Annotated in this window: 48 protein-coding genes (1 of these 48 running past the window's edge); 28 read left to right on the top strand and 20 right to left on the bottom strand. The window is 39.3% G+C overall.

Annotated elements, in window-relative coordinates; translation table 11 throughout:
- From DI060_RS00240 to DI060_RS00220, 5 genes are all read left to right on the top strand, one after another.
- Positions 1-736, top strand: partial view of an adenylate/guanylate cyclase domain-containing protein gene (locus tag DI060_RS00240; protein ID WP_108972472.1) — the 3' portion only. It extends 707 nt beyond the left edge of the window; 736 of the gene's 1,443 nt are visible here — the last part of the coding sequence; its start codon lies off the left edge, out of view; the stop codon is at positions 734-736.
- A gap of 6 nt (positions 737-742) precedes the next feature.
- Positions 743-1,201 carry a tRNA (N6-threonylcarbamoyladenosine(37)-N6)-methyltransferase TrmO gene (gene tsaA, locus DI060_RS00235; protein ID WP_108972470.1) on the top strand — a complete coding sequence of 153 codons (459 nt, stop codon included), beginning with the start codon at positions 743-745 and terminating at the stop codon, positions 1,199-1,201.
- Between the two features lie 37 nt (positions 1,202-1,238).
- Positions 1,239-1,943 (top strand): alpha/beta fold hydrolase, encoded by a 705-nt coding sequence (locus DI060_RS00230; protein WP_108972468.1) that lies wholly within the window; start codon positions 1,239-1,241, stop codon positions 1,941-1,943.
- 202 nt (positions 1,944-2,145) lie between these two features.
- A complete protein-coding gene (locus DI060_RS00225) occupies positions 2,146-3,828 on the top strand; it encodes an ATP-binding protein (protein WP_167836862.1) in 1,683 nt (560 codons plus the stop codon).
- A 101-nt stretch (positions 3,829-3,929) separates the two neighbouring features.
- Positions 3,930-4,250 carry a hypothetical protein gene (locus DI060_RS00220; RefSeq protein WP_108972464.1) on the top strand — a complete coding sequence of 107 codons (321 nt, stop codon included), beginning with the start codon at positions 3,930-3,932 and terminating at the stop codon, positions 4,248-4,250.
- Positions 4,251-4,327: 77 nt separating this feature from the next.
- Here DI060_RS00220 and DI060_RS00215 read toward each other — a convergent pair whose 3' ends face one another.
- Positions 4,328-4,729: a response regulator gene (locus DI060_RS00215; RefSeq protein ID WP_108972462.1), complete on the bottom strand. Its 402-nt coding sequence runs from the start codon at positions 4,727-4,729 to the stop codon at positions 4,328-4,330.
- The gene (locus tag DI060_RS00210; protein ID WP_108972460.1) at positions 4,726-9,870 is read right to left on the bottom strand and encodes a PAS domain S-box protein; all 5,145 of its coding nucleotides are present in this window, start codon (positions 9,868-9,870) and stop codon (positions 4,726-4,728) included. The genes DI060_RS00215 and DI060_RS00210 overlap by 4 nt, the downstream gene beginning before the upstream one ends.
- 257 nt (positions 9,871-10,127) lie before the next feature.
- On the opposite strand from DI060_RS00210, the gene DI060_RS00205 reads away from it, so the two are divergent.
- From DI060_RS00205 to DI060_RS00180, 6 genes are all read left to right on the top strand, one after another.
- Positions 10,128-10,430, top strand: coding sequence for a hypothetical protein (locus DI060_RS00205; protein ID WP_108972457.1), 303 nt, complete (start codon positions 10,128-10,130; stop codon positions 10,428-10,430).
- A 158-nt stretch (positions 10,431-10,588) separates the two neighbouring features.
- Positions 10,589-11,068, top strand: a complete 480-nt coding sequence (locus DI060_RS00200) for a TIGR04452 family lipoprotein (protein WP_108972455.1) — start codon at positions 10,589-10,591, stop codon at positions 11,066-11,068.
- 10 nt (positions 11,069-11,078) lie between these two features.
- Complete coding sequence (locus DI060_RS00195) at positions 11,079-12,275, top strand: serine hydrolase domain-containing protein (protein WP_108972453.1); 1,197 nt, start codon at positions 11,079-11,081, stop codon at positions 12,273-12,275.
- 94 nt (positions 12,276-12,369) lie between these two features.
- Positions 12,370-12,768, top strand: coding sequence for a hypothetical protein (locus DI060_RS18840; protein WP_135354959.1), 399 nt, complete (start codon positions 12,370-12,372; stop codon positions 12,766-12,768).
- A 366-nt stretch (positions 12,769-13,134) separates the two neighbouring features.
- The gene (locus DI060_RS00185) at positions 13,135-16,029 is read left to right on the top strand and encodes a choice-of-anchor D domain-containing protein (protein WP_135354958.1); all 2,895 of its coding nucleotides are present in this window, start codon (positions 13,135-13,137) and stop codon (positions 16,027-16,029) included.
- Positions 16,030-16,040: 11 nt separating this feature from the next.
- Positions 16,041-16,568 carry a hypothetical protein gene (locus DI060_RS00180; RefSeq protein WP_108972446.1) on the top strand — a complete coding sequence of 176 codons (528 nt, stop codon included), beginning with the start codon at positions 16,041-16,043 and terminating at the stop codon, positions 16,566-16,568.
- A gap of 99 nt (positions 16,569-16,667) precedes the next feature.
- On the opposite strand, the gene DI060_RS00175 is transcribed toward DI060_RS00180, so the two are convergent.
- From DI060_RS00175 to DI060_RS00155, 5 genes are all read right to left on the bottom strand, one after another.
- Positions 16,668-17,618 (bottom strand): NAD-dependent epimerase/dehydratase family protein, encoded by a 951-nt coding sequence (locus tag DI060_RS00175; RefSeq protein ID WP_108972444.1) that lies wholly within the window; start codon positions 17,616-17,618, stop codon positions 16,668-16,670.
- 159 nt (positions 17,619-17,777) lie between these two features.
- Positions 17,778-18,356: a TetR/AcrR family transcriptional regulator gene (locus DI060_RS00170; RefSeq protein ID WP_108972442.1), complete on the bottom strand. Its 579-nt coding sequence runs from the start codon at positions 18,354-18,356 to the stop codon at positions 17,778-17,780.
- 28 nt (positions 18,357-18,384) lie between these two features.
- Positions 18,385-21,528 (bottom strand): efflux RND transporter permease subunit, encoded by a 3,144-nt coding sequence (locus DI060_RS00165; RefSeq protein ID WP_167836861.1) that lies wholly within the window; start codon positions 21,526-21,528, stop codon positions 18,385-18,387.
- Between the two features lie 84 nt (positions 21,529-21,612).
- Positions 21,613-22,476: a hypothetical protein gene (locus DI060_RS00160; protein WP_108972437.1), complete on the bottom strand. Its 864-nt coding sequence runs from the start codon at positions 22,474-22,476 to the stop codon at positions 21,613-21,615.
- A gap of 101 nt (positions 22,477-22,577) precedes the next feature.
- Positions 22,578-22,847: a hypothetical protein gene (locus tag DI060_RS00155; RefSeq protein WP_108972435.1), complete on the bottom strand. Its 270-nt coding sequence runs from the start codon at positions 22,845-22,847 to the stop codon at positions 22,578-22,580.
- Between the two features lie 151 nt (positions 22,848-22,998).
- Here DI060_RS00155 and DI060_RS00150 point away from each other — a divergent pair, with 151 nt between their 5' ends.
- Complete coding sequence (locus DI060_RS00150; RefSeq protein WP_108972433.1) at positions 22,999-23,952, top strand: MBL fold metallo-hydrolase; 954 nt, start codon at positions 22,999-23,001, stop codon at positions 23,950-23,952.
- A gap of 9 nt (positions 23,953-23,961) precedes the next feature.
- On the opposite strand, the gene DI060_RS00145 is transcribed toward DI060_RS00150, so the two are convergent.
- Entirely contained in the window at positions 23,962-24,717 is a 756-nt protein-coding gene (locus tag DI060_RS00145; RefSeq protein ID WP_167836860.1) for an AraC family transcriptional regulator, read from the bottom strand.
- 117 nt (positions 24,718-24,834) lie between these two features.
- Between DI060_RS00145 and DI060_RS00140 the strand changes: the two genes are divergently transcribed.
- A complete protein-coding gene (locus DI060_RS00140) occupies positions 24,835-25,818 on the top strand; it encodes a quinone oxidoreductase family protein (RefSeq protein ID WP_108972428.1) in 984 nt (327 codons plus the stop codon).
- Between the two features lie 39 nt (positions 25,819-25,857).
- Here the strand turns inward: DI060_RS00140 and DI060_RS00135 are convergent, their stop codons facing one another.
- Positions 25,858-28,053 carry a hypothetical protein gene (locus DI060_RS00135; RefSeq protein ID WP_108972426.1) on the bottom strand — a complete coding sequence of 732 codons (2,196 nt, stop codon included), beginning with the start codon at positions 28,051-28,053 and terminating at the stop codon, positions 25,858-25,860.
- Between the two features lie 521 nt (positions 28,054-28,574).
- Here DI060_RS00135 and DI060_RS00130 point away from each other — a divergent pair.
- The 5 genes from DI060_RS00130 to DI060_RS00110 all read left to right on the top strand — a co-directional run bounded on the left by DI060_RS00130 (position 28,575) and on the right by DI060_RS00110 (position 31,490).
- A complete protein-coding gene (locus DI060_RS00130; protein WP_108972424.1) occupies positions 28,575-29,018 on the top strand; it encodes an LIC11213 family lipoprotein in 444 nt (147 codons plus the stop codon).
- A gap of 9 nt (positions 29,019-29,027) precedes the next feature.
- A complete protein-coding gene (locus tag DI060_RS00125) occupies positions 29,028-29,426 on the top strand; it encodes an LIC11213 family lipoprotein (protein WP_108972422.1) in 399 nt (132 codons plus the stop codon).
- Complete coding sequence (locus DI060_RS00120; RefSeq protein WP_167836859.1) at positions 29,423-29,959, top strand: YceI family protein; 537 nt, start codon at positions 29,423-29,425, stop codon at positions 29,957-29,959. The genes DI060_RS00125 and DI060_RS00120 overlap by 4 nt, the downstream gene beginning before the upstream one ends.
- On the top strand, positions 29,956-31,011 hold the full coding sequence (locus DI060_RS00115) for a DUF5777 family beta-barrel protein (RefSeq protein WP_108972418.1): 1,056 nt from the start codon (positions 29,956-29,958) through the stop codon (positions 31,009-31,011). Before DI060_RS00120 ends, DI060_RS00115 begins: the two co-directional genes overlap by 4 nt.
- A 176-nt stretch (positions 31,012-31,187) precedes the next feature.
- Positions 31,188-31,490 (top strand): LIC_10421 family protein, encoded by a 303-nt coding sequence (locus tag DI060_RS00110; RefSeq protein WP_244594229.1) that lies wholly within the window; start codon positions 31,188-31,190, stop codon positions 31,488-31,490.
- Between the two features lie 87 nt (positions 31,491-31,577).
- Here the strand turns inward: DI060_RS00110 and DI060_RS00105 are convergent, their stop codons facing one another.
- A complete protein-coding gene (locus DI060_RS00105; protein WP_108972416.1) occupies positions 31,578-32,633 on the bottom strand; it encodes an Ig-like domain-containing domain in 1,056 nt (351 codons plus the stop codon).
- Between the two features lie 277 nt (positions 32,634-32,910).
- Between DI060_RS00105 and DI060_RS00100 the strand changes: the two genes are divergently transcribed.
- Genes DI060_RS00100 through DI060_RS00090 form a run of 3 tightly spaced genes read left to right on the top strand, consistent with a single transcriptional unit; the run spans position 32,911 to position 36,149 of the window.
- Entirely contained in the window at positions 32,911-34,248 is a 1,338-nt protein-coding gene (locus tag DI060_RS00100) for an ATP-binding protein (RefSeq protein WP_108972414.1), read from the top strand.
- 10 nt (positions 34,249-34,258) lie between these two features.
- Complete coding sequence (locus DI060_RS00095) at positions 34,259-35,518, top strand: tetratricopeptide repeat protein (RefSeq protein ID WP_108972412.1); 1,260 nt, start codon at positions 34,259-34,261, stop codon at positions 35,516-35,518.
- Between the two features lie 52 nt (positions 35,519-35,570).
- Complete coding sequence (locus DI060_RS00090; protein ID WP_108972409.1) at positions 35,571-36,149, top strand: LURP-one-related family protein; 579 nt, start codon at positions 35,571-35,573, stop codon at positions 36,147-36,149.
- A gap of 48 nt (positions 36,150-36,197) precedes the next feature.
- Here DI060_RS00090 and DI060_RS18835 read toward each other — a convergent pair whose 3' ends face one another.
- Entirely contained in the window at positions 36,198-36,416 is a 219-nt protein-coding gene (locus DI060_RS18835; RefSeq protein ID WP_135354957.1) for a hypothetical protein, read from the bottom strand.
- A 345-nt stretch (positions 36,417-36,761) separates the two neighbouring features.
- Between DI060_RS18835 and DI060_RS00080 the strand changes: the two genes are divergently transcribed.
- Positions 36,762-37,205, top strand: coding sequence for a MarR family transcriptional regulator (locus DI060_RS00080; RefSeq protein ID WP_108972405.1), 444 nt, complete (start codon positions 36,762-36,764; stop codon positions 37,203-37,205).
- Between the two features lie 257 nt (positions 37,206-37,462).
- Positions 37,463-38,668 (top strand): thiol-disulfide oxidoreductase DCC family protein, encoded by a 1,206-nt coding sequence (locus DI060_RS00075; protein ID WP_167836858.1) that lies wholly within the window; start codon positions 37,463-37,465, stop codon positions 38,666-38,668.
- A gap of 152 nt (positions 38,669-38,820) precedes the next feature.
- Here DI060_RS00075 and DI060_RS00070 read toward each other — a convergent pair whose 3' ends face one another.
- The 9 genes from DI060_RS00070 to DI060_RS00030 all read right to left on the bottom strand — a co-directional run bounded on the left by DI060_RS00070 (position 38,821) and on the right by DI060_RS00030 (position 52,374).
- Positions 38,821-40,269, bottom strand: a complete 1,449-nt coding sequence (locus tag DI060_RS00070) for a lactonase family protein (RefSeq protein WP_167836857.1) — start codon at positions 40,267-40,269, stop codon at positions 38,821-38,823.
- Positions 40,270-40,821: 552 nt separating this feature from the next.
- Positions 40,822-42,729, bottom strand: a complete 1,908-nt coding sequence (locus DI060_RS00065) for a methyl-accepting chemotaxis protein (protein ID WP_167836856.1) — start codon at positions 42,727-42,729, stop codon at positions 40,822-40,824.
- 35 nt (positions 42,730-42,764) lie between these two features.
- Positions 42,765-44,048 (bottom strand): adenylate/guanylate cyclase domain-containing protein, encoded by a 1,284-nt coding sequence (locus DI060_RS00060; protein WP_108972397.1) that lies wholly within the window; start codon positions 44,046-44,048, stop codon positions 42,765-42,767.
- Positions 44,045-45,094: a chemotaxis-specific protein-glutamate methyltransferase CheB gene (cheB, locus tag DI060_RS00055; RefSeq protein WP_108972395.1), complete on the bottom strand. Its 1,050-nt coding sequence runs from the start codon at positions 45,092-45,094 to the stop codon at positions 44,045-44,047. Before cheB ends, DI060_RS00060 begins: the two co-directional genes overlap by 4 nt.
- 5 nt (positions 45,095-45,099) lie before the next feature.
- The gene (locus DI060_RS00050) at positions 45,100-47,364 is read right to left on the bottom strand and encodes a hybrid sensor histidine kinase/response regulator (RefSeq protein ID WP_108972393.1); all 2,265 of its coding nucleotides are present in this window, start codon (positions 47,362-47,364) and stop codon (positions 45,100-45,102) included.
- 12 nt (positions 47,365-47,376) lie between these two features.
- Entirely contained in the window at positions 47,377-49,323 is a 1,947-nt protein-coding gene (locus DI060_RS00045; protein WP_108972391.1) for a methyl-accepting chemotaxis protein, read from the bottom strand.
- Complete coding sequence (locus DI060_RS00040; RefSeq protein ID WP_167836855.1) at positions 49,323-50,351, bottom strand: chemotaxis protein CheW; 1,029 nt, start codon at positions 50,349-50,351, stop codon at positions 49,323-49,325. The genes DI060_RS00045 and DI060_RS00040 overlap by 1 nt, the downstream gene beginning before the upstream one ends.
- Entirely contained in the window at positions 50,321-51,547 is a 1,227-nt protein-coding gene (locus DI060_RS00035) for a CheR family methyltransferase (protein WP_108972386.1), read from the bottom strand. Before DI060_RS00035 ends, DI060_RS00040 begins: the two co-directional genes overlap by 31 nt.
- Positions 51,548-51,810: 263 nt before the next feature.
- Entirely contained in the window at positions 51,811-52,374 is a 564-nt protein-coding gene (locus tag DI060_RS00030) for a hypothetical protein (RefSeq protein WP_108972384.1), read from the bottom strand.
- Between the two features lie 120 nt (positions 52,375-52,494).
- On the opposite strand from DI060_RS00030, the gene DI060_RS00025 reads away from it, so the two are divergent.
- From DI060_RS00025 to DI060_RS00005, 5 genes are all read left to right on the top strand, one after another.
- Positions 52,495-52,881 carry an ArsR/SmtB family transcription factor gene (locus DI060_RS00025; protein ID WP_108972382.1) on the top strand — a complete coding sequence of 129 codons (387 nt, stop codon included), beginning with the start codon at positions 52,495-52,497 and terminating at the stop codon, positions 52,879-52,881.
- Between the two features lie 213 nt (positions 52,882-53,094).
- A complete protein-coding gene (locus DI060_RS00020) occupies positions 53,095-53,943 on the top strand; it encodes a cyclic nucleotide-binding domain-containing protein (RefSeq protein ID WP_167836854.1) in 849 nt (282 codons plus the stop codon).
- A gap of 496 nt (positions 53,944-54,439) precedes the next feature.
- Complete coding sequence (locus DI060_RS00015; protein WP_167836853.1) at positions 54,440-55,168, top strand: ankyrin repeat domain-containing protein; 729 nt, start codon at positions 54,440-54,442, stop codon at positions 55,166-55,168.
- The gene (locus DI060_RS00010; protein ID WP_167836852.1) at positions 55,168-56,361 is read left to right on the top strand and encodes an ankyrin repeat domain-containing protein; all 1,194 of its coding nucleotides are present in this window, start codon (positions 55,168-55,170) and stop codon (positions 56,359-56,361) included. Before DI060_RS00015 ends, DI060_RS00010 begins: the two co-directional genes overlap by 1 nt.
- A gap of 38 nt (positions 56,362-56,399) precedes the next feature.
- Positions 56,400-57,227 carry a tetratricopeptide repeat protein gene (locus DI060_RS00005; protein WP_108972373.1) on the top strand — a complete coding sequence of 276 codons (828 nt, stop codon included), beginning with the start codon at positions 56,400-56,402 and terminating at the stop codon, positions 57,225-57,227.
- The last annotated feature ends 444 nt before the right edge of the window (positions 57,228-57,671 follow it).

Below are 57,671 nucleotides of genomic sequence, written 5' to 3'. Positions count from 1 at the left end.
TTCAGGAATTCTAAAACTAAATATCAAAAATAATTCATCGGAAAAAGTTCCACTTTCCATTTATCAATTGGATTCGGATTTTTTAACCTCAACTTTTTTATTAGAATTTGATCCCCATCTCTCCGCAAAAGAACTCCTCAACCATAGGACATTTCGTACTTTATTCCAAGGTGAAGACATCGTTGGTCCAAGGGGTTTATCCATAAAAGACCAAACGTTTTTATTTACCGATTTAAAGGGATCTACAAATCTCTACGAGAGAATTGGGGACTTAAAGGCATTTTCTTTGGTCCAACAACATTTTGATGAGATGTCTCGAGTCATCATCAAAAACCAGGGTAGTCTTGTAAAAACCATTGGCGACGCCATAATGGCAACCTTTCTTTCTGCAGAAAATGCAATGAGGGCAGCCATAGAAATGTTAGAAGAAATTGAAACATTTAACAAGCGCCAACTCGAAAGAGAGATCATTTTAAAAATCGGCATTCATACTGGTGCTTCTATTGCCGTTACCTTAAATGATCGATTGGATTATTTTGGCCAAGTAGTGAACATTGCCGCAAGAGTCCAGGGATTGGCCGAAGGAGAGGAGATCTGTTTCACAAATGAGATCTATGCTGCTCCCAGAGTATCGACTATACTACGAGGTTATCCTGTAAAATCAGAAATCACACAACTCAAAGGAATCACAGAAAACATACAGATTTACCGCTTGAGCCCAAAAGAAAAGGAATGAATCGATATGGAGTTTAGCTTAAAATCCCTTGCCATAGTAAAAAATGTTCGCACAGAGCCCATTGATGACCATTGGTCTTCCATTCATTCCACAATAGAGGTATTAGGTGAAAATGCAGAAGAATGCCTACGTGGACTTGAGTCCTTTTCCCACATAGAAATTGTCTTTGTATTCCACAAAGCAAAAGATGAACAGATTGTACTCTCTGGGCATCCACGTGGCAATCCCAACTACCCTTCTGTAGGGATCTTTGCCCAAAGAAAAAAAGACAGACCCAACCGACTTGGTCTCAGTATCTGCGAGATTCTAAAAATTGAGAACCGCTACATTTATGTTAAAGGTTTAGATGCCATCGATGGAACGCCCATACTGGATATCAAACCTGTGTTTCCTCAGTTACTACCCCAGGGGGAAATACGAAATCCCGAATGGGTTGCAAGTCTCATGGAACATTATTGGGAATGAGAAAAGAGTTTTTGTTTTCCAACAGAGTCTAATCCATATGAAGCTTGAAGAACGTTCCCGAATCCAAATCCCCAAGGGATACCAGATTGCACTGGAGCTTGCTGGTTTCTGGGATGTGTGCAAATTACTCTGGTCTGCGCCGAGCTTTGCCAAACATCCGAAGGGCAAAGGCGAACCAACTCTCGTTGTGCCTGGCTATGGCACAAATGACCAGATCATGTTTCCCCTTCGGCAGTACTTACAATTTCTTGGCTACCAGGCAGAAGGCTGGGAGCTTGGCTTGAACCATGGAAATGTTCCTTTACTCTTAGAGGCACTTAAAGGACGCATCACTGAATTTTACGAGAAGTACCAAACCAAAATCAATCTTGTTGGCTGGAGTTTAGGTGGATATTTAGCTAGAGAAGCTGCCAGAGACCTTCCTCACTATGTGAGTAAAATTGCGACAATCGCCTCACCATTATTTGGTGGAGCAAAGTATACTTCTTTGGCAAACTTTTATGCAGACAAACAAGGCATCCAACTAGATGCTCTCGAATTGGAAATCGAAGCACGTTACCAAATCCCTCTCGAAATTCCAAGCCTCTCCATCTATTCAAAGTTTGATAATATTGTAAGTTGGCAAACTTGCATCGACACACGCTCCCCATATATGCAACACAAAGAAGTGGATTCCACCCATGTAGGGATGATCGTGAACCCTGAGGTGTATGAGCTCTTGGCTCATTTTTTTGCAAAATAAAGAAGAATGGGCCAAACAAACGGGCCCAAGGTAAGAAAGGCCCTGTCCAATTTTCTCGAAACATTTGTTCACTGATCCTAGGAATCGGTGAGCATTCTCCTTGACTTAGAATTATTATAAATTTGATTTTTTTGGATTTCTTGGGATTGTTTTGGCAATTCCACAAAATCTGTGCTATCGTGGTAGGCCGATGCAAGTCCCTATGCTGATCTCCACGATTGATTCTTTTTTGCCGAAAGGATCAAGCCAGTCTGGAACAGAACTTTTTCAGTCAAGATTGACGGTGGTGATTTTACTTATGGCTTCGGTCACAGCCTTTGCAACGGGACTGCCAATTATCTTAGTATTTAAAGACCCATCTGGTTTTGTCACACTAGGCTATGGTGTATTTATAGCTCTTCTCACCGTTCAAACAAAATTTTGGCTTAGACCCAAGTATAGTTATTTCATTTTAGAAATCGCAACGGGGCTCCATTTTTTACTCTGCCGCAGTATGCAAGATCGTATCGATTGGCCGCTCGCGATGTGGCTTACCATATTCCCAATTTTACGATTGTTATATGGTGGTTTCCGCCATGGCCTTTGGGGCATTATCTACACAACATTACTTTCTTTTGGAATGTTAGCCTTGGAGTTTATTCAATTGTTCCCCCAGTTTCCCATCAATGAATGGATTTCACTCGAAAGGTCGGTCTCCTTTACTGTTGCTGTTTTTGTGATTACGAGTGCTTTTAATGCCCTTCGTTTGGAGGCTCAGAAATTGGCCGATGATGCAGTGAAAGCTAGGTCACTATTTCTTGCGAATATGTCCCACGAGCTCAGAACACCTATGAATGGAGTCCTCGGTATCACAGAACTCCTATTAGCAGAAGAGTTGCCTAGTCACTTAAAAAATTCTTTAGAACTCGTACATAGAAGTGGCATGCAAATGGTTGCACTCATCAATGATATTCTTGATCTCTCTAGACTAGAAAGTATGAAACTCGAAATCGAGAAAGTTCCCACCAATGTTCGTAACCTACTTGGAGATATCATCTCTCTTCTTGAGCCCATCGCCAAACAAAACCAAATCAATTTGAAATTAGAGATTGACGAGACAGTACCTTTGCAGTGTTTGATAGATCCAGTAAGACTCAAACAAATCATCACAAATCTAACAAATAATGCCATTAAGTTCACGAGATTCGGCTCCGTAACCATTCGCTCCTTCACAAAAGAAGAACAACTTGTGATACAAGTCATAGATACTGGAATCGGAATCCCAGAAGATGCCATGGAAAAGATCTTCAGCCCTTTCCAGCAGGCTGATATTTCCTTCACCAGAAGGTTTGGAGGTAGTGGCTTAGGCCTTACGATCTCCCAACAGCTGGCAATGTTAATGGAAGGAAAGATTACCGTAAAATCTGAGTTATATGTTGGGAGCGAATTTTCACTTAGTCTGCCATGTTCCACTTGCTCCCTAGTAGCAGATTCCCCAAAAATGCAAATCCAACCATACCAAACAAAATCAAAACCCAAAGTACTCCTTGTAGAAGATAATGAAGTGAACCAGATGGTAGCCCAAGGTATGCTGAAAAAATGCGGTTGCGAAGTATTAACAAAATCAAATGGTAAGGAAGCCATCGAAGCAGTGTTAGATTCTGATTTTGATTTCATATTGATGGATTGCCATATGCCTGTAATGGATGGATTTGAGGCCTCTCGGCAAATCAGAAATTTACCTCTTCATAAAAAACAGACACCTATTATCGCTCTTACAGCTTCCGCGCTTTCAGAAGATGTCGCTGCTTGTAAACGTGCAGGTATGGACATTGTGATTGCAAAACCCCTTACCTTCCAGTCTCTCCGATCTATCCTCGAAAAACTAGAACTAGAAAAACTCTAAATATCCCATTCTTGTCAGATTGACAAATATCATTGCGATCTAGACATAGATCAGCAAAAATTGAAATGATTTTTTAACAACCTACTGTAAGATCAAGTCCCATGAATGCTTGTATTATCATTTTAAAACAAAACCAAATTGAAACTGTTATGTGGAAAGACAACCAAGGAGAGAAAAGACTTCAGAATTCAATACACGAGAATCTCGAGCAAACGTTTGCCAGTGTCAGTCGTTTCGTGGAATCAGCGCAGGAAATGATTGTTGTAGGTGAATCCAGCATTAGCCATGACTATCGACTTTGGCTTTTGCGTAACAATCGAAGCCTTGCAAACAAACTCATTGCTGTGATCCAAGCGGATTATTTTGCCCAAGACAAACTCGAGGCCTATAAGAAAAAATATTTCTCTCCGTCTTCTAAATAGAGAGATACTGACTCACCTTTCTGTTGGACAATCGAACAGTTTGTTCGGACTTAAATATCTTTTCTATGATAAAGGCATTAAATCGGAGACTTGCCTTCTTTGATCTTTGAAATTGATTCTTTTGTGAGTGGTTTTGAGATAAAGCTCTGAACAAACGGATACAATTCTGCATTTTTTTTATCACTCGGGTCCACAGATGAGGATAAGATATAAACCTTAGAATCCGGGAATTGTTTGTAATACTTTTGGTTGAAGATTTCTAAAAAACCCCAGCCATCTAAAATCGGCATATTCAAATCCAAAAAAATTAAATCTGGTACAAATGCTCTTGCCCCATTTACAATTTGCTCGTAATAATCTAAGGCTTCTTGTCCATTTCGTTTGGTGATGGTCTGGCTTCCGAATTGCAATTGTTTGAAGAGAATGGTCTGGATCGTTAGAGCGGTGGGATCATCATCTACGCATAAAATATAGTTCATTTTCTTATCTTGATTATAAATTTTGTTCCGACATTTACCTGGCTTTCTACTCGAATAGAACCACCTAATGCCTGTAATTGCGATTTTACCAAATAAAGCCCTAAACCTTTACTATCAGGCAAATTATGAAACCTCTGGTATAAACCAAATATTTTATCTTTGTTACGAGTCAAATCGATTCCCAATCCATTGTCTTCAAATACTAAAAAATAAAACTCACGCGATTCCATGGATTTGACAGAAATGTGAAGGTCTCTTTCTTGGGATCTATATTTAATCGCATTTGTCAAAAGGTTTAGAAAGATACTCTCCAAGTAAGGTTTATTGAACACTATTTGTTTAACATCAGCAAATTGTGTAAGAATAGAAGCTCCACTCGAAGAGACAATGTTCTGAATCTGGGAAAGGACAGACTGAAACACAGTCTCTAAATCAAGGGCAGATTGTTCAATGGCAGGGCTATCTTTTATGATGAGGATGCGGATCAAATCATCTATGGTTTGGTTTAGTGTCTCGGTTGAGAGTTTGATCCCTTTTAGAAGCTCCGAAAGGAGTGGATCAGAGATGGGGATGTCTTCGATCAAACTTAAGGCTGCACTTAAATTGGAGAGTGGTGCCCTTAGGTTATGAGATGTTATGTAGTTAAATTGTTTTAGGTCTTTGTTGTTTTGGGTTAGCTCGGAGATCAATTTTTCTTTTTCATTTTCTTCTCGTTTTTTCCGAGTGATATCCCTTTCAATGGCGATCCAATGTGTGTAAAAACCCTTTTCATTTGCAAGAGGAAAGATTGAAAATTCATTCCAAAACTCACTGCCATCTTTTTTATAGTTGATGATCTCAACCTCGACAGGTTCCCACTTGGCCAAAGCTTCTCTCATCTTACTGATTTCTTTTGGGCTAGAATTCGGGCCTTGGAGGATCCGAGGGGTTTTTCCAATCACCTCTTCCTGTGTATACCCAGTCATCTTAGTGAAGGCCGCATTCACAAAGACAATGTTAGGCCCAATAGACCCTACGGGGTTTGCTTCTGTGATGAGGACACTTTCATTGGAATTTGTAATCACAGACTCCAATAATTTGAGTTGGACTTCGCCTGCCTTTCGTTTTGTGATATCTTCGACAGCTCCCACCATACGGATCGCCTTTCCCGTTTGGTCGCGGATGACCAATGCCTTATCGATAACATCTGCGAAGTTACCATCCGCTTTTTGCAATTGGTACTGGTTTTCGAATGTCAGTATATCAGGATTAGCCATTGCCTCTTGGACTCTTTGGATCACTTTCTCTCTCTGCTCAGGGTGCAATAGATTCTCCCAAGTTTCATAACTCAAATGCATGTTTTCTATATCAAAGCCAAAGTTTGTCCGGTATCCTTCCCCCCAAAAGACAGTTCCTTCCCCAATATCCCAGTCCCAAATGGCTTGCCTAGTTGCCTGGCTTAAGAATTCATATCTTTCTTTGGTGATCCGCATTGCTTCGCTGACCATCTTCCTCTCATGGATATCTTGGAAGGCACCAAAGACTCGTTTGCAGACTCCATTTTCAAAATAAGCTTGGCTTGTGGCGCGGACCCAACGCTCTCTGCCTTTGTAAGTTACGATGATAAACTCTTCATCATAAGCGGTTCCAAATAATAATAATTTTTGGAAGAGGTTCTGGATCCGATTCCTATGTTCGCCTTCTTTATAGAATAGGATCGCGTCCTCTACATTGGGTATATAGTCTTCAGGCACTTCATGTAGATCACGGGTAACAGATGTCCAAGTTAACTTCTTAGTTTCTAGATCATATTCCCAACCACCAACTCTCGCAGTCTCATTGGTTTGCTCCAATAGCTCTTTTGCCTTTCTCATTTCAATTTCAAAATTGATAGAGTCGGTAACATCTTGGAAAGAACCAAATACCTTACGGAAGGTAGTCGCATTGAGTTCTGGAGCTCCTATCGCTCGGTACCATTTCCTTTGGCCCTTGTGGTCAATGTATTCTAATAAAAGTTCATAGGGTTGTTTGTTGGCAAGCATCGACTGGTAATGTACGAGCAGCCTTTCCTTTTCATAGTCATTGAATAGTTCAGCTATGGTTTCCATAGAATAGGCTTTGGTTTGGGAAAGATTGAATAAATGATAACTTTCTTGGGTCATAGAAAATTGCTGTGTATGCAAATCGTATTCCCAACCACCGACATGGGTTGCTTCCTGCGTTTCCAATAGCAATCTCTGGAATTTTTTCTTTTCCGTAATATCCCGGACGGAGGTTACTTTATACCTTGTACCATCTTCTTGGATCAAAAGTTTTGCATTGGCATAGATATCAATGACCTCTCCATTCTTTCTCTGGACAGTCCACTCGCGAGGGATCTCCTCTTCACCTGCAATGAATTGGTCATGCATACTTTGGATTGCCTCGCGGTATTCTGGCAGTACTACGATGGTAAATGATTTTCCTAGTAACTCATCTTTTGAGTAACCATAGATTTCACAATAAGCTTGGTTTACATTGACAAACCTACCAAATTGATCCGTGATACAAACACCGATGTCTACAGCATTGAAGATCGAAACCAAAAGTTTCTCTGTCTCTTTTAGTTGGATTTCCGTTTCTTTGGTTGCGGTGATGTCCAAAAGGGAAAATGAGATCACACTCAATTTCTTTGTAGCGTCCAAAACAGGAGTGAAGTTATAAGCAAATTGCCTTTTTCTATTTTCTTTGTCTAAACATTTGAACTCTCCTTGGACAACCTCTCCCTTGGAAAGGCTTGCAAAGCTCAGATCTAGGTTAGGAATTGCATCCGATAGGAAGATTTCGCGCAAATCTTTCTCTATGCTCAATGTTTGCCGAAATAAGAAAGAAAACGTACTTTCAGCGATCTCATTGAATGTCAGTATCTTAAAATTCTTATCTGTTAGGACAAATGACTGTAAGGTGTTGTTTAGAAGAGCGGTTTGGCTGGATTCTTTTAGCTTCAATTCATTGTCTTTCCGCTCCAACTCCTCGTTACTTGCTTTTAACTCAGTGTAGGCAATCTGGATTTCTTCATTGGTGGATTGAAGTTCCTCAACGCTTGTTTCCAATTCTTCATTTGTCGATTGTAGCTCTTCATTGGTGCTTTGTACCTCTTCATTCAAAGACTGAAGTTCTTCATTGGTAGTCTCTAATTCTTCGATATAGATTTGCAAATGTTCTTTGGTTGCCGTAAGCTCTTTTTCTAAGATTTCAATTCTTTCTTGGAGTTCTACTTTACTACCACTTTTCTCAGCGATCTTTGCCTTATTTTCATTAGGGAATAATTCAAAGATCACCATGAATAAGTCATTATTTTTTTGAGTATAGAGGAGAGGCTTTACTTTAATATTTGTTAGGTAAGATTTGCCATCCACAGTAAAAGGCAAAAGCCCACTCTTTTGAGATTCTTTTTCTTTGATTACCTTTGTGATGGTGGCGCGAAGTTCGATTTGCAAATCAGGGCGAATCATCTTCAAGATATTTGCGTTCATTTGGCCTTCCGGAAGGCTCAAAAATAAATTCACATCACCATTGATCATCTCAACAAGATACTGGTCCGAAATAATGACATAGGGATTGTCATAGGTATTGTACAAAGTTTCCTTGACCATTTCACTCACAGTCATGTCTTTTCGGAGAGATTCTTTTACTGGTGACCTCACAACTATGGATGAGTTTTGGCGAATCCCTGCAAAACGAAGATTTTGTACGGCACCACCCCTCTTTCTTTGGAAAATTTTATTTTCGGAATCTAAGGTAATGAATAAATCCGAAAAATTTCCGACCGTTTCTGATTTGCCTAAAAAAAGAATCCCATTCGGATTGAGTGCATAGTGAAACAAAGGAATGATCTGTTGCTGTAAATTTTGGTTAAAATAGATCAAAAGATTTCTACAAATCACCATATCTAATTTTAAAAATGGTGGGTTCTTGGTAAGGTCATGCTTCGTGAACAAAATCATAGAACGAAGTAATTTTGAGATCTCGAAGGAATCTTCTTTTTCTATCAAAAAGGAGGAATCCTCAATCGACTTAAAAATAAAATTGGATGTGTTGGGGTAAACTGCCTTCCTTGCAAAAGCTATCGCCTTCTCATCAATATCAGTGGCAAAGATTTGGATATGGTAATGTACGATTTTTTCTTTTAGGATGTTGGCGATAATGCTTGCTATGCTATAGGCCTCTTCACCAGTAGAACATCCAGGCGTCCAAATGCGAATCGACTCACCTTTCGTTTTGTTTGCAATGATTGTTTTTAAATGCTCTTCAATACTTAAAAAAGCATTCTCATCTCGATAGAAAGATGTTACACCAATTAATATGGTTTCAAATAATGATTCATATTCTTCATGGTGTTTTTCTAGATAAAGTTTGTAATCTGAGAGAGATTTAATTTTTAAACTTTCCATTCGCTTCAAAAGACGACGTAGGATCGTAGACTTTTTGTAAGCTGAAAAATCAGTTCCTTTCACATTGGAAAGGGACCAGAGAATTTGTTGCAAAGTTTGTCCATCCGCATCTTCCGTATCCACACTTTCTTTTGCCTCATGTGGCTCTTTCGCATAGGACAGGATTTGTTTTCCCATTTCACTGGGCGCAAGAACCAAATCCACGATACCAGTCTCGATGGCAGAGGCTGGCATCCCGTCAAATTTTGATGTCTTGGGATCCTGAACCATACATAAGCCACCTACCTCATGTATGGCGGTAATGCCCATAGATCCATCTGAACCGGTTCCCGAGAGAATGATTCCAATGGATCTATTTTTAAAATTTAGAGCAATGGATTCAAAGAGGATGTCAATCGAAGGTTTGGGTCCAGAGATATTTTTGGGTTTGGTCAAGGAGAAGTGCCCCGCTATGATGCGAATCTCAGTGTCTGGAGGCGTGATGTAGATGCTACCAGGAAACACTGGTTTGTCGTTCTCTGCTTCTACAACGGGTAAGGTAGTTGAGCGACTGAGGAGTTGTCCTAACATACTCTTATAGGTAGGGCTTACATGTTGGGCTATGATAAAAGCATGTTCTCTGCAGTCCTCCTCTAAATGACCAAGGAGGCTTTGGATTGCCTCGAGTCCACCGGCCGATGCACCCACTCCCACAACTAAAAATGATTCTTCGGTAGAGACTTTCGACATTTGATCCAAACTTCTTGTCCATACTTTAGCCACAAAAATTCAAATTGGCAAGGGCTTTTTATTTTGTTTCTAAATACTTATGCTTTTAAGCTTTGCTCATTGCTGGTGGCAATGTTTAATCAATCAGGAACATTTTGAACATAAATTGATTTAGAATGAAATTAAATGTCATTAAGGTTAACAATTTATTTAGGTAGGATTTCTATTGCCTGAGGAATTAACTTATGTAGTCTTTGTTCCTAGGAGAACTACCATCTATGAAAAAAAAGACTCTATTTCTACTCATTTTACTCTCGACGCAAGTGTTCGCGATTTCAGATCTCGAAAAACTACTGTTAAAAGAAGCAGTGACCCCTGAAGCAAAAAAAACCGCGAAGGAATACTTTCTGAAACGAGCCTTGGACTATAAAGATCTAGCTATTAAGTATGAAAATCTCGCAAAAGGCCCGCAAGGTGGCAAAGCTCTGTCCGAAATGCAAAACGCAAACAAATTTAAAAATCTAGCAGAGGAAGCACGAGAGGAGGCGATTCGCTACCAGAAAGAAGCAGACAAGCTCTAGGCACGGATACTGGTACAAGGGGGCTTTCTTTGTACCAGTATTGCAAGTGGTGTCAGTCGCAGGCTGATCACCTCCCTCCAATCGTTCAATAAATATGTTAAAAGTGGCAAAAGAATGGTTTACTGAAATAGAATCATTCTATACTTCAGGGAAACCCTATGAACAGAATCATACTCTTAGTCCTCCTCCTGTCCTTACAGAATTGCGCCCTCACGGAAGGTTTGGGTTTGCAAACCTACGGAGCAATCCCGGGCTCTACAGCAAAGTCTAGGATTTCTGATGCCATCCTAGAAGCAGAAGCAACGGCCACAGCAGCCTGGCTGAATGCAAACGGAATGACAGCCGGTACAGGGCCTATCCTTCCTCTTATCCTGATCAATGGCGTTCTGGCCAAGCTCCTCTACCCCTTCACAACCAAAATTTCGGATAAGGACTACTTCATGGAATCCTCAGTAGAGCAGTGTGAATCAGACATCCGCACAAGAGGTGCCCTGGTATTGGGAGCGAGTTATACCAATCTGGCTCCCTCTGGTGCGGTCGGTTCTGCACGTGATGCCGCCTTACTTCCGCAATTTGCATCCTGCGACCTCGAAAAAACAGGAAAGGTCATCACCATTGACGGTTTGATTAAACTGTAAGGAACACAACATGAAAAAGACCATCTACATTACTGCACTATTGTTTGCCTCTCTACTCCTCTTCCAATGCCAGACAGAAACAAAAACGGATACAGGTTCGCAAGCCGTTCTTTTGGCAAGTATACTGGCACCTTGCACCTCCTTAAATGACTGTTTTGATCGATTTGCACGGAGCACTGACGAAGGGGCCACCTTACAAGTATTTGACCAGGAAGGAAATACAATCTATTCCCGTAGTAGCACCCTAGAATTTGATACGGTTAGACCCATTGCTTCTGGTTCCAAATGGGTAACCGCTGTTACGGCAATGAGAGCGATCCAAGCAGGCACTTGCACAACGGGAGGAACTCTTTCTCTAAATTCAACAACCGCCTCTGTCTTAGGCTGGACGGGTACAAAAGGGACCATTACATTACGCCAATTACTTGCCTTCACATCAGGACTCAATGCCGGCGGTGGCAATGGCTCAGGGCAAGCAGCCTGTATATCCACATTACCAGCGAATGCAACGAACGCCCAAAAGGATGCCTGTATCAATGAAATACGAGACCAATCCACGGGTACACCGGGAGCCCTTTACCAATATAACTCCAATCATATGGCAGTGGCACAGAGAATGTTAGAAGTGAGTTGCTCGCAGACCTGGAATGCCTTGTTCTCAAATTTGGTAGCAACACCTTTGGCTTGGCCAACTACAGTAAAATGGACTGGAAATATACGCAGTACAGAAGAAACCGATGGGAGTTTGGCAGGTGCCTATGGACTTAGTATTTCTGCCAAAGCCTATGCTGGTATGCTAAAAGCCCTTGTAAACAATAGTGGGAATGCTATGACCATAACAGGAACCAATGTGCCTAACTTTTTATCAACGAATAGTGTTACCGAAATTTTAGGGGACCAGTATGGACAAGCTACCATCGGTTATTCGCAATTTTCCAGTTTTGGCTATCGTTGGCGATATGGCTTAGGAAATTGGAGATTTTGTAGCGTGACAGATGTTGCAAGCGAATGCAACAAAGACTTAATCTCGCATAGCATTGGAGCCAACGGATTTTACCCTTGGGTGGATAACAATCGTAAATACATGGCTATAGTTGCAGTCAATAACACGGGTCGAAGAAATGGGATCAGTCTACTACCAGCAACAGCAAACTCTTTGTTTTTTGCTGAGACCATTCGGCCTTATATCCACAGTTTACTCCGGTAAATTGGAGAGGTTTTTTCAATCTAGTAGCCAGTTTTGCTCTTGACATTAGTATTCCTTATCTGGGATTCTACCATACCTATATAAGGAAATACTAATGAAAAAAATAATAACGATGATTATGCTGCTTGTGTTTACAAGTACGATGTTCTTAAGCTGTGGTGAAACGGAAGCAGAAAAGGCAAAAAAAGAAGAAGACCAACTCAATTTGATCTTCTTACTTCTTTTATTGAATTCCAGGTCTACAACTTCGACTACCTCCAACTCCTCTACTTCCTGTTTTTTCGCAGGAACATCGGGCGGTTGCCCAAGTGGTACTCCGTATACTTGCAATGCTTCTAGTTTTTGTAGTAGCTCATCTACCTGTTCCAATTTAACTGCTTGCACACGTTCCACAGTTTCGAGTGATGTTAAGCTTTCTGGAGACGGAGAAGTAAATTTGCTAAGCCTTCCCAAACAAATTTCTAAATCTTCCCCAGAGAATCAGGAGAAATAGAAATCTCCCTCCACCGCTTAAACGAAGCATCCATGATAAGTTTAGGCGGTGCTACTTAAGGTTCTTCCTCAAACAAGAATGATACACACATTTAGGTCGTTTCGGTATAACGTTTGTTATTTCCAAAGTAAATAGCCTAAGCCGAAACGGGATAAGGCAAATAAAGAAGAAACGTAAATGCATCCATGTTGCATTTACGGGGATTAATTTTCCAAAAAAAAAAATAAGAAAAGGTTCGCCTTTTCTCCGTCTTACCATTGTTTTGACTCAGTTGTGCTATCTGTTATGCGTACGTTTTCCCACGTTAGTGGGTTTCGTTGCAAACAGGTCTCATTTTAACAAGTGAAAAAGAACAAGGATGCAAATATGAGACGGATTTCATTTTATTTTACTCTTTTGGTTTTTAACCTCTCCATGGTAAATTGCCCACCTGGCGGAGGCGGCGGAGATGGTGGTAGCTCGGCACTTGTCCTCGCCTTAGGCGGTGGCTCATCTAGTCCCACTACAAGCACTAGCTCGGCAGAGGAAACTGTCCAACAAACACCTACAATTCGGGTTTCTGAAAGTGCAAACAATTTAGCAAATAGCGCTACATTTGATTTAGGGAGCGCGGTCCAAAACACTTCAGGTACATTGTATACCTTTACAATTCTAAACAATGGGCGTGGGACTCTTACCCTTAGTTCTTCGCCTGCCGTCCAAATAACAGGCACAGATGCAGCCCAATTTACAGTAACACAGCCAAGTTCATCCAGCCTATCGTCTCTTGCATCTACGACTTTTAGTTTGCGTTTCAGCCCCCAAGCAGGGCAATCAGGCACAAAAAGTGCGCAAATCCGAATCGCATCGAATGACCCATCCACAAGTACCTACATCTTAAATCTAACCGCAAAGGCTACTTTAACCGCCGAACCTGAAATCGACGTCCGCCAATCAACGAGCTCCCTTACTTCAGGATCTAGTAGCTACGACTTTGGAAGTGTGAGATCTACATTGACAGGATCTGCGGTTACTTTTACCATTCGCAATACAGGAACAGCTAACTTAACCCTTACGATCCCCCCTAGCTTAACAGGAGCAAATGCCAATCAGTTCACTGTCGATGCCTCCTTAATGTCAAGCCCTGTACCTGTGAATGGAACGACGAGTTTTACCGTGACTTTTGCACCAACCTCTGAAGGTACAAAGAATGCCAACATCTCCATTGCAAACAATGACACAGATGAAGGACCTTTTCTGATTGCGATAACGGGCTTTGCGACGGCAGCCCCAGCTCCTGAGATCAATGTACAACTCGTATCCAATTCAAATACGATTTTGGACGATTCGGGTACATTTTCATTTTCTAATGTGCAAGAAGGTCAAAGTGGAACAGCCGTTCAATTTAGGATCCAGAACTTAGGTGATGCAAACTTAACTTTATCTGGTTCGCCGATTGTGACATTAGGTGGTGCGAACGCTAATCAGTTTTCTGTAACAACCCAACCTTCGTCGTCTACGATTGCTCCTTCAGGTTCAGTCATCTTTGCTGTTACGTTTTCACCGACAAGTTCCGGTACAAAATCGGCAACCATTTCTTTCGCAAACAACGATTCGAATGAGAACCCTTATAATTTCTCCATCTCTGGGATTGCCACAGTAGCACCTGCCCCAGAAATCAATGTCCAACAAAGTTCCACTAACATTGCCTCTGGTGGAACCTTTTCTGGAATCGGCTCCGTGAGAGTTGGTACTACAAGTGCTGCTACTTCGTTTACTATCCAAAACTTAGGAAATGCAACTCTTAGCCTAACAGGCTCGCCTCGCGTCTCAGTTTCCGGAACGAATGCTAGTGAGTTCACGGTAGCTACACAGCCAGCTTCTGCAAGCATTAGCACCTCAGGAACAGGCACATTCACGGTTACCTTCTCGCCTACTTCCAGTGGTGCAAAAACAGCCATCCTAACGATTGCAAGTAATGACAGTGACGAAGGTTCCTACACCATCAATTTAAGTGCCACAGGTACAGTTCCCACAAGTACCTGTACACCAAGTATTGTCAATGGAACGCGCACATCCAATGCAGGTTCTCAAGCAAATTTCTTTGGCTCACTACCTCTGTATTGGGGTAGCGCAATCGCACTCAGCACCTCACCTAGCTCTCCGTCTGTCATCTATTATGTGAACCAACCACATTCTGTTACGGCAAGTAATGGAGTTGTTTTCAATTACTTAATCCTCAATTCTAACTATTTTTTTAGCCGAGATGGCGTAGGCACCACAACCTATTCAGGTATGTATCCCTATGGTAGAAATAACACGGAGTATTTGGGTTCATCCGCACCGTCCTTTTCTCCAGACTCATCCAACTTCTTCAGCATTGAAATCAACACCGGTGTAAGTTTATCCTCCACCAATGCAAGCTACAGTATAGTGCAGAACTGCAATCCAAGTTTGGATGAAGAGAGAACATTCACATCAAGCGCAGGTTCGGACAATACCAGTGGACTAGGCAAAGTATGGACCTACCGCAAAAAACTAAAGGTACGTTTGATCTTTATTTCTGGAACCTATGACACTCCCACCGAGGCAGGTATACAAACTGCTGTGAATCGGATGAAATCGATATATGCTCAAGATTCAGTAAAAATTGATCTCGAGTTTACGGCGACTACGGTTACAAACTCTGAATTCCAGACTCTGGCAAATCTCTCAGATGATACAGGCAATGTAACTGGTTCTTTGACAAAGATGTATGTGAGTACTGCAGCCGCACAAAGTGCAGACAGTTTGAATATCTATTTCACAGCTAACAATAGCCAAACGGCAGGTGTTCTCGGTATTTCTGCAGGAATCCCTGGCGTTCCTGGGATCACGGGGACAAAAAAATCTGGTATGGTGGTCTTCATAGAACCTCATAGAAGTTCCGGTGCGGCAGGCTCCAGTCTATCCACGACAGACCAGACCTTTATGGGAGATACAATGGCTCATGAAGCTGGACATTTTCTGGGTTTATTTCATACAAACGAACGAGGTGGATTCAATTCATCGTCATCTAATGCTTTGAACAGAAGAGACACCTTAACGGATACTCCTTACTGTCTCTCCACTCGGGATGTAAATTCCAATGGTACCGTTGATATCAATGAATGCAGTGGTACGGGATTTACAAATTCTGGTGCTAGCAATTTAATGTTTTGGGCAGGTGATGGTGTCACTGCCCAAACGCAGCTAACAGGAGAACAGGGTTGGATCTTACGGCGTTTCCCAATCGTTTATTAAAGGAAAAATACATGAAAGCAATTTGTAAAATAATTTTAATCCTTCTCATTACCGTAAGCTCATATGAAAACTTTGCACAAAGTTTGGATACAAGCACTTACCAAAGGATCAAATCTGTGCTAGTTCAGACTGGTCATCAGCAGGTTGAAGAGCTTAGAACGCAAGTTGATCGAGTGACCTCTGAACCTGTTCCCTATCTCAAAGCCTTGGTAAACGAGGCAGGACTAAGGGTATACGCCAAAGAAAGAGCAATTATGTTGCTGCAATACTATCCGAGCGCTGATACAGAGAAATTCCTCGAACAAAAGATAAATGATGAAACAGATAGAAGTTCCGTGCGAACTTTCGCAGTCAAATCCTACGCAAATGGTTTTTATTGGAGAAACCAAACCAAAGTAGAAGGATTTTTAAAAGAAAAGCGGGATGATAGCCAATTGCGTACTGTCATCGATCAATCGCTCTCTGAAGTAAAAACCCAAGGTATCAAAAAGCCTAATCTGCAATTGGATACAGAAACTCTTCAAAGAAACAAAAAATAAACTCCCTAATCAAACTCTCGCTTCCTAACCGGACCTTAACCCTCGTTCCTATTGCGATAGAAAAGAGTCCGGCTTGGCAAGAATCTCCTTAGGAAGCAATCATACCTTTTGTAAACCTTGGTGTACGCTGACGACAGGCTTGTAACCTAAGTCCTGCCTTGCCTTATCGATACGAATCGTACACTCCTTTCCCATAGCATCCGTCGGGAAACGCATCAATGGAGGCTGACTCTTGAGAGATAGGCTCCGCCAAATCCCTTCTACGATCCACGCAGCTAAACTAGCAACATTGGATGGGATTGATTTGTAAGGTATTTCCACATTTTGTGTTTTTAAATAAGCAGTCAAAAAATCAAAGTAAGTCCATATTTCATCATCAGTGATAAAGTAAACTTCCCCTGATTTACCTTTGCTTAGAGAAAGGTCTATGGCATGGACCAAATTTTCAATATTTGTCATGGAAGTCTGTTTCTTACCACCACCTAACCACATAAACTGTCCAGATGTGACCATATCCAAAAGAACAGGTAGTACGGAAGTATCACCTTTGCCCCAAACAAGACGTGGGCGGATCACTATGGTTTCCAGACCTTCTTTGGATGCAGATAAAACCATCTTTTCAGCTTCTCTTTTGGTCTCCGAATATAGATAAGGAGTGCTTTTGGGGTATGGGTAGGTTTCATCGATGTTCACCAAATCGATGCCTGAGAAGATGGTGGCTTCTGTACTGATATGAATCAATCGTTTCACTTTGCTCGCAATGGCCTTTTGGACCAAACGTTTTGTACCTTCCACATTTCCCTGCCAATACTCCGAACGAGTTCCCCAGGGCCCCACAAAGGCAGCACTATGTAAAATAACATCTATCCCTTGTAATGCGGAGTCCGGCAAAGAAAATAAATCGCCCCTTACAATTTCTACTCCTAACGGTTTTAATTTTTGGTCACTTACCTCAGAACGAGACAAAGCTTTTATTTCATGTTTCCCCTTCCAATACTGGAGGACAGAGCCACCAACAAAACCAGAACCACCTGTAACAAATATTTTCATTCCCTTTCTCCTCTAAAATGACTACCGGTCATTTATATATGACTATCAGTCATTTAAACCAAAGCTCTTTCTTTTGGCAAGAGCTTTCCTGGATTTATTGGGCCTAGGATCGGCGATGGATCTTGTGGAAAGCCTAAAGACTACCTCAGGCCTTAGAGCCTAATCCCTTCTCAGAATGCCTCGAAAGAAAATATCATTGAATGTTTGTTTTAACTCATTGGGAGAGTAACGAGATACGATGTGGTGCTCATACGAACCATCGATAAGAGATCGCATGAGCATCAAATATACGGCGATGGAAACTTCTATATTAATGTCCTTTTTGATAAACTTTTTTTTGATCCCTTCCTCTATGGTTTTTTTGAGGATCTCTGGAATGAAAGTATTTTGGTTCTCTTGGAATCGTTTCCAAGCTTTGGGACAATGTTTTTTTAAATCAGAGAAATACTCGGCACTGAGTAAATTTTCTTTTACTGTCATTAGAGTCGATACTTCATCAATTTTCTGAAGGAAGTCTCTTTGTGATTCAAAAATCTTTAAAATCTGAGTATTGATCCTTTGGATTCTTGCTTCTGTGCAACGAACCTGAAGGCTTTCTTTGGAATCAAAATATTTATAAATGGTCTTCTTACTGATGCCAAGCTCAGAAGCAATCTCATCCAAGGAGGCTTTTGAATAATACTTCCTAATGAAATACGGTTCTGAAAATTCTAAAATTTTGATTTCAGTCTCTTCCATGTGCGTTTATCTCATCTTATCAAATGAATTAGGTTCTAAAGCGTAAGGCCCTGGCCAAAAAACGGAATCCTGACCGAACATAATGAACCGCTTCCAAATTGGCAAGATAAAAGGCCGGGATCAGTACCAAAGTGATTAACGTTGAGGCTATGATGCCATAGGAAAGTGCGATCACCATGGGTTCAATGAAACGGTCTGAACCTCCAATCCCATATGCCGTTGGCATCAATCCCAAAACAGTAGTTCCCGTAGTTATGACAATGGGTCGCAAGCGCCTCACTGCTCCTTCGATGATTTGTGGGATAATTTCTTTCTCATCAAACCCTTCCGTATCTTTTTCATCGTTAACGATTTTATTGATAAACTCTACCATCATGATTGAGTTGTTGACGACGATACCAGATAAACCTATGACTCCTATCAAACCCAAAAATGAGAAAGGCCTGTCATGGAAATAGAATGCCCAGATAACACCAATAAGTCCAAATGGAATGGCTAATAAAACCAAAATTGGTTGTGATAGGGAATTGAAAAGAAGTGCAATCACCAAGTAAATGGCAATGATTCCACCTATGAATGCAATTAAAAGTGATTTAACAGACTCTTTTGTCTTTTCAGCCTCTCCACCATAGGAAAGACGTACGTCTTGGTTGGCCTTTAGTTCTGGTGCATACTTAGCCAAAATCGAATCGATTACTTTTTGCGGTTGGACTGTGACATTTGTTCGTGCTGTAACTGTTGTAGTGACATCCCCATCGGTATGATACACAGAAGATTCTGCTTTTACCTTTGATAGGCTTGCAAAGGCTCGAATAGGGACCAAACGCCCTTCTCGGTTTCGCACCTCTAATTGTAAAACATTGCCGATTTCTCTACGAGCAGATTCGGGAAATCGAACTCGGATATCAATCTCCTCATTGTTTTTTACAATAGAAGTCGCGCGCACTCCATCAAAAGCTATCCTCAAAGTACTCGCAACATCTTGTACATTCAGACCTACTGCCGCTAATTTAACATAGTCGATGTCGAGTTTGTATTCATCTCTTCCCACTTTATAGTTTGTGCTCACATCAAACACACCTTCCAACTGGTTTAAATCTTCAACAATTCGATTCACGTATCGAGATCTTACCTCGTCGACATCCGAGTGCACGTGGATTTCGATGGGTTTACCGGCAGGAGGTCCAGGTTTTTGCAAGTCATACGTAATGTCTTTGTATCCAGTAATGTTTTTATTTATTTTTTCTCGAATCTCATCCATTACCAATTGGGCTTCTCTTTTTCTTTCAGAGGATGGTACAAGTGTAACCTGAGTATAGGCCAAATGTTTATCTCCTCCCACTGGTGCCGCAAGCTCTTGCGTACTCTGTGTACCAATTTTTGACAAGTAAAAAGAAACTTCTTCTTTAGGTAGAGTTTGTACCTCTTTCTCTATATTTCTTATGACTTCCTCGGTTGCATCAAAGGTGGATTCTTGTGGCATCTCCAAATAAACAAAAAAGGTATCTGCCCCGTCAGGAGGAAATAAATTGAATAAAACCTTGTTTTTGCCCCAATAGAGAGTAAATACCAATAAAAAAAGAGTAAAAGAAATGGTAAGGTATTTATGTTTTAATACTGGCAACATCAATTTTGCGTAAGGAACGGAGATTCTATTAAAAAATCGATCCTGCCAATTTTCTTTTTTTTCCATTTCTTGTTCTGGGAATATATGTGTTAGGTGATTTGGCAAGATAAACCAAGAATTGAATAGCGAGCCAACTAAGGAGGCTATCACTACAACAGGGATTACGTAGACAAATCGACCCAAAGTACCAGACATAGTCAACATAGGTCCAAAAGATAATACCGTGGTTAATACTGAAGCGAATACAGGGATTACCACCTCCAAAGTTCCCTCTGTGATAGCATCCCATTTGGAAAAACCCTTTGCTTTATAAAATATGGAGTTTTCTGTTACAACAATCGATTGGTCAACTATCATTCCGAGAGCAATGATCATCGCCGCAAGCGATACAGAATTGATATCTGAATTAGTCCACTTCATGATAATGAAAGTAATCGCAAGGGAAACAGGAATGCTCAAGGCAACAAGAAAGGAACTTTTTAAATCCAAGAATATTACCAAAATGATGATAACGAGTGCAAATCCTAGATAGGCATTTGAAGTAACAACAGATAAACGATTTCGCACAACTCTTGTGTCATCATTGACAGGAGTGAGAATAATACCATTCGGAAGGACTGTTTGTTTTTCTTTTAAGTATTCTTTGATTGTATCTACAACTCGGATGATGTCTGCATTTGATGCTTTTTTAATCACGAGCATGATCCCTGATTTGCCATTAAAAATGGTTCGCATCTTTTCATCTTCGTAAGACTCACGTACGATCCCCAAATCTTTGACTCGGATTAGTCCTCCTCCAAATTCTGACCGCACGATTACGTTTTTTATATCTTCTATAGAATCAAACTGTGATAAGGTGAGGATATTTCTCTGGGTGTTAAAAGATTCAATATTACCACCAGTAGCACGGATATTTCTTCTATTGAGTGCGACAAGCACATCATTCAATGCTACGTAATATGCTTTGAGTTTATTTGGATCCAGATCTACTTCAAATTCTTTATCACGAAAAGCATATTTATCAACGTAGGAGACACCTTTAATGTGTTTGATATCTTTTTCCATAATCTTTGCGATGCGTCTAAGTTCGCCATATTCCACATCACCAGAGATTCCAACCGTAAGAACTGGGGCCTCAGTTGATTTTAAATCACGGATATTAGGTCTCTCCTTTACTTCAGCTGGCAATGTTGTTACTCGGTCCACCGCCCGCCGTATCTCATCCTTTACCTCATCTGAATTTGGATAATTGATATCTATGTCCACCGTGACCAAAGAAACATTCTCAGCAGAAACAGAAGTAAATTTATCAATACCCTTTACACTCTTTAATTCGTCCTCGATCAAACGAGTCACATTTTGTTCGACATCAGAAGGAGAGGCACCAGGATATTTGGTGGTGATGATCATCTTACCTAGATCCACCTCTGGAAATTTATTTCGATTCATAGTGCTAATGCTCGACAAAGCGATGAGAACGATGAATACCAAGAGTACATTGACTAAAAGGCTACGTTTAAGAAAAAACTGAATGAGGTACCGCACAAAAATCCTCCGATCCAGTCCCTTTTTAATAAACCCAGGAAACTCTACAAGTGTTTTAAGTTTCCATCTTCATTTCCGGAAAAATCAATATGAGGATTCTTCTTCAGCTCCTTGGATTATCTCCTTCTCTTTCATTTTTTCCGAATACTCTAAGAATTTCGTTCGGATTAAGTCTAGGGAAATCTGGTTAGGCAATTCGGAGCGAATGCCAAATAAACTCTGCCATCCATTCATAGCATTCTTTGTGGCGATATCGTCTACTTTCCATTGGATTTGCCTCTTAAACAATACTTCTGCCCAATCGGTTTCTCCTGTGGTCTCTGTTGGCAAGCCTGTGAGTGCTTGGACTTTTTTCCCGTCTGCTCCGTGTGATGTAGCATGGAACTCTTTCTCTCCTTTTCGATTCATTAGAAACTCTACAGTGTGCATATACTCATGAAAGATTTGTGGAAAGTTTAGCATACGCATCCATTCGGAAGGTAGTTTGATGAAGGTGCGTGTCGGAGACTGGACAAGACCAGGAACGATAGGAAGTTTTCCATAATTTGCGTTGGCGTTTCCACCTTCTCTAGGAAAGGCGATCACAACCAAATCACTCTCCTTTGTAATTTCATGCATCAATAGAGATAAGTCCTCTGTCCAGGGAGACAAACTCGACATCATAATATAGTTTTTGTCATTCAATCGTGTTGCTGTTTTGTCTAGCCAAATGGGATTCAGTTGAAGGCGCAAAGCTCCATTCGAAAATAACTCTATATGCCTAGAAAGTACTTGTAGAGAGAGATAGCCATGTAAGGCCAAACAAGGGTTAAAAAATCTATCTATTTTTTTCTTTGTCTCTTTGCTGTCTAAGGTGTTGGTTCTAGATATGATGAGATAGGTTACATTTTGTACATATCCATCAGATTTTAAAGTCAATTCACGGGATTGGATCGCATACTTCAACATATCCTCTGGATTCCCCCAGCCGGTTTTATGATCGCTATATTTGATCCACTCCCTTGGTTTACCGAAACTTTTTGTTAATTGGACACCTTCTTGAAATAATTCTATGCCTCTTCAAATCTACGTTCAGCATAGAAGACACTCGCCAACCAAAATCTACTTGAGGCTTTGCAATTTTTTGGGTCTCTCTCCAAGGTATCGCAGTAAGATTTTGCCTTCTGGAATTCCATCTGTTGGATAAATCGAAGGTAAGTATCCTTTGGTAATTCCTCTTCTGATTGAGAGGCACATTGTTTTTGGAGAGAAGTAATTAAATCAGAAGAATAGATGGGAACACTAAATGCAATCGAAACGAAGAAAAGGATCAATTTCATGAGGACTCATTTTGGCTAAGGAAAAAAAGAAGGAAAGCATTTCTTTTGTCAGAATCCAAGAATGAAATGTCCACGCAGACGAAGAACCTTTCCCTAAAGCCTGATAATCTACTGATTACAATCCAATTGACCACAAGGGAGATATAAGATTATGAATACTCTACAAAAAATTTCAATGTTTCTGATGGCAGTGCTAGCCTCAGGAAGTCTATTCGCAAACCCAACTAAAACCATTTACGAATTTGAGTCCGACGATGGGGGCTTTCGCACAAAAACATTCTTCTATGATAATGGTGAGGAAGTTGTCGCGTTTGATACTCAGTTTACCGAAAAGTATGCGGAACAATGCATCCGATTTCTAAAAAGCAAAACAAAAAGTCCAATCAAGTATCTAGTAATCAGCCACCCCAATCCTGATAAATTCAATGCAATTTCTAGCTTTAAAAAATTGGGAGCAAAGGTAATCGCTTCTAAACAAACTGCATCTGCCATCAAAGGTGTACATGAGTACAAAAAGTACTACTGGACAAAAATAGCAAAGGCCTTTACGGAGTCGAATTATCCGAAACTTGGAAAGATTGATCTTGAATTTGAAGGATCGTACGATCTTAAATTACAAAATGGAGATAGCCTTCGTTTGACTGAGCTTGGGTCAAAGGGTGTGAGTTCTAACCAAACAGTAACCTTTATCCCTGAAAAAAATGCCTTCTTGGTTGGAGACTTGATCCATTTTAAGACACATGCTTGGCTGGAAGGTGGAATCCAAAATGGAAAACCAAATCCGGACATAAATGAATGGGTACAAACTTTAGAGAAACTAAAGGCACTCGGCAATTCGGAAAGTATTGTTTACGGAGGAAGGGGAAAGGTCGCCAAATTGTTTGAGGCAGTTAAGGAACAAAAAAGCTATCTGCAGGAAGTTGATGAAATCGTTACAGATTATATAAAAGATTTAGGTGCTAAACAAACGGAACTTAAGTCAGATCAAGCAAACAAACATTACCAAGTCTTGGAAAAACAAATCGCAAAAGAATATCCAGACTATGCACTTCCATATATGATAGGTTATGGGGTCTATGGCCTTGTCAACGCAAAGTTAAAATAGTCAATGATCTTAAGATAATGAAATACCACCTCTTCGGAACCGTTTCGGAGAGGTGCCAATGATTTCTTCAAAGTGTGCATAAAACGAAGATAAACTTTCATAACCACAGCTTAATGATATTTCAGTGATTGCCTCTTCAGTCGTCTCCAAAAGAATAACGGCCATTTGGATACGCTTGAGTTTAAGATATTCTAGAGGCGAGATTTTAAGCTCTGAACGAAACGTACGATCTATCTGGCGAGTCGACAAAGGCAATACATTTTGAAAATCCTCAATGAGAATTTTTTTTCGGAAATTTAATTCTATATAGTTAATGATCTTTTGGTTTCTCTCACTTTTGGCAATGGGCAGTGCTAGGACCCTCTTTTTGTTTTTGGGGAGGAGCTCCTCAAGAATTTTGGCTATCAATTTCAAACTTAAGGATCGGATTTCGGTTTGTTTCACCTTCCCCTCCAAAGAAATGATAAGAGCGCGTAGCAAAGGATGACTAGGAATCAAATGAATGCCTTTTTCTAAAGTATTTGCAACTTTTGCATCAAAATACAGGGAATGGAATGTAACCGCATCACCCAAAGCGATGGTTCTATGTTTGGTTTTGTTAGGGATTAGAGCTATGGTTTGGTCATATAGAATCTGGCGTTTTGTATCATCTTCTAGTAAAAAAACTCCATTTTCCACAAGCAACATTTGGTGAAGTCTATGTTGGTGAAAACCAGAGTCTTGTTTCTTTTGGTAGATTTGTATCCTACTTAGATTTTTTTTCATATCTTTTTCCCACTTTATTTTTTGATGAATGTCCATTTTTCAGAATACTTTGTCTGAATTCAGGAAGAAGGTCTTTATGATCTATGCTACCTTGGATAGACTTACAAAGGGATTCTCATGAAGGCAATACAAATTTTTGAACATGGTAGTGCAGACCAACTAACAGTAACAGAATTGGTCACACCCAAGTTAAAAGAAGGGGAAGTTCTTATCAAAGTAGAAGCAATTTCTATCAATCACTTTGATATACTTTCACGAAAAGGCATCTATCCCAAGATGCAGTTACCGAGAACTTTAGGTATGGACTGTGCTGGTGTTGTCATTTCTTCTACTGATTTGCAAGGAAGGTGGAAAGGAGGCGAGAGAGTACTGGTTCTTGGTGAGACCTTAGGACTTGGTGGACCAGGAGCGTACTCCGAATATGTGAATGTTCCAGCAAACGAAGTATTCTCGATTCCCGATTTTCTAAGTATGGAGGAAGCAGCAAGTATAGGGATTTCCTGTCTTACGGCTTTGTATGTCACAAAATATAAATTAAGTGACATGAAGGGCCGTTCCGTCCTCATTCCTGGAATTAGCGGTGGAGTGGCATCTTCTCTCCTCCAGTTTTGTAAACTCTTTGGAGCAAAGACCATAGTAACTAGCCGAAGCGAAAGCCATTGTGTTTCTGCAATTGGAATGGGAGCAAACTATGCAATCAAAAGCAATGATCCAAACGCATTGAAACAGATACAAGAACAGACAGATGGGAAAGGAGTGGACATTGTCTTGAATGCAGTCGGTGGTCCAAGCATTCCGTTTTCGATCCAAAGCCTTGTGCAAAAAGGAGGCCAGCTGTATTTGATTGGAACTTGTGCTGGAAAGGATGTGGAACTAAATCTTTTCCAAATATTGATCAAAGAAATCAATCTCATTGGTTGCAATTTTGGAAGTTTGCTCCCAGAAGAGAGAGGAAATATCTACCAAGAATTTTTGGAATACCTAAGACAAAACCAATTTCACATCCAGATTGATCGTATCTTCCCACTCACTGAGGCAAAGGAAGCCCATCAGTACATAGAATCTGGAGGACATTCTGGAAAGGTCATTTTAAAGCCTTAGCATAGAGATTTGCAAGGCTCGCAGTCCGAGTAGCTCGTTTCAGGGAACTGGCTTTCCATTTGCATCGAAGTATCTCAACTCTCCATTAGGGCCAAATAGCACAGAACTACCGTCAGGTGCACTCCACTTTCTCTGGTTTGATTCCAACCATTCGATAGCCTTCCATCCTTTGTATTCAAATGAAACTTGTTTTCCATCAAAAATAGTAACCGTATAGTCATCATCGAACCATTTGTAGGTTCCATTTTGCCAAAGATAAAACATTTCCCCATTGGGACCTTGGAAGTCACCTTCACGTTTACCTTTAAAGGCCGAGATGTCCGCTTCAAATGTTTCATAAACTGGCAGAACATCCTCAAGTGAGCGGATATCTCGAATGGATTTGGGTAATTCCATCCGATTTTTTGAGAAGTTCTGAAACTTTTTAAGGTTTTTGGGAATCATTTTGGTTAGCTGGGCATACTTCCAAGATCTTCGACTCTCTTTTGACTGTGCATAGGTTGTTTTGAAGTCACTGATACTATCAGCATAGAATTGATCTGGCGTACGATTTGTAATTTTTTGGATTGCCTCATGCGTACTAGATCCTAGGCAAGTAAGGCGGATGTATTCTGTTACTGCTTGTTTTCCATATCTTTTGTGAAGGTACTGCACCATATAAGCACCTATGGAATATGGCAATAGATTTTGGTAGCCATCACGTATCAATCCATCGAAGCTCGATGGCAATCTCCCCTCATTCACTAACTTCTGTGTCGATTCCAAAATCGAAAGTTTTACCGATGGCTCAAAAAAAGAGGTGGCATGATTTGCAAGACCTTCGACAAACCAGGCATCCGAGACACCTGAGTCTTTGATATTCGTTTTGCCACGTCGGTGATTCAAACAGGCAATTTGATGTAAATTGTGAATGGCCTCATGGTAATACGTCCCAAAGTACATCCTTCGTTTCATGTCTTCATCCAAAATTGGATCTGATGTTGCTTTTGGCTGCTTATTTCCGCAGCAAATAGTAATCCCATCTTGACCACCAAATCCTCCTTCGGCGCCCCCTCCTGGTTGGGTACGACCTGTATAGGCAAACATTGCCTGTGGAGTATCAAATAGGAGAATGGGAACTTTACCTTCGTTTTCCAATTGAAATTCTGATTTTAAAAATTTTCTGAATTCGGCGACATTCCAATTTTCTCTCAATCCCTGCATCACAAAATTCCACTCTGAGGAATGGTAGATATCATAAGGGCCTATGTTTGTTTTAGGTTCTCCAAATTTTCTAGGGTCGGGCATTAACCAATTTAAAGCAGAATTGCTTTCATCAGATTGGTAGATATAGTCAAAATCTTTTCTATGAGCATCCCATCTTCTATATATCCGAGTACCATCTGGCCATTGGACGTACATATTTGGTTTGCAATCCTTACAGTTGTCTAAAGAAGAACCTATTTTGATTTGATTCTTAAATGTTAGGTTCCAATTGTTTGGAGCATATTCAACATAGACAAATTCATTTGGTTTATCCCAACTATAATTTTTATCTGAATGGAAATAGACAAGGCCTCCTCCTGGTCCTGTATAATGCACGGACAATACCTTTGGCTTTTCTAAGGCGAGGTCTTCGTATTCCAAAAACAATGGAAATTTGATGGATGAAAAAGATTCTGGTGCCGTGATCCCAAATTCTTTCAGGCTGGGTAAGGCATTTCTGTTTGATTTTTTTCTATATCCGATTGACTCATATAATCTATGTTCAACGCCTGAAGAATCTTTGACAACGTAATCATATTTGGATCTTTTTTGTTGATAATAACCATTTAAACTAGATCCATCCGGGTATTGTAAGTAAATCGTCTCCTTACAGCCATTGCAGGCGTTTGTAAAAGATTTAAAAATAAATCCATCACCCGTATTGATTTGAAAATTTCCATTTTCCCAAATCTGTGCATTGGTTCCATCTTTCAGTTCCCATTTAAATAGTTTGGAATTCCATATATAAGCCTTTAATCCTTCAGGGCCGGTCAGCTCTCCTGTAAAGCCACTGGGAATCCGAAGTGAAACATCAGCCAAGTTTGGAACCGGGATTGCCTGTACTTCTTCATACGATTTTGGCAATTCTCTAGGCCAATTTGGTTTTTTCCAGATCCTTCCTGTTTGAAAGTCGACTGACCTTTCCTGTGCAGATAGACCCGTAAAGGAGACCGAAAAAACGAGGAGGATGTTGAAAATAAGTCGATTCATACAGCAGGTGATCTTAGCAGAATACAGGACAAAATCAACTCCAAATCAAGGATTTAGACATTCCGATGTTTGGGTTTCATGACAAAATACATTTCGTTTCCTCCCGTTCCCAAATTTTAATGTAAGCAGTTGCGATTTTCGGGAAGATTCAGTCAGACGATAGAAACTATTGCGAGACATTTTTTTCCCTTCTGATAGAATTTCAACCTTGACTATAAATCCAATCAATTAACATTCATTTTACGAAAGATTCTTTTACGAACATAGGACCACAAAAGAATCTTTGGATGTTTGCAAGGAAGGCCTCCGGTTTCTAATTTCATTCACTTTTGCTTTCGGAGTCTATACATCAGGAGATCGGAGAGGCAATCTTCTTATATGATAAAAAAGTTTCATCTTCCTGACTGCCAAGAGAATCAATCCATCATTTTGGAAATTTCATTGGTCAAATCTTGGAATTTTTCTCTTCCAACATCTTTCCTTCTTGATCAGAATTTCCTATTTCCCATACCCTTGACCCCATGACGATTCGATCCTTCTTGCTTACCTCTTTCTTTATATCTTTCCTTTCGAACTGCGAGGTCATAGACCCCAAAGAGAAAGAGAATACAAATGAACTCATTGGAATCCTAGCCCTCTCTAGAAGTTCATCCTCTAATGGGAGCTCCACGAGCACGGGAAGATTTCCTACTCCCACCTGTGAGGTGAGTGCACCCTCCTTTGCAACTTTAAAAACCGCTGGTTTTGAAACTCGTTGCGGAGGAAGTTGCCACGCAACTGGAGGAAGTGAAGCGGCTAAATTCCGGGTCACCGTTTACAATGAAGTAAAAAATTATACGATATCTGGCTCTCCTACACGCTCGACTCTTTACAACATCCAATCAACAGGATCGATGAGTGGAAATACAGACCAAGCTGTTGACAAAGCAATCTATTGTTGGATCCTAGGCGGCACAAATCCGTAAGTTAACATCATGTACAGTGCCATCCTTTTCAGCCTTTTAGCATTTCTCACATCTTGCACCTATCACTCGTCAGCTGATAAAGAAAGAGAGATTGCAACGAAATCATTTTTGCTCCAACTTGCGTCCAATGCAAGGACTGCCACTCCGAGCTGTGACAGTTCCAATCAAACCTTTTCCAGCTTACGTTCAGCAGGTTTTGATAGTTCCTGCGGAAGGTCTGGTTGTCATGATGGTACAACCCGATTCAATACGACTGTTTACTCACAAGTCAGAGCGCTTGTCACTGCGGGGAATGCATCCAATTCTAACCTATATCGACAACAATCTACGGGCTCAATGGCCATTTATTCCAATGCAAATTTAGATCGTGCATTGTTCTGTTGGATCCAAAGTGGAGCAAATCCTTGAGATCTTTCTTTTGTTATGCGCTAAGTCTAGTTCTTTGTTTCCCTATCTTTGCCCAAGACCAAACTTGGAAGGTCAAATCGGGTAAGATAACATTTAAATCCGAGACTGAATTGGAATCTATCTGGGGCAAAGGAGAAGCAGTGAGTGGTCAATTCAATCCGATCAGTAAAAAGATTCATATAGAAATTGAACTTGATGGGATCAAAACGGATAACAAATTACAGACTTCTCACTTACATGAAAATTACTTTGAAACCAATCTATACCCGATTGCAAGCTTCGATGGCATAGTCTCGGAGACCAAAGAAACGGGAGAAGTAGAAGCGATTGGAACTTTGGAACTCCATGGAGTGAGACAAGGGCAGGTGAAACTTACGGGGAAAGTAGAAAAAACTAAAGAAGGTGTAGAACAAATCTCATACTTTAGCATCAAACTTTCTGATTATAAGATCCAAGTTCCCAAACTTCTCTTTTTAAAAATAAATCCCATCATCCAAGTCAAACTCAACCTAATCTGGGAAACTCCCAAATGAAACCAACACTTCTCATATTCCTCATTCTTTTTGTTTCCAACTTCCTTTACTCCCAAGATAGAAAAACAAACACGCATTTCATGGGATCAAGTATGATCTTTATGCCCTCCACGGAGGACATTGGAGAAAAGAATTTAGTATTTCGATTCAACCACCGCTTCGGAAATGCCAAATCTGGATTAGATGATTTCTATGGTCTAGATGAAGGAGCGAATACACAACTCGCACTGGATTACGGTTTGTCCGATCGCTGGATGGTGGGCCTAGCGCGAACATCCCAATTCAAAACATGGGAGACTCGCACCAAATATAGAGTCTTTAGCCAAGATTCGAATATCCCCTTTACCCTTAGCCTATATGGTGTTATTGGCCTTGAGACATCAGAGCAAACCTATACTTATTCCTATTTCACTCGCAGCTGGACAGGCAATGCAGCGATTGATAACCAAATCAATAAAGGTCTGAATACATATGAACTGACAGACCAGGACAAAACCTCTTATCTCTCTTCATTGCTCATTTCCCGAAAGATCAATGAAACACTTTCTTTGCAAATTTCACCTATGTATGTGCACAGGAATTTTACTCCTACTGAAATAGATAACACCAGGTATGGCCTAGACATTGGCGGAAGGATCAAACTCTCTACTCGGTTTGATATTAGTTTTAGTACCATCTTAAGCAAAAAAAGGGATTTCATAGGCTCAAGTTATAGCCAAGAATCCCAAAAAACCTCCATAGCGGGAGCAAATCAATTTACTAGCGATCAAATCAACACAGGACTAAGTAATGGAAGTATATCCCTATCAGAAGTCATACTCAGAAATATCATTTTGGATGAGCCCGTAAAACATAAATTTGTTCCTTTTGGAATTGGCTTTGACTTAGAAACGGGCGGACATGTCTTTCAGTTTATGGTCTCCAATACCAGAACTTTGGCACAAACACAATTGTTACGCGGAGGGGATTACGACTTTATGAAACAAGAATTCTGTGTAGGATTTAATATTCTCAGACAGTTTAGTATTGGAGAGGAAAGGGAAAAATGGTAAGCCCACTTACCTAGGGAATGCCCGTTTTCAACTAAGCTCGATCGGAACACGAAGTCCCTGCTCCGAAAAAAAATTTCAATTTTTTTAATACAAGAGAATAATTACACGAATAAAACATCGTATTTTTTTGAACTTTTCCTGATTTCGCTGTCTAAGGATCAGGAGTGTTAAAAATTATGAAATATGTAATTACGCTTGTTCTACTACTCGCTACGAGTTCTGTCTTTGCTTTGGAGGACATTGAAAAAGTTCTAGTCCAAAAAGCAAATACCCCTGAAGAAAAAAAGATTGTAAAAAACTATCTTTTGAAAGTGGCAAAAGACCACCGCGATGTAGCACAAAAATACAAAGACCTAGCAAAATCAAAAAGTGGTGGAAAGGCTGTCTACCAAGACAATAGAAAAGCAGAAATGCTCGAATTGGCTGAAAAATTCGAGGCAGATGCGAAAGTATACGAAGACGAGGCTAGCAAGTTATAATCCTGCTCTCTCCTTAGATTTACACAGCTGGACCAAAGTGAGCACAGTCCAGCTGTGCTGCATTCATCCCCATTGCGAGTGCATCAATTACTCATAGACCTCGTCACCTGTGATCACATTGGGGATATTTTTTGTATACATTCGATCAAAAGAGTCCTCGGGCTCCGTTGTGAACTTCCAAACCTTTTGGAATACTTGTTTTCCATTACCATCTTTTACCTTTGCCTTTACCGTATATGTTGTGTTTGGTTGAAAAGGAGCATTAGAAACAAAGGCTACAAATTTTAGTCCTCTTAAGAATGCCTCTGTATCTGGCGGAGGGTTTTCCAAACTCAACAATGAGATCGGCACTTTTTCTCCATTCGGATCTAGAAGGATTGCCTCTTCCCAATAGAGTTCTGTCTTTGGATCTTCATCAAAGAAGAGTTGAATCGATACAGCTGACGAATAGCTTAAATATGGTAAACTGGGGAAGGGATTCGGAAGTTCTGGAGGCATTCGCAATCGAATCATCTTGTCATTTGCTCCTGGGTAAACGACAAAGGACTTTTTTTCACCGATTACGCAGATTTCGGCAAAGTAAACGAGCACTAATTTTCCATTCTCATAATCGACTCTCTGCAATCCGATTCGTTTGATAGCCGGATTAAATACCATACTTCTATGAAAGGGGGTATCTAAAAGGCCTCGTAGAAGGAATTCTGGTGAATTTCTCTGAGACTTTTGCATAATTGGCAAGACTGTATTCACCACACCACAACCGTTTGCTGGCTTAAAACCCATGGCAATCGCTTGGTCGTTAGGAGTCTCGCCGATAAAACCCGGCAGTCCCGGTTTTTCTTTGTGTATCCAATCCAAAGCCTCTTGTGTGTTCATTTCGTACCCTGGATTATAATTTTGATTCAGCGTCAGGTATTCTCCATGTTTAAGTGCTGTCAGGTTCAAACGATCATCCAATTTAGGGGGAGGAAAATTTTGTGAAGAGAGATAGTTTGTGAGCAAACGAAGACCCAGTTTTCTATACTCATCTTCAGAAATATCGCTGGACTGAGAGTAAATTTGGCAATGGATTTGGCTCCAAATCAGTATAACGAATGAACAAAGCTTTGCTATGCGAAAGCGATTTTGAGTGATGGCATCCATAGGTGACCTCCATTCCTTTTAGATTCTAAGAGAAAACTATCCAAACTACCATTCGTCCGAGCTCACTTCTAGCAGAACAAAAAGAAATTATAAAAGTTTTAGATCTTAATGCTTGGAAGTGAAAAGTAAAGAATTTAATTTATCTCGAAAACTCAATTGTGACATTTTTAAATCCTCTTTTCATTAAAAACTTAGGGAAAGGATTTCTGGAGTTCGACCTCCTTACTCAGCAAAATATTCTTCTGGATTTTTCTCTTCCCCACCTAAACTTGTCTGAATGAATCCAGAAACAATCGAGAGCCTTCGCGAGGCTCTGAAATACTCTCCCGAAAATGTTCCCCTTAGGATGCTTTTGGCAGAAAACTTACTGGCTTTGGATCGATTTACGGAAGCAGAATCAGAATTTCTTCAATTGCTGAAATTTACGGATGACTCAAAAGTCAAACTAGGCCTTGCAAACGTATACTTCCAAAAATCAAATTATTCAGCCTGCTGTGTGATTCTGGAAGATGAAATCCAAAAACAAAATCAAAACGCAAGCCTTCATGGCCTATATGCTAAAGCATTACTAAAAGAGAACCAAATCACAAAAGCAATGGATGCCTACAAAAAAGCACAGTCCATTGATCCCAGTTATGTGGATGCAGAGATGGAAGAACGCTTCAAATCAAGAATAGCTTTTACAGATTCTGAGGATGCGGACGAAAGTTACGGTGATGATGGTTACGGTGAGGACTTTGACCCTCGATTTATTGAAAAACCCAAAACAAACTTTTCAGATATCGGAGGCATGGAAAATGTCAAAAAAGAAATTGATCTCAAAATCATAAAACCACTCCTCCATCCCGAACTCTACCAAGCCTATAGAAAAAAAATCGGCGGTGGAATTTTATTGTACGGTCCTCCAGGCTGTGGCAAAACCTATATCGCAAAGGCTACTGCAGGCCAAGTGAATGCGAAGTTTATCAATGTCAGCCTCAATGAAATCTTAGACATGTGGATAGGAAATAGCGAAAAAAATCTCAATTCCATATTCGAACTTGCAAGAGAACACTCCCCTTGCGTAGTCTTTATCGATGAAATCGATGCACTCGGGGCAAGTCGTTCTGATATGAAACAATCTAGTTCCCGTCACCTGATTAACCAATTCTTACAGGAATTAGACGGTGTAAATACTTCAAATGATGGAGTGCTCATCATTGGTGCGACCAATGCACCCTGGAATTTAGATGCCGCTTTCCGAAGGCCAGGTAGATTTGATAGGATCATCTTTGTATCTCCTCCGGATGAAATCTCGAGAGAATCCATTTTTAAGTTGAAATTGGCTGGAAAGCCAGTCGGTTCCATGGACTTCCAAACCTTAGCAAAGAAAACAGAAAATTATTCTGGTGCCGATATCGATGCACTCATTGACATTGCCGTAGAAGAAAAACTAGAAAAATCTTTTGCTGATGGAGTCCCCAGTCCATTGGAAACAAAAGATTTGCTGAATGCCTTAAAAAAGCACAAGGCTACAACGACCGAATGGTTCCAAACGGCAAAGAATTATGCTTTGTTTGCAAATGAATCAGGGCTCTACGATGAAATCCTAAAATATCTAAAAATCAAAAAATGAGAACCAATCAATGAATTTAGAAATTCAATTTGAAAAAATAGAAGTTTACTTTAAACAAAAAAACTTCTCCAAGGCCGAGAAAGAACTTTCTGCTATGCTCTCACAAAATCCCCGAGAGGCATTGATTTTTATTTACTTTGCTCAGTTATACAATCTAAAAAAAGAGTATCCCAAAGGACATGTCGCAATTGACAATGCTCTGGCCATTTCACCAAACGACCCATATGCGTTCAATATCAAATCTATCTTATATTATAACCAGCAAAAGTATTCAGAAGCCGAGAAATACATCAAAAAAGCTATTGAACTTGTCCCTGAGTTTGCTTCCTATCATGGACATCTTGCTGAAATCAAAATTCAGAGAAAACAATTCAATGATGCTCTAGAAATTGCAAATCTTGCTTTATCGATCGATCCAGAAGATACTTTAGCGTTAAATGCACGCAGCCAAGCACTCGTTAAACTAAACCGAAATCCTGAAGCCTTCAAAACTATCGAGGGAGCTCTCCGCAACGATCCGAATGATCCCTATACACACGCAAATTATGGATGGGGATTATTGGAAGCGGGTGATTACAAAAAGGCTCAGATGCACTTCAAAGAAGCTCTCACTCAAGATCCCAATTTCGAATATGCGAAAGAAGGTTTGTCGGAATCATTAAAAGCTACCTACTTTATTTATCGAATCTTCCTGAAATATAGCTTTTTTATCTCAAACCAAACAGCAAAATTCCAATGGATGTATTTTTTGGGATTCTTTCTTTTAGTACGTTCCTTAAAAACCATCGCAAAGCTGAATGAAAACTTACAATTTTTTATCTATCCTATCCTTGTTGTTTTAGGTATTTTTGCATTTTCAACTTGGCTGATTCCACCGATCGCCAATCTCATCCTTCGATTGCATCCGCTTGGCCTACACCTACTGAATCCAAAAGAGAAATGGAGTGCAAATTTTGTGGCTGTTAGTTTATTCCTTTTTTTCTCTGGGATACTCCTTTGCCTTTTTTTCCAAGAGTATCATTTTGCTTCTCTCTCTATCATTGGCTTTTGCCTGATCGCACCTCTCGGAAATATGTTCCAATCTACAAAATACCCCAAAGTACTTCCGATTTACGCCTGTATACTGCTCATCCTAGGTATGAGTGCCATAAGTTTAAGCCTTGTGGAACGAGAACTGTTCAATGTTTTTACGATGGTATTTGTATTTCTATTTATTGGATTTACTTGGCTCTATAATTTTCTGGTCATTGGCCAAAATGAAGGTTCGTAAAAAGAAAGAAAGTAGTTGAACCTTTAGAAAATATCAAATACAGTTTGTTCCGATGAATCCATTTCTTTTAAACAAATTCTATTCTAAAAAATCGTTTCTTGCTGTTTTTGGCGGAGAGCTTCGCATCTTCGATGAAAATCAGAACGCTCTTCTTTTCTTTGTCAAACAAAAGGCATTCAAATTGAAAGAAGATATCAGCATCTTCTCGGATGAATCCAAAACCAATGAATTGTTAAAGATTCGAACCGAATCTATCATTGATTTCTCAGGCACCTACGAAGTTATTGATGCTTCCACAAAAGAAAAGGTAGGTTCACTTCGTAGAAAGGGGTTTAAGTCTATCCTAAAAGATGAGTGGGAGGTTCTCGATGCAAATGGCCAAACCATTGCCCTCTTAGCGGAAGATAGCCTTTTTAAAGCTCTTTTACGGAGGATTCTCACCAATTTGGTTCCGCAGACCTTCTACATTACTGCTTCAGGCAATACACTCGGTATCTTCAAACAAACCTTCAACCCTTTCTTACCGCAATTTCGGGTAGACTTTTCCATGGACACAGGCAATGTATTAGACCGAAGATTGGGAATAGCAGCCCTTACTCTCCTCCAAATCATCGAAGGGAAACAAAGTTAACTCAATACAAGAGAAGGAAGTATACTACTATCCTTCTCTTTTCCCCTCTCAGTTCGAAAACCCAAAGAAGCCACAAATCATTTCAAAATGTGTGATGAGATAGACTAGAGGAATGATATTTCCAAATACAATAGAAGGCAATAGCCATACAAACAAAACAGAAAACGATTTTTCGAACATATAGAGAAAAAATGAAAAAAGAAAGATTCCTATGTACAGATCAATCACGAACTGCCGACCCCAAAACAATTGCACTGTTTTCTTCAATGATTTAACAAAATTCTCCTTTAGAGAACAGTAAACTGTATATCCTATAAACGAAACTAGCATACCAATTAGAATATATTTTAATAAAAGCAATTCGAATCGAATTGGTTTTGTATTTGGTACGTCCTGGAAACCGAAAGCGTACACCAAGAAGAAACACAAAAGTAGATAAATTAATTTAGTTTGAATGTTCATATGAATAACAAACAAAAGAAAATAATTTTGTCAAATTGGATGATTTTTCTCCCATTAAATATTGGTAAAATAATTTGACGTTTTATCAATTTATTTGATTAATTATTTTCCATAAGAAATACTAGATAATCAATACCAGAGGATAAACTAATGAAAAATAAAAAGAATTGGGTAAACCTATCAATGTTAATAGATGAAGTCAATCGCTTGTTTTATCGAATGCAATTTGTGGAGGAGCGGACCCAAGCCTTTGAGAATTTAGATTCTGCGGAAAGGAGTGTCTTATTTTTTCTTGCTTCCGAAGAGGCAAGCATTCCAGAATTGGCATTTATGAGGAATGTTTCCAGACAGAGAATGCACCAAATCATCATCAAACTTCAGAAAAAGAAACTCATCGAAGCAAACTACAACCCAAAGCACTCGACTTCTTCCAAATTCAAACTTTCACTTATCGGTAAAAAAATTCTTTTACGGATGCTGCAAAGAGAGAGAAAATTATATAAAAATCTTATTCCTTCAACTGATGATCGGTTTATTGTAATCGCAAGAAAATTAAAAGAAATCCGAGAAGTCTTCGAAAGGGTCCCATTTTAGAATGAGAGCCTAAAAGGTAATATTCGATCCATATAAAAACTTAGATTTGTCCAAATACTGAAAATATAGGAGGCATAAAACGGACGGAAAGCCACAAAGGCAGATTCGATACAGATACCCAAGTCCGCTACAGCTTCTTTCCAAAAAGAAAAAAGCGATTGTTCCCATGTCAGATCTCTTTGTTGATGCGATCACCTCTCCCAATGTCATAAGAAAAGAACTGGATGAGTCTATACAAAGATAGGAATCTGATCCTAGTGGAAGAGTTCCTCCTATTACAATGTTTCCTTTTTGTGGGATTTATTCTAGCGCCCATTGCCACTAATCAGTTTTTACTTCAGAACAATAGATCCTATTCGGACGCACATAAGATTAGCATTTGTTTCTTGTTTATCGGACATTATTTCTCGGTCCAGTACCTAGCTTTGGTATGGCCGCTCTTTTGTGGATATGGTTTTTATCTATATTGTAGAACTCCTGTTCTTAATAAATTTTCGGCAGAATGGCTCGTTTTGGCTCTCCCATTTCTCTTTAGTTTCCTTTCTGCCAGCTGGTATGTAGCTGACGCACTTGGATTAAAGCTTCTTGGCTATGACCAAAGATGGAGTTATTATGCCTCTCTCCATAGTATCTATCTAGGGTGGATCTTTCTTATTTGTATAGGATATCTATCCAATTTTAAATCAAAATTTCTGTATCAATTCTATAGTCTTTTTGCTATTCTTTGCTTTCTTTTGGTAGCATTGGGTATGGAAGGTATACCTTTGATGAAACCAATTGCTGTATTCGGCCTTACGCTTTCTCTCCCTCTTCTCTTCCTTCTAATAAGCATTCAGCTTAAAGGTCGGGGCAGAAAGAGTCTCTTGTTTTCAAGTATAAGTTTTGTTGCAATCTGTACTTCGATGGCCTTAGTCATTAGCCATGAATTTTTCCCGGGATTTCCAAACATTGCCTTTGGAATCAGCCTGATGGGTCTAACACTTGGGCTTCTCAATGCCCTTATCGCCATAACATGTTTGTATCTATCGATACATTTCGTAAACCTCACATCTCCTTCCACAAAACAGCAAACGGCCAATATTGTATTGTTCGATGATATTTGCATTCTTTGTAGCACTACAGTTCAATTGCTTCTCAAGTTGGACAAAGATAAAGTCCTTCGCTATGCCTCTTTAGACGGAAAGCTAGGCTTAAGCTTACAGAAATTGGGACAAATTGTTGGGAAAGAAAGTGTTGTGTTTGCAAGTAATGGCAAATACTACACTAAAGCCCAAGCAGTCATCCAAATCTTGTATAGCTTGCAAGGTATTTATCGTATAATCAGTATCATACTATCGATATTTCCTTTTTTTATTATGGATTTTGTATATAGTCTGATAGCCAAATATCGCTACCGCCTCTTTGGAAAACGAGAGTCTTGCTTTTTGCCTGGAGAGAATGTTAAAGAATTGTTTTTGGATTAGAATGTGAGGTTGAGATTTTTGTGAACGAGCCCAAAGTTAAAATACCTTTGTTTCATTCATATTTCTGGTGATAAAGTCTCTAGAAAAGCCAAAAAAAAACCAAAACCATGGTTGGATGCTCTATGTTTTCGATGAAAAGCAATTCCTATTCCTTAGTAGGAAGCGATGACGATGCTTGTTTGGTCAGTGCCTGCAGCAAATGTGCCGACCAAGGATGGAACTCCAGTTGTAGGATTCACGGTGAAGGCTCGCACAAATCCTCCTGTTCCGGAATACAAATAGGTACCGGATGGGTCCATGGCCAAGGCACCAGAATATCCAGAAAAAGTAGAACCTGCCATTGTAGTTAAGGTTCCTGTGGAGATGTCCAAAGTGAATCCAGCTAGATTAGCAGGTGTTTGGTTCCCTGAATACACGAAGCGACTTTTGGGATCGACAAAAATAGAATCCGGTGAGTCATTAATTGTGCTAAAACCTGGTCCCAGTCCTGAGATTTGCGCAAGTACTCCCGTGGTAGGATTGATTGTATAAACAAATATGCGGCCTGGGCCAGAATAATTAGCAGCAAAAAGATAACGACCTGCAGGGTCTGTTGTGATATCGATGGCATTGCTTCCTCCGGGAGCAGGCGATCCTACCGAGCTAAGAGCACCAGTCGTCGTATTTAAAGTCCAGCCGTCAACATTACCGTTCAGACCAATCCCTGCGTAGACAAATTTTCCAGTGGCGTCAAATGTTACTGCGTAGGGCTGAGCTGCGGACGTAGCGTAGCTTCCAAGGAAGGTAAGTGCTCCGGTATTTGCAGAGATAGCATACATATGTATAAGCGCAGAAGGGTTGTTCGTGCCAAGGACTAACCATTTGCCTGTTGGATCTACAGAAAGCCTTGTTGGGATACCGGAAGGAACATTAAAAGGAGAACCTGCTATTTCAACAAGCATGCCGCTACTCTTTGTGATGGAATAGACACGTATTTTATCCTCTCCCTGGCATGCCGCATACACATAACTAGAATCAGGTGATATTGCCAAACCTCTTGCTGCGCATAAAGCATTGGTAAACGGTGAGCCAGAAATCTCGGTGAGTGAACCCGTATTAGGGTTTACAGAATAGACCGAAATATTTGTGGAGGTGACATTCGAAACGATCACATAGCCTGCTTGTTTTGGTTGACAAGAAACAGTAACGTTTGTTATGTCCGAAAGCGCCCTACCAGAACCATTGGCGACAGTACAGCTAAAGTCTTTGGCTTGGGTTTTGACAGTTACATTGTATAGGGAGGTTCTTGTTGGAAAAAGAAAGCTATTGGCTCCATAGTTTATCCTCAAGTCATCTCCACCATTATTTTGTAGGACTAGTCCTGTTGCCAATAACCCGTTTATGGTTCCTGAAATAAAATAGGTAGGGCTATTTCTATTGGAAAAATCACAGCTCAAATTACGATCTCCTAAGGTAGCTTTCAAGAGGAGTGTATTGGTGAGGGAACTACTGTTTGGATCACAAGGATTGGAAAGAGCTGCAGGTCGGCAATAATGGAAAAAAAATAAACATAGCAAAACCGCAAATCGTATATAGCTAGAGATTTTAAGGTTTAGTACCACTATCTTTACCAGATAGAATTTTCGGATTAGTTTTTCAAGCCTAAACTCATAAACAATTATGTGATAAAGATAAAGCGAGAATTCCCTTTACGAACACATTAGTAGATTTACTCATGAATCAACGAAGAGTAGATTCTTTAAGGAAAATACTCAGTAAGAATACGATTCTCTTTTTCCTTTGCCTTTTATCTCTTTGGACATAGGCTGAATACGATCTACTTTTATTTGGGATGTAAAGATTAGCATCGTGAGGAATGTTTATGATCGATTGCCGATTGACTCTTCTGAATCATTTGACTCTGGCTAGGATATGTATTAGTTTAGATATTAATCTTTTGGGGTCGAGGATTCAAAGTAAGTATCAATGGCAATACAGTGAAAACCCTCAACAATGAATACATGAACAGTAGCGAATCTGAGTTAATTGTAGAATAAAAAAATATCTTCAATATTTTTCGGAAGCCTATCCATTGATAGGCTTGTACAATATCATGCTAATTTTATTTTTTCTGAGTATTCTTCCCACAACTAGCACTATCCTCATTGAATACATTATTTACGATTGTGTTCAAAGTCTTGGTTTTGAATAAACCGATTTGTTTTTTCATTTAACGAATTCATAGCGGAGGTAATTTCACCATAAGCTCTTGATTGTTCTTTTAAATTTAAGGCAATGGTTTCGATTGTTTCCGAAACGAAACGAGATGTTTGGGATACATCTTTAAATTTAGAAGTGGTTTGGCTTACGATAGTAGAGCCTTCTTCCACAAACTGCTTTCCCTTCCTGCTCAGTTGGATGGCGTCTTGAGAAGAAGATTTAATCTCTGAAAGAATACTTTGGATTCTAGCGGCTGAGTTTCTGGATTCATCAGCTAATTTCCGAATTTCAGATGCAACGACGGAAAATCCTTTCCCAAATTCACCAGCCCTTGCCGCTTCCACCGCCGCATTTAAGGCCAACATATTTGTTTGGTTTGCCAATTCTCCCACCAAACTCACAATAGTCGAAATATCGCTCGTTTGTTCCCCTAATACTTCAATTTTCTGGGCCATTTGGTCAACAACACGTTCAATTTGGTCTTGCACTAGGTTCATTTTCTCACCCATTTTTTCACCGTCTTGGGCTACATTTAGGGCTACTAATGATTTTTTTGCACCCTCTTGTGCTTCCTCTGCGGTTCTTCTGGAGGATTTTTCTAAAGAAACCATTGTAGTAGTTGTTTGGTTTACAGCAGAAGATTGATCGGAGATCAATTCTTCTAATTCAAGCATATTCTTTCGGAACGTACGCGCCGCTTCCATAAGATCAGCGATTTCGACAGCTTGTAAACCATGAAGCTGAATATCGCTAGACTTATCACCAGCTGCTAATTTTTTTAGAACTTGTGAGGCTTCTGTAATTCGATTGATCAAAGTCTTTGTAGAATAGCGTATAGAAAAAAATCCGATTCCCAATGCAATGATGGTGATCACCAAACTCGTAATAAACTGTATCATAGCGTTCCGAACAATTCTTTCCTGGACAGGAACTAACTCTTTAGCAGACGATCTAACCAATTGGACAATAGAATCTAATGCCTCTGATGAACTTTGAAAAAAAGTACCAAAATTTTCTTTGAATTCCCCTCTCCGGATTTGGTTTTTCAATAATTCTTTATTTCGATAATAATCTGAATAATAAAGGGAATTCATTTTTTTATAATCTTCTGATAGGGCATCAGAATACTCATAAATAGAAAATAAACTATCTATCATCCTTTTTGCATAGAGAGCATGTCCGTCTAAAGTTTCCATTCTACCTAAGATTTCTGCATTGAAGTCCTTACGATTGTAAACTGCAATTGCTAAGTAAGTTCTTTCTCTACCTCCAAATTCTCTTGCCTCCCAAGCAAAGGATTGTAGGCTTTCTAAAGCTTGTATTTCTTTATCTAGATAGGTATGATTTCCTTTTAATAGATTACTCACGGAGCGAGCATCCTCAATCGTTTGAGGGAAAAAGACATGGATATTGTTTACAATGGATTCATCTCTTTGGTTTAGAGGCAAAGAGAGATTTCGGTCAATATCAGTTCGAATCTTATCTAAACGAGTCATGACGTCTTTTAAACGATCTCTGACTATCGGTAAGTCCGTATGATCAATTACATATTGAATTCTCGGATTTCCGAGATCTCTTTGCCTATCTAATAGCTTCCGGAATTCCGAATTCACTGGATCTTGTATGTGCAAAGCCGCTTGAGATACACTACGTTCCAATGAAAGCTCTATTGTCCCAAGCATTAATTCGCTTGTTAGCTGAATGGTATGTAGTGATTTCTTTTGGTCTAAATAGTTGATGAATGAGTTTATTGTAATAAAGGACTCACTGAATATGAGTAAGACTAGCAAAACAGAAAAAAAGAACAAAAAAGAGGATTTTAAACTTTTCCCACGTTTGATTTGTTGATTCGATTCAGCCATTTGAATTACTTCCCGTTTATAATTTACCATTGCACTTAACTTTGCCCTTCCGCCAAACTTTTATAAAGACTTAAGAATTTATCATTTGGAACTAATCCCTCTTCATCCCTCGACAAGTCTGGATGAATTCTTTCTACAAAAAACATATCGATTGATCCCTTATTCTTTGCAGGAACTTTTCCACGGTAATGGCAAAGAAAGAAATCCTTTACCTTATCATATGTATCACGTGATATGTTTACCTTCCCTACTTCACCAGAAGACTCCATTCGACTAGCGGTATTAACAGTATCTCCCCACATATCATAAGCAAATTTTTTATTTCCGATCACACCTGCAACAACTGGTCCAGTATGGATTCCCAGCCTGAGTTCCCAATAAGGCAAACCCTGGTCAATCCTTAGCTTTTTGGTCATATCCATAAATTGTTTGATTTCCATTGCCGCACGAACCAAATCGATGGCATGAGTTCGGTTTGAGATAGGAATGCCACCCGCTGCCATATAGGCATCACCAATTGTTTTTAATTTCTCTACACCGTACATTTCCATTATGGCATCAAATTGAGCAAAACAGAGATCCAATTGCTCTACCAACTCATCTGGACTCATAAACTCAGCAACATCTGTAAATCCCTTAAAATCAGTAAATAGAACAGAAACACTCTCGAAATACTCTGGTTTGTCGAATCCCTGCGACTTCAATCGATCTGCAATTTTTTCTGGTAAAATATTTTTTAAAAGTCTTTCCGACTCCAACAAACTTTTTTCAAGCTCTTGTGCCTTATTCTGTAATTCAATTTGTGTAACCTGAAGTTCTTTATTCTTTTTTACTGTATTTTCATAGATTGATAACAAAACTTGCATTAAATGCATTTTGGATGCATTGATGGTAAAATTTTTACCAGCATATTGAACATCTATGGGCTCTTGGTCTTCCGATTCTATTCCCTTATTATTTAATATTGATTCAATACGATACATCAAAAAGGATTCATCGTACGGCTTTGTTATATAGCCATTTGCACCGCATTCAATACCTCTCATGATATCTTCTGGATCAGACAAGCTCGAACAGAGCACTACTGGTATATGCCGAAAATTTAAATCCTTTTTTACTTTCTGGCAGAACTCATAACCATCCAAAATGGGCATCTCCACATCGGAGATAATAATTGCAGGGTCAAAAGACTGCAATATATTCCAACCTTCTTCCCCATTTCTAGCCCAACGAATTTCAAATCCACGTTGTGTTAATAATTTTTTTAAAATGGTACCTTGTATCGTACTATCTTCTGCAAACAAGATTTTGGAACTCATGTTCGACTTCCTCCCAGTAAAAGTAACCGAGAAGCTATCTTGTCCAAACTCAATACTTCGGTAACAGAACCATTTTCTTTAGCAACTCGAGGCATCCCGTAAACAATCGAAGATGATTCATCTTGTGCGATCGTATAACCACCTTCTTTGTAGATTTGCCCAAGTCCGATTGCACCATCTGCACCCATTCCCGTTAAAAGTACAGCGATACATTTGTCTTTGTATGAGGAGGCGATTGATTGGAATAAATAATCAACAGAAGGTTTATGCCTATGATCTCCTTTATCTGGATCCAAACGAAGGCGTTTCTTTTCAACAAACAAGTGGTAGCCATCAGGAGGGAAATAAATTTCACCTGGATTCAATCCATCTCCATCTTTGGCATACTGAATGGGTATCTGAGTATATGAACGCAACCAGGAAATTAAACTATTTGTAAAACCTTCGCTTATGTGCTGCGCACAGACAATTGGTAAAGCAAAGTTCTTATCTATTTGTGAAAAGATTGTTTGGTAGGCTTGCGGCCCACCAGTAGAAGCTCCAATCGCAACGATCTCGTACTTTTCCAAGTTTGTTTTTATTGAAGTAAAGGGAGTATGCTCCGAGTTTTTTTCTTTAACTTTTTTGTTTTCAGGTTTCCTAGAAAAAACAACGACTCGTTTAAGAATATTGATCTTTCTTTCCAGATCGGAAGTTAGCCATTCTAAATTGCCACCTGCGCGAGGTTTTGGTAAAATATCAATGGCTCCTAAATCTAAAACCTTATAACGGTTGGTTTCATTTTCTTCTTGTACCAAGTCCGAAACGATTAGGATCGGTGTAGGCCTCTCTTCCATAGCTCTTCTTGTGAATTCGAAACCATCCATAACCGGCATATTTAAATCACAAAGTATGACATCTGGATGTTTTGAGTGTAATAAACTTAATCCTTCTTCTCCATTGGTAGCCATACCTACGAGCTCAACGAAATCCAAATGTACAAGCGCCTTTTCGTAGAATTTACGAACAACGGGGTTGTCTTCGATAATTAGTACTTTCGTTTTCATTTTTATTATCCAGCTACAAGCCTTTCCACAGTCTTTAATAGAATTGATTGGTCAAACTGGGATTTAACCAAATAGCTATCGGCACCTAACTCTTTTCCTCTTTCAATATGTTCTTTTGCACCCAGGCTTGTAAGAATGACGATAGGAATTTTTTGGTAGGCTTCATTCTTTTTTAATTCTGAAATAAAACCAAAACCATCCATGACAGGCATTTCAATGTCTGTTAGAATTAAATCCGGAGGAGAGAGTTTGCATTTTTCCAATCCTTCCTGTCCGTTGATGGCGGTAAGCACAGGGTATCCATCGCTCTCAATAATTCTTTGCAATTGAGCTCTTGTGATTAAGCTATCTTCAATGATGAGAATCGTTTTATTCTTTTTGTTGCTGATGGTTTCTTCTTTGATCGATTGAAGATAAGGTTTGCCTTTGAGATCTTGAAAGAAATTAGCAATATTCACTATACAGCAAATTTCACCTGACTCAAGAATCGTTGTTCCACTTAAGTTATGGATTTTGTCTAGTATGCCAATAAAAGGTTTTAATAAAATTTCCTGCTTTTCATATATGTAATCAATTAAGATGCCAATCTTTTCTCCATTATATTCTAAAATAATGCAGGTTTCATATCTTTTGTTCTTTTTGATATTTTCTTTTTTTGTATAGGAAACTGGGAAAAAATCTGAAAAAGAAACAACTCTAACAGGTTCATTGCCAAACCGAATTGTGGGTTTAGATTCAACAAACCTAATCTCCTCTTTTCTCATCACCAAACTTTGTTTTACAAACTCCGTCGGAATACCGTATTTCCAACCATTGACTCCTATGATCAAAACATGGCTCGTACTGAAATTGGTGGGAATTTTAATAGTAAACTTTGTTCCTTTTGATTTGGATGATTCTATTTCAATCGTTCCTTTGAAGCGATCAGCGAAATTTCGGACGATATCCATTCCATATCCTCTGCCACTGATATTCGTAACTTCGCTTCGCGTTGAAAATCCTTGATGGAAAATAATACTAAAGATTTGAGATTCAGACATTTCTTCAATTTCAGATATGTCAAAAATTCCCTTTGCGATCGCCTTTTCTTTAATTGTTTGGAGATCTAGTCCTCTTCCATCATCTTCTATAACTAGATAGATGAAATTTTCTTTTTGATTTCCAGAGATTTTGATTCTTGCTGGAGTGGCTTTCCCCAAACTCTCCCTTTCTTCACGAGTTTCTATTCCGTGATCCAATGAATTTCTTACCAAATGCATCAAAGAATCTTTACATTCTTCTATGATAAGTTTGTCAGCAGTAACATCTCCTCCCTCTAATGTTAGATAAACCTCTTTACCCAGCTCTCGACTGATATCCCTGACAACTCTCGGAAAAATTTCAAAAACACTTGAAAGCGGTAATAACCTAACCTTTTGAACACCCTCTTCAAGTTTGTTGGAAATTAAATCCAACTTAGTGGCATCTTGTTGGCTCTTAACTTTTAGAGAAGTTAACTTCCTTAAGATGGAATCCCAATCGCCCTTTGCCTTTGGATCCATACCAGCAAGTCCACGCCAAAATTTAGAAAATTCTTCCAAGTGTAGCAATAGTTCAGAAATTTCAGCGGATCTTTTTTGAATTCTATTTTTGGCAACAATCAACTCACCTGTATTGCTGAGAAGGATATCCAATTTCTCTGGATCAACCCTCATAGTCTCGATCCGAAAACCTTTTTTTTGAGCTGCTTTGGTCTGTTGTGGCTCTACGAAGGTTTTCTCCTCTGGTTGTTGGCTTTCGGCAGGTGTTTTGGAAACGGGCTTTGCAACTTGGGGCTCATGCTCCAACTTGGCTGGGTTCTGGATACCACCTAATTTTGGCGATGTGGTCTTTTCATTGCCAGAGGGTAAGGATTCTTTTCCTAATAATATCTCTACAGTTTTTTTGATATCAACCTTTGCTTTTTCTCCCGTAACTGCCTGGTTCACCAAGAGTTTGAGCTGGTCCAAAACATAAAATATGCGATCATTGTCTTCTAATTTATGCTCACTATAACCTTTGCTAATTTTACTTAGGTATTCTTCCAGAACGTGAGTGATGGATTCTATTTCCTTCAATCCTAATATACCGGCTGAGCCCTTTAGGCTATGTGCCTCACGAAAAATAGATTTAAATCCTTCCGACGATGTTGGACTCTGTTCTAAGTCTAGAATACCAGATTCAATTTTTTGAATATGCTCTAGGCTGTCCGATTCAAAGATTTCGCGGATTTCATCATCTTCGATCTTCATAATTTGCTTCGCTTACGTCATCCTTCCATCGATCAACACTTGCATTTCAACAGCTGCATCATTGACTTGAGAAATCCCTTGTTTAATTTGGCTAACTCCTATCGCGGTTTCCTCCGATCCCTTGGTTAGCGAATCCATTGCCTGTACGATTTCATTGACTGCAATGGATTGTTGTCTGATGTTTAAAGATATTTGCTCTACAGATTGGAAAACTGTGTCGATGGCAGAGCGGATTCCATCGAATGAATCCTCTACTTTCAATCCTAGCTGAACGGACTTCTCAACTTTTTTGTTTCCTTCTTCTGCAGCTAGAACCGAACTATCTGTGGATTTCTTAATTTGTAATAGAATTTCTTGGATCTTTTCAGCGCTTGTATTGGATTCATCTGCGAGTTTTCTGATCTCAACGGCAACCACCGCAAAGCCTTTTCCATATTCACCAGCACGTGCGGCTTCAACGGCTGCATTGAGCGCTAACATATTTGTTTGTACCGCAATATCTGAAACTAAATTTATGATGTCTCCGATTTGGTTGTTCTTTTCCGAAAGATTCGAAATCTGAACGCTGATGCTTTCCATGTTTAGTTTTAGATCTTGCATAGATTCAACCATTTGGATAACTAAATCGGCACCTTCATTGGCTTTGGTCTGAGCTTCTTGAGATTTTTCTGAGACAGTTGAAGTTTGCTCGGCGTTGTGACGCGAAGTAGCCCCCAATTCATCCATCGTAGTACTCGTTTGATTTACAGAGGCGGATTGCATTTGCGCAGTTTTTTCTTGCTGCTCTATCGTTGTCGCTATTTCTCGAGTGGAAGAAGATAACATCCCTATTACTTTTGCAATGGGTCGTGTGATCCATTGTGCTAAGGGAATTGTAAGAATAGAAATCAGAAGAATAAGACCCATAAAAATGAATAGTATATTTGTTCGAAGTTCTTTAAGAGGAAGTAAGGCCGCGTCAGAGTGAAACTCGGAAATTAAAGCAAATCGTATTCCATAAATCGTAAGTGGCGAGTATGCCGTATATACTTCTGTTCCACGGTAATTATTTTCTAAAGTAATCCCCATAGCTCCATCCAAAGCTTTTTGTACTGAAATAGCATTGGATTTTTTTTGGAGAACAAAACTTTCTTCTGGATAACGATGGTCAGTCGTTCGAAAAAAGTGATCACTACCAATCAAATATACTGCAGAAGAATCAACTAAGTAGTTATCCTTCATCAGCAAATTCAAATCTTCCATAGAAATCTGAACCGCTAGAACGCCTATCATACGCTTATCTTTAAATATCGGAGTTGCAAAAAAGGAAGCAGGACCATGGTTCGAAGGAGGATAAGTCTGGAAATCGACAAAACTGACTATCCCATTTGCACCCTGATTTTTTGAATCTTGGAAGACTCTCGATAAATTCGATTCTCTGTATAAACCAGTAAGTAAATTTGTGCCAAAGTCATCTTCTTTAAAAACAGAATAAATGATATTTCCTTGTAAATCGATCAAGAAGAGATCGTAAAAAGATTTTGTACGAGTGTAGTTTTGAAAGTAGGAATGGAAATTTTGATGCGCTTTTGTATAGAATGTCCCGTCGTTCGCATCAATTAATTCATCTTTTTTGCCTCTTGGAAACGGGTTTTTGTCTACATACGATTCCCGAATTTTTTGGAATCCAAATTTATTTTCACGAACTCCTTTTTCAAAAGCAAGGAATGCATCTTTTACATCGGAAGTACTTGAAAAAATTTGAATGTCCTTATTCTTTTCTTCAAAATATCTCAAGGCTTGCTCTTTCTTAGTTTTGCCTATAGCTTCCACTTGGTTTTCTACTTCTTTTTGAATTGCACTTGAGGCAAACAAAGTAAATATTATAGTGATTGTAGCTGTTATAAAGAATGTGATCCCAATCACAAAGATCATCAATCGCGTCTTTAAACTGTATCTTTCGAGAATTTCTTTTATCATTATAATGCCGACTTTGCCTTAGTAAAAATAGATTCGAGACTTAATTGATTTAGATGTCCACCTTCCTGTTCAGGGAAGGATGCCTCAATGAAGGAACCGGAAAGAGTTTCCAAATTGAATTTAGAATTGTGACTATTCATGATTTTCTCCGATGTTCGTCGGTTAACAATATCCAGAAGTTCATCGACTAAAATGCCAATTGGAAAGGTTTCATCTTTGACTAAAATTACTTTACCTTCTGCGAAAGAATACTTTCTAGGTTTACCCATTAATGCGGCAAGGGATAAAACCGGGATCACTTCTCCGCGAAGATTCATACAACCATGTAATTCTGGTTTTGCGCCAGGTATTGGAGTGATTTGACCAGGTTCGGCAAACTCCAAAATTTGTTCTACAGGCAGGCAGAACTTTTCATTTACAGATTCCAAAACAACCAAGGAGACAAAAGAACTGCTTTCCGATTCGGTCTCAATTCTCTCATAAGCATTTTTTCGCCTTAGCAAGGTTTCTTTATCGATATCTGTATATAATGAAGTAGTCACCTCAAACCAATGTAATTTTTCTTTGGTGTTTGAAGCAGATGACTCAGTTTGCGTCTCAATCGATATCTTAAGCAAAGACTCAGTATCTAAGAGTGTAATGACATGTTCATTATAGACCATTTCCATCCGCACCAAATGATAGTTTGATGAAGGATCATTTGCATTTGATAGAGAGTCCAATTCAGAAATTTCTAATACTTCTTGGATGGGGATGGCAATGTGATTTTGCAGAAGCAAAAGATTGTCCTGGGCCGAATACGGAGCCGCTTGTTCGCCCCAATAGTAGCGTAAATCAAACGCATACACCAAATTTCCACGTAGAGGGAAAGTAGCAAAAAAGCCCGGACCTCCCAAAAAACTAGGATTGAAGGGCACGATAGATAGGATCTCTTTCACTATCTTTGCTTCAATGGCAAAACGCCTATCATGGATTCGGAAGAGAATCCATTGAGAATCTATAGCGTTTCGTTGAAAAATGCTTCCCATTCCTGCTTCCATCCTTTGGTGCTTTTCCAAATATCGACGATTTGTGGGTCATTCTTGATTAGGACCTGGGCTCTTGACTGATAGGTTTTGGCCTGTGATCTTTCCCCCATTTCCCAATAAAGAGACGAAAGCTCATAGTAAGCTTCTAGGTGCTCTGGATCCATATAAATAAGTTCTTTCCATTTTTGGATTTGTTCCATATAACGATCTGCAGATTCTATCAAAACCACCTCTTCTTCGTAGCTTTTTTCCATTCTTTCGCCATCAAACTCGAATTTGGTTGGAATTTTAGTATCTTCTTCTTTGGGCTTAGGTCTTTTCTCCCCTTCCATAGCCATATCCGAGTTTTCTATTTCGGTAGCAGGAAGGGACAGGTAATAACTAGTTTTTTTGGGAATATGGAAAATGCGAAAGTATGGAGGAACAAGGGAACTCAATTCTGAATGACCCGTCAGTAATATTCCCCCTGGAACCAAAGCCTTTTGGAAATTTTCAAGGATTTGGGACTTTTGACTCTCTGTGACATAAATCAAGACATTTCGACAAACAATCATGTGTTGGTAATCGTTTGGTTTCTCCAGCAAATTCCTTACTTCAAATCGGACAAGATTTCGGATTTCTGGGCTTACCTCCACCTTTCCTGAAGACATATCCAAAAAGCGAAGAAAAGAGTTGGGAAGATCGGCTCGCACGGAATATTTTTCGTAACGACCTAATTTTGCCCATTCGATTGATTTGGATTGGATATCCGTCCCAAAGACTTCAAAGGAAAATGTGGGAAAGCGAGATAATTTTAGATTTTGCAATAGAATAGCAAGCGTATACACCTCTTCCCCTCTGGAACAACCAGCACTCCATACTTTAAAGTGTTTTTTCGGATAACTGGCGATTTGTGGAACGACCACATCTTCGATGATTGTATCCAATTGCTCTGGATCGCGGTAGAAGTAGGTTTCTGAAATATTGAGAAAGTGATAAATTTTTTGCAAAAAGGACTGCAATGCAGAGGAAACTTTAGGTAGATCTTTTGATTCCCAATCGAAACGTGTTATCTCTTCTAAGTACGAGGACAAGTCTGATTGGGGATGGGAACCTAAAAATGTTTCCCATTTCTCATTGTGCTGAGAAGCCAAACCGCTATATCTTTCCAGAAAGGCTCGGAGTGAATTAGAATACTCTAAGATAGAAAAATTCACGTACCCTTCCCGTAGGGATTGTTCCTACATTTCCATCTCGTTATTTATTGTTTGGTGAAACGAGTCAATTCCTTTCATTTATGCAAATGTATGAAATGGAAGGGCGAGGAAGGAATTCCTTCCCTTTCAAAAAAGAACTTTGTTTTGAATGCCTCGGCAAACTGGAATTTGTTGTGCATCAGTAGAACTTCATTTCTTTGTTATATGCTTTGCCATTGCTTAAATGCCTATACCCTCACAGGAACGCCCGTCTTTTTTACAATTTAATTCATATTCATCGATGGAGAGTCGGCATAATGATCCTGATGATCTCGAAAGTATGGGTGGCACAAAATCAAATGAAGCAATGCTACGAGAATAGCACCAGGCAAAAGGTTACTCGCGACAATCGAATTCCATTGCTCTGCAAAGACAATCTGCGTCTTACCGAGAAAATTTGAGGCATTTGGTTTGCTAATCAAATATAACAAAAGCATGGAGGTATGTAAAGAGGTTAGAGTCACATGTAGGATATATTCAGCCGAGCTTAATCCTCCAAAGCGAACACGCGCACCTTTCTCTACCCACATATCGATAATTTGAATACCGAGATCAGCTATGGCAACTAGGAGTACTATACCGAATAACCAACCTTGAATATCAAAAAGAAACAATCCAACCAATTGAAATGGAAAAAGAAAGGCTCGTAGAGTATGCAAAAGATGCTCAAAGATTGTCTCTCTATATTTGTATAATTTATACTTCCACAAATGAAGATAAATACCATCCACGAAGGCCAAGCACGAAAACAATATGAGAAATACTAGACTCAAATTTACAATTGTCATTCCTAACTCCTTATGTGCATATATGCACTTAAATACACATATATAAATGAAAGAACCTATGTCAATTTTAAAAACGAAAAAAGGTGGACTCGCTGGATTTGGTTCTCAAGCTAATCGTAGATGACTTCTCGAAGCAAATCCAATTCTGAAAAACGTAGAGATCTAGCGATTGACTCCTTAAATCAGGTCTTGGATTCAAAATTTCTGACAGCTCTCTCAGAACCTAGCCGCGTTGAAGTTTTGAAACAAGTCATCCGCCATGGAAAGGCTGACATCTCTGAGCTAAGCGAAGGGATGAACCTAGATCGCTCGGTCATCTCAAGGCATTTAGGAATTTTACAAGAAGTGGGCATTCTCATTCGAGAAAAGCAAGGAAAGCATGTTTTTTATCAATTGGATCCTAGCCGCGCAGTAGAAAGATTCAAAATGATAGTAAACCATTTAGAGGAGATGGTAGCAATCTGCTGCCCACCACCTGACCCAAGTAAAATCAGTTCGAAACGATAAGCCAGTCCCTCATTCTTATTTTCCTCTTCATGATACAGTACCATAACATGATCCCGAACAATTCTCTCTCTCAAGGATGAGCGTTTCTGGGTAATCACTGGAACAGTTTGGTTAGATTGTGCGAAAGCCAACGGATCTGATTCGGAGTCTACAACTTTAGGTTCGATAATTTTTTTGATAGAAACGATTCCTATATTCAATCAAGGTATGATTATGAGCTTTTTTGAAGATCTTCATTCTATGAATCTTGTGGGAAAACAATACCAAGCTGGGGAGGCCATTCTTACCTCTGGCGAATCTACAGACATTGGTGTTGGTTTAGTTCTCAAAGGTCGCGTGAGAAATGTTCCAAATTTTGATGGTGTCAAATCCGCACAGGAATTTTATGAAAAAGGAATGTTCTTTGGTCTGGCGGGATTAATTTCCAAAAGTAGGCTCATGACTTTCCAAGCGGATATAGATGGAACATATGTTTTGTTTTTAACGGAAGACGTCTTCCAAAAGAGTTTGCTTTCCGATGAGAAATTTCTGGCTCAGGTTTTACAATCAAGTTTACAAAAACTAGAAGCCATTCCAAGTTCTGATTTGGTCTATCCTGATCGACCCGTAGATTTTAATGAACTATTTGGTGAGGGATCAGAAAATCAGTTTAAAGCCATTCGGGAAAGAAACTTAGCAATCAGTAATTACATTTATAAATTACGCAACCGAACAGCCTATGCAAATGAAAGTATCTTTCAAGATGACAATCTAGATGACTCGGATATCTATATGTTGATAGAAGGTACTGTGTTACAATATGTCCGAGATAGTGAAAATCCAAACCAAGAACACCAAGTCATAGCTTTGCAACCAGGTGCCCTTTTTGGTTTTTTAAGAAAAGCAGGAAATAAAGGGCACTATCTAAGTGCACGGGCCGGAAGCGAAGGCGCAAAACTAATCCATCTTGACTCAGATCTATTGATGAAGGTCACTAAATTGGATGTGAAACTAGCCTGGTCTATTTTTTTAAATTTCGTATTAACAGTAGCCGTCATCGAAAAAACGATGCTCAAAAGATAAAAAAAGGATACTTAATTCTAAAGGTCTTTGGTATAAAGATCGCCATCGTCTCCAAGCATTGTTGTAAAAGTTAGGCTGGTTTGTATGGGCGGAAGGATATCGGATGCTCTAACAGATAAGTGATCTCTTCTATTTTCTAAGGGACCAACTATCTTTCGTTTTATTCGCACTTCTTATGTTTTTAATACATCAATTAAACCTTTACTCGTTTTTCAAATATTAGACATAAAAGCATAGCCTTACTTGAAAAATGTTTCCTTCCTAGATATATTCACTGCCTTTATTTTGATTTTATATGTAAATTGATTCGCCATTTTACGGAATGGTTTCCAATAAAGGACACTGTCTTGTTGATAGTTGGCAATCCATCTCATTCGCAAAAAAAATCGTGTTAATAGTTGGATTCAAAATATTATGTGCAAAATATTTAGTCCAAATTAAACTGAAGTAAAATGAGAGATAGGCGCTCTCATTCTACAGGGTAACCCAGATGCAAATGAAACATATTTTAGCAATCTTAATCCTCAGTACGTTTCACTGCGCGAGCAAACAATTTGTCAATGCTGCCTCAAAAGGAAAGTTGGAAAGAATGAAACTTTTACTTGTTGATAAGCCTGACATTGACTATAAAATTTCGCATAACCAAACAGCCTTGATTTTGGCAGCAAAAAATGGCTACAAAAGCGTTGTTCAATTTCTTATTTCGCAAAATGCCAATCTAGACATCCAGGATCAATCTGGCAATACTGCACTTCATTATGCATGTTTGGAAGAATATCATGAGATCGTAGAATTACTTGTCCAAAAGAATGCAAATTTAAATTTAAAAAATAACAACGGTTCCTCCCCACTACATATTGCTAGCTTTAGTGGAAATTTAAAAATTGTCGAGCTATTGCTCTCAAAAAAAGCGAATCCGAATTTGGCGAATGATAAAATGAATACTCCTCTGATAATCGCAGTTAAAAGAGGGTTTTTGCCCATAGTGGTCAGACTGATCAACGCAAATGCGAACTTGAATACATTTAACCTAGAAAATGAATCTCCACTTTTTATATCTGTAGAGACTGCACGATTTGATATTTTCCAAACGCTTTTGAATGCTGGAGCAGATCCAACATTGAAAAATAATCTTGAGCAGAATGTCGTCGTTTATCTACTTTTTTATGGTGAGGTTGACATGTTAAAATATCTAGCTTCGTATTTAGGAAATCAGAAAAAATGATGCCTAATATCAAATCCTTAAGCATCGATAAAATTTTTTTTATGCTAATTATCATATTCCTTAACACCAAGTGTGCTCAGTATGCAGTTAGAGGTGCAATCCCTCTAGGTAGCATCAAGACTCTGAAACACAATTTATCAAAGGACATTGATATCAACCACCAAGATGCAAATGGCATAACGATTTTAATGCTAGCTACAATGCACGTACGTGTTGATATGCTAACCGAGATTTTAAAATACAAACCTGATCTGGAAAAAGTCAACGAGTCAGGTGAGACAGCACTTTTTATAGCAGCATGTTTCGGTCGCGACGAAATACTTAAAATCTTATTGGCGGAAAAAGCAAATGTGGAAGCAAAAAATTATGAAGAAATCTCGCCCTTGTATTGTGCTGCCTTAAATAATCACTCTAAAACAGTTAGATTACTTGCGGATAATGGAGCAGACATCAATGCGAAAGATAAATTTGGTATCACTCCACTTATGGCTGCGGCTGACAATGGAAAATTATTGGCTGTTCGTGAATTGATATCTTTGGGGGCAGATAAGAATAGAAAGAGTAATTTTGAATGGACCGCACTCACCCTTGCGATAGATAGAGAACAAGAAGAAATAATTTCTGAACTAGTGAAGGGAAAGGCAGATTTGGAAATTCGAGATAAATTTGGAAGAACACCATGGATTGACGCCGTGAAAAAGGGCAATCTGAACATACTAAAAATTCTAATTGAAGGCAAAGCAAATATAAATGTAGTCACCTATTCCAGACAAACTTCGATTTTTTCCGCAATTGCTAAAAATAGGCTTAATGTAATTAAGTTTTTATTTTCTCTAGGAATATCATTGGAAGAAAAAGATAGCTTTGGAAGAACCCCTCTTCTATATTCATGTGAAATGAACTTTGAAGAAATTGCTGAATTCTTTATACTGCAAAAGGTAAACCTAAATACCGGCGATCGTTTCAACCATACACCATTGATGATTGCAGTCCAAAAAGGAAATCAAAAAATTGTAGAGCTATTGATTGCTTCCAAAGCAAATGTGAACGCTAAAACGACTTATAATATGAATGCGCTCTCATTCGCAAAAAAAAATAAGCACGAAAAGATAATTTCCTTGTTGAAAACTGCTGGAGCACAAGAAATTAAAGAGAATCCTGTGGACCAGCCTCTCATAAGGATGCATAATTAAAAAAGTCTTATTTGACAGATTGAAAAGGCGGTCAAGCTATGAAACTATTAAAACTGATTCTCATTACATTCTTCATTAACTGTGCATCTACACCTTCCTTAAAATTGCCCAGTGAAGCAAAAGTAGTCGGACAAGGTGGCTTGTTTCTTCGAGAAGATTGCTCACAGACTTTCCCAAAAATTACATTGATTCCTCAATTTGAAAAAGTGACCCTCATCGGTGAAGGACCTTACGATTTGATAAGTGGTATATCCGATAGATGGTACAAAGCGCGCTACAAAGATAAAGTAGGATGTCTCTATGGCGGTTATTTAAACAAAAATTATCAAAATGTTCCTACTTCTGCTATGTTGAAGCTAGATCAAGTGATACAATCATACAAAGAGAAAAACCACAACAAAGCCTTGACTTATGCAAATGAAGCTTTGGAAATAGCGCCGGATTATGGTGAAGCATATAATTGGCGCGGTCGCATTCATTACAAATTAGGTAAATACGAACAGTGCATCTCAGATTATTCAAATGCCCTTCGCTCGCTTACAAATAGTATAATGTACAACAATCGGGGTATTTGTAAATCGGCTTTGAATGATTACATTGGTGCAAAAAAAGATCTAGATACAGCTCTTAAATTAGGTGGCGATTCAGACGCAACTACACTGTCTAATACTTGCTATGTGTATGGAATGTTGTCTGATAAAAAAGCTATTGATTTCTGCAATAGGGCTATCGAAACTTCACCTAATAATCCTTACCCTTATTACGAGCGATCCAATCTACGCCGTAAACTAGGATTGATACAAGCTGCAGACGAAGATTTAGAAACGTATACAAAACTAAAAAAGACTGGAGAATGGGATTACTGAAATAAACCAAGTTTTCACAGTTCTGCTATGTGATAATGCATTTCAATGCTATTACTAATCTTTGCATTGGCAATACATTAGGACCATGTATACCCTTCGAGGGGCGTACTTTAAAATAATTTGTCCAGTCTGAAAATTCCCATTGAAATTTTTGGATATAAATTGGCGTAAACTATTTTAACACATCAAAACTAACCACAATTTTTTTCGGAATGAAATAGATTGCCTACAAACAAAAAAGCCCCACGTGTTAAGTGAGGCTTTCCTTCATCAACCAGCGAACTGGCATTTTTCTTTAGTTGTTTCCAACCATTCATTTACAACAGACAACACAGAAACAGTCTGGGGGACTGTTTCTAGACGACGAAGGTTGAAAACCGAGGCATGCTTTCGGAACGAAAGCCAACTATATTCATTTACAATATACAACGTAGCGTGACAGAC

It is taken from the genome of Leptospira ryugenii, assembly GCF_003114855.1.
GTDB lineage: Bacteria > Spirochaetota > Leptospiria > Leptospirales > Leptospiraceae > Leptospira_A > Leptospira_A ryugenii.
This window is presented reverse-complemented; position numbering and strand designations above follow the sequence as displayed.

Excerpts from the sequence above, each read along its gene's own strand:
- DI060_RS00150 (WP_108972433.1), top strand. The coding sequence starts at position 22,999 with ATGAATACTCTACAAAAAATTTCAATGTTTCTGATGGCAGTGCTAGCC.
- DI060_RS00065 (WP_167836856.1), bottom strand. The coding sequence starts at position 42,729 with ATGGCTGAATCGAATCAACAAATCAAACGTGGGAAAAGTTTAAAATCC.
- DI060_RS00205 (WP_108972457.1), top strand. The coding sequence starts at position 10,128 with ATGAAAAAAAAGACTCTATTTCTACTCATTTTACTCTCGACGCAAGTG.
- DI060_RS00115 (WP_108972418.1), top strand. The coding sequence starts at position 29,956 with ATGAAACCAACACTTCTCATATTCCTCATTCTTTTTGTTTCCAACTTC.
- DI060_RS00100 (WP_108972414.1), top strand. The coding sequence starts at position 32,911 with ATGAATCCAGAAACAATCGAGAGCCTTCGCGAGGCTCTGAAATACTCT.
- DI060_RS00185 (WP_135354958.1), top strand. The coding sequence starts at position 13,135 with ATGAGACGGATTTCATTTTATTTTACTCTTTTGGTTTTTAACCTCTCC.
- DI060_RS00195 (WP_108972453.1), top strand. The coding sequence starts at position 11,079 with ATGAAAAAGACCATCTACATTACTGCACTATTGTTTGCCTCTCTACTC.
- DI060_RS00110 (WP_244594229.1), top strand. The coding sequence starts at position 31,188 with ATGAAATATGTAATTACGCTTGTTCTACTACTCGCTACGAGTTCTGTC.
- DI060_RS00050 (WP_108972393.1), bottom strand. The coding sequence starts at position 47,364 with ATGAAGATCGAAGATGATGAAATCCGCGAAATCTTTGAATCGGACAGC.
- DI060_RS00140 (WP_108972428.1), top strand. The coding sequence starts at position 24,835 with ATGAAGGCAATACAAATTTTTGAACATGGTAGTGCAGACCAACTAACA.
- DI060_RS00080 (WP_108972405.1), top strand. The coding sequence starts at position 36,762 with ATGAAAAATAAAAAGAATTGGGTAAACCTATCAATGTTAATAGATGAA.
- DI060_RS00025 (WP_108972382.1), top strand. The coding sequence starts at position 52,495 with ATGACTTCTCGAAGCAAATCCAATTCTGAAAAACGTAGAGATCTAGCG.
- DI060_RS00155 (WP_108972435.1), bottom strand. The coding sequence starts at position 22,847 with ATGAAATTGATCCTTTTCTTCGTTTCGATTGCATTTAGTGTTCCCATC.
- DI060_RS00175 (WP_108972444.1), bottom strand. The coding sequence starts at position 17,618 with ATGAAAATATTTGTTACAGGTGGTTCTGGTTTTGTTGGTGGCTCTGTC.
- DI060_RS00090 (WP_108972409.1), top strand. The coding sequence starts at position 35,571 with ATGAATCCATTTCTTTTAAACAAATTCTATTCTAAAAAATCGTTTCTT.
- DI060_RS00060 (WP_108972397.1), bottom strand. The coding sequence starts at position 44,048 with ATGAGTTCCAAAATCTTGTTTGCAGAAGATAGTACGATACAAGGTACC.
- tsaA (WP_108972470.1), top strand. The coding sequence starts at position 743 with ATGGAGTTTAGCTTAAAATCCCTTGCCATAGTAAAAAATGTTCGCACA.
- DI060_RS00170 (WP_108972442.1), bottom strand. The coding sequence starts at position 18,356 with ATGGAAGAGACTGAAATCAAAATTTTAGAATTTTCAGAACCGTATTTC.
- DI060_RS00125 (WP_108972422.1), top strand. The coding sequence starts at position 29,028 with ATGTACAGTGCCATCCTTTTCAGCCTTTTAGCATTTCTCACATCTTGC.
- DI060_RS00180 (WP_108972446.1), top strand. The coding sequence starts at position 16,041 with ATGAAAGCAATTTGTAAAATAATTTTAATCCTTCTCATTACCGTAAGC.
- DI060_RS00220 (WP_108972464.1), top strand. The coding sequence starts at position 3,930 with ATGAATGCTTGTATTATCATTTTAAAACAAAACCAAATTGAAACTGTT.
- DI060_RS00005 (WP_108972373.1), top strand. The coding sequence starts at position 56,400 with ATGAAACTATTAAAACTGATTCTCATTACATTCTTCATTAACTGTGCA.
- DI060_RS00210 (WP_108972460.1), bottom strand. The coding sequence starts at position 9,870 with ATGTCGAAAGTCTCTACCGAAGAATCATTTTTAGTTGTGGGAGTGGGT.
- DI060_RS00040 (WP_167836855.1), bottom strand. The coding sequence starts at position 50,351 with ATGGGAAGCATTTTTCAACGAAACGCTATAGATTCTCAATGGATTCTC.
- DI060_RS00145 (WP_167836860.1), bottom strand. The coding sequence starts at position 24,717 with ATGAAAAAAAATCTAAGTAGGATACAAATCTACCAAAAGAAACAAGAC.
- DI060_RS00130 (WP_108972424.1), top strand. The coding sequence starts at position 28,575 with ATGACGATTCGATCCTTCTTGCTTACCTCTTTCTTTATATCTTTCCTT.
- cheB (WP_108972395.1), bottom strand. The coding sequence starts at position 45,094 with ATGAAAACGAAAGTACTAATTATCGAAGACAACCCCGTTGTTCGTAAA.
- DI060_RS18840 (WP_135354959.1), top strand. The coding sequence starts at position 12,370 with ATGAAAAAAATAATAACGATGATTATGCTGCTTGTGTTTACAAGTACG.
- DI060_RS00160 (WP_108972437.1), bottom strand. The coding sequence starts at position 22,476 with ATGTTGAAGTATGCGATCCAATCCCGTGAATTGACTTTAAAATCTGAT.
- DI060_RS00045 (WP_108972391.1), bottom strand. The coding sequence starts at position 49,323 with ATGATAAAAGAAATTCTCGAAAGATACAGTTTAAAGACGCGATTGATG.
- DI060_RS00030 (WP_108972384.1), bottom strand. The coding sequence starts at position 52,374 with ATGACAATTGTAAATTTGAGTCTAGTATTTCTCATATTGTTTTCGTGC.
- DI060_RS00105 (WP_108972416.1), bottom strand. The coding sequence starts at position 32,633 with ATGGATGCCATCACTCAAAATCGCTTTCGCATAGCAAAGCTTTGTTCA.
- DI060_RS00010 (WP_167836852.1), top strand. The coding sequence starts at position 55,168 with ATGCCTAATATCAAATCCTTAAGCATCGATAAAATTTTTTTTATGCTA.
- DI060_RS00015 (WP_167836853.1), top strand. The coding sequence starts at position 54,440 with ATGAAACATATTTTAGCAATCTTAATCCTCAGTACGTTTCACTGCGCG.
- DI060_RS00215 (WP_108972462.1), bottom strand. The coding sequence starts at position 4,729 with ATGAACTATATTTTATGCGTAGATGATGATCCCACCGCTCTAACGATC.
- DI060_RS00020 (WP_167836854.1), top strand. The coding sequence starts at position 53,095 with ATGAGCTTTTTTGAAGATCTTCATTCTATGAATCTTGTGGGAAAACAA.
- DI060_RS00135 (WP_108972426.1), bottom strand. The coding sequence starts at position 28,053 with ATGAATCGACTTATTTTCAACATCCTCCTCGTTTTTTCGGTCTCCTTT.
- DI060_RS00230 (WP_108972468.1), top strand. The coding sequence starts at position 1,239 with ATGAAGCTTGAAGAACGTTCCCGAATCCAAATCCCCAAGGGATACCAG.
- DI060_RS00200 (WP_108972455.1), top strand. The coding sequence starts at position 10,589 with ATGAACAGAATCATACTCTTAGTCCTCCTCCTGTCCTTACAGAATTGC.
- DI060_RS00095 (WP_108972412.1), top strand. The coding sequence starts at position 34,259 with ATGAATTTAGAAATTCAATTTGAAAAAATAGAAGTTTACTTTAAACAA.
- DI060_RS00225 (WP_167836862.1), top strand. The coding sequence starts at position 2,146 with ATGCTGATCTCCACGATTGATTCTTTTTTGCCGAAAGGATCAAGCCAG.